At 65.5% G+C, this 57,671-nt stretch carries 43 protein-coding genes, 1 tRNA gene and 1 pseudogene (2 of these 45 running past the window's edge); 16 read left to right on the top strand and 29 right to left on the bottom strand.

What is annotated here, in order from left to right:
• On the bottom strand, nt 1–138 hold the 5' end (the start) of the coding sequence (locus V8Z74_RS03735; protein WP_066481499.1) for a (2Fe-2S)-binding protein. Its footprint begins 435 nt before the window's first position; 138 of the gene's 573 nt are visible here — the first part of the coding sequence; its start codon is at nt 136–138; the stop codon falls past the left edge of the window.
• Complete coding sequence (locus V8Z74_RS03730) at nt 138–2,945, bottom strand: xanthine dehydrogenase family protein molybdopterin-binding subunit (RefSeq protein ID WP_349708028.1); 2,808 nt, start codon at nt 2,943–2,945, stop codon at nt 138–140. Before V8Z74_RS03730 ends, V8Z74_RS03735 begins: the two co-directional genes overlap by 1 nt.
• 500 nt (nt 2,946–3,445) lie before the next feature.
• Here V8Z74_RS03730 and V8Z74_RS03725 point away from each other — a divergent pair, with 500 nt between their 5' ends.
• A complete protein-coding gene (locus V8Z74_RS03725) occupies nt 3,446–4,087 on the top strand; it encodes an acyloxyacyl hydrolase (protein ID WP_349708027.1) in 642 nt (213 codons plus the stop codon).
• A 154-nt stretch (nt 4,088–4,241) separates the two neighbouring features.
• A complete protein-coding gene (locus tag V8Z74_RS03720) occupies nt 4,242–5,135 on the top strand; it encodes a LysR family transcriptional regulator (RefSeq protein ID WP_349708026.1) in 894 nt (297 codons plus the stop codon).
• 12 nt (nt 5,136–5,147) lie between these two features.
• On the opposite strand, the gene V8Z74_RS03715 is transcribed toward V8Z74_RS03720, so the two are convergent.
• The 13 genes from V8Z74_RS03715 to uvrB form a co-directional block, all read right to left on the bottom strand.
• On the bottom strand, nt 5,148–6,128 hold the full coding sequence (locus V8Z74_RS03715; RefSeq protein WP_349708024.1) for a Bug family tripartite tricarboxylate transporter substrate binding protein: 981 nt from the start codon (nt 6,126–6,128) through the stop codon (nt 5,148–5,150).
• Between the two features lie 35 nt (nt 6,129–6,163).
• A complete protein-coding gene (locus tag V8Z74_RS03710; protein WP_349708023.1) occupies nt 6,164–7,675 on the bottom strand; it encodes an AMP-binding protein in 1,512 nt (503 codons plus the stop codon).
• Nucleotides 7,672–8,553, bottom strand: a complete 882-nt coding sequence (locus tag V8Z74_RS03705) for an SDR family oxidoreductase (protein ID WP_349708021.1) — start codon at nt 8,551–8,553, stop codon at nt 7,672–7,674. Before V8Z74_RS03705 ends, V8Z74_RS03710 begins: the two co-directional genes overlap by 4 nt.
• A 199-nt stretch (nt 8,554–8,752) precedes the next feature.
• Nucleotides 8,753–8,827, bottom strand: a tRNA-Val gene (locus V8Z74_RS03700).
• Nucleotides 8,828–8,857: 30 nt separating this feature from the next.
• Nucleotides 8,858–9,586, bottom strand: coding sequence for a DNA polymerase III subunit epsilon (gene dnaQ / locus V8Z74_RS03695; protein WP_066481462.1), 729 nt, complete (start codon nt 9,584–9,586; stop codon nt 8,858–8,860).
• A gap of 164 nt (nt 9,587–9,750) precedes the next feature.
• Entirely contained in the window at nt 9,751–10,089 is a 339-nt protein-coding gene (fdx, locus tag V8Z74_RS03690) for an ISC system 2Fe-2S type ferredoxin (protein ID WP_066481454.1), read from the bottom strand.
• Nucleotides 10,090–10,222: 133 nt separating this feature from the next.
• Complete coding sequence (gene hscA / locus V8Z74_RS03685; protein ID WP_349708019.1) at nt 10,223–12,088, bottom strand: Fe-S protein assembly chaperone HscA; 1,866 nt, start codon at nt 12,086–12,088, stop codon at nt 10,223–10,225.
• 104 nt (nt 12,089–12,192) lie between these two features.
• Complete coding sequence (hscB, locus tag V8Z74_RS03680; protein WP_066481448.1) at nt 12,193–12,711, bottom strand: Fe-S protein assembly co-chaperone HscB; 519 nt, start codon at nt 12,709–12,711, stop codon at nt 12,193–12,195.
• 205 nt (nt 12,712–12,916) lie between these two features.
• On the bottom strand, nt 12,917–13,240 hold the full coding sequence (gene iscA / locus V8Z74_RS03675; protein WP_066481446.1) for an iron-sulfur cluster assembly protein IscA: 324 nt from the start codon (nt 13,238–13,240) through the stop codon (nt 12,917–12,919).
• A 3-nt stretch (nt 13,241–13,243) separates the two neighbouring features.
• A complete protein-coding gene (iscU, locus tag V8Z74_RS03670) occupies nt 13,244–13,639 on the bottom strand; it encodes a Fe-S cluster assembly scaffold IscU (protein ID WP_066481445.1) in 396 nt (131 codons plus the stop codon).
• Between the two features lie 31 nt (nt 13,640–13,670).
• Nucleotides 13,671–14,891, bottom strand: a complete 1,221-nt coding sequence (locus V8Z74_RS03665) for an IscS subfamily cysteine desulfurase (RefSeq protein WP_349708017.1) — start codon at nt 14,889–14,891, stop codon at nt 13,671–13,673.
• Between the two features lie 168 nt (nt 14,892–15,059).
• Complete coding sequence (gene iscR / locus V8Z74_RS03660; RefSeq protein WP_066481443.1) at nt 15,060–15,596, bottom strand: Fe-S cluster assembly transcriptional regulator IscR; 537 nt, start codon at nt 15,594–15,596, stop codon at nt 15,060–15,062.
• A gap of 244 nt (nt 15,597–15,840) precedes the next feature.
• Nucleotides 15,841–17,907, bottom strand: a complete 2,067-nt coding sequence (gene uvrB / locus V8Z74_RS03655) for an excinuclease ABC subunit UvrB (RefSeq protein ID WP_066481789.1) — start codon at nt 17,905–17,907, stop codon at nt 15,841–15,843.
• A 126-nt stretch (nt 17,908–18,033) separates the two neighbouring features.
• Here uvrB and V8Z74_RS03650 point away from each other — a divergent pair, with 126 nt between their 5' ends.
• The gene (locus V8Z74_RS03650; protein ID WP_066481441.1) at nt 18,034–19,230 is read left to right on the top strand and encodes an amino acid aminotransferase; all 1,197 of its coding nucleotides are present in this window, start codon (nt 18,034–18,036) and stop codon (nt 19,228–19,230) included.
• Between the two features lie 197 nt (nt 19,231–19,427).
• On the opposite strand, the gene ygiD is transcribed toward V8Z74_RS03650, so the two are convergent.
• A complete protein-coding gene (gene ygiD, locus V8Z74_RS03645) occupies nt 19,428–20,300 on the bottom strand; it encodes a 4,5-DOPA-extradiol-dioxygenase (protein ID WP_349708016.1) in 873 nt (290 codons plus the stop codon).
• Between the two features lie 212 nt (nt 20,301–20,512).
• Here ygiD and V8Z74_RS03640 point away from each other — a divergent pair, with 212 nt between their 5' ends.
• Both V8Z74_RS03640 and V8Z74_RS03635 read left to right on the top strand, forming a co-directional pair.
• The gene (locus tag V8Z74_RS03640; protein ID WP_349708014.1) at nt 20,513–21,448 is read left to right on the top strand and encodes a CoA transferase; all 936 of its coding nucleotides are present in this window, start codon (nt 20,513–20,515) and stop codon (nt 21,446–21,448) included.
• 445 nt (nt 21,449–21,893) lie between these two features.
• Nucleotides 21,894–24,266 carry an EAL domain-containing protein gene (locus tag V8Z74_RS03635; RefSeq protein WP_349708013.1) on the top strand — a complete coding sequence of 791 codons (2,373 nt, stop codon included), beginning with the start codon at nt 21,894–21,896 and terminating at the stop codon, nt 24,264–24,266.
• A 35-nt stretch (nt 24,267–24,301) separates the two neighbouring features.
• Here V8Z74_RS03635 and V8Z74_RS03630 read toward each other — a convergent pair whose 3' ends face one another.
• Nucleotides 24,302–26,791: a YgiQ family radical SAM protein gene (locus V8Z74_RS03630; RefSeq protein WP_349708011.1), complete on the bottom strand. Its 2,490-nt coding sequence runs from the start codon at nt 26,789–26,791 to the stop codon at nt 24,302–24,304.
• A gap of 288 nt (nt 26,792–27,079) precedes the next feature.
• Here V8Z74_RS03630 and V8Z74_RS03625 point away from each other — a divergent pair, with 288 nt between their 5' ends.
• Both V8Z74_RS03625 and V8Z74_RS03620 read left to right on the top strand, forming a co-directional pair.
• Nucleotides 27,080–29,080: an ABC-F family ATP-binding cassette domain-containing protein gene (locus V8Z74_RS03625; RefSeq protein ID WP_349708009.1), complete on the top strand. Its 2,001-nt coding sequence runs from the start codon at nt 27,080–27,082 to the stop codon at nt 29,078–29,080.
• 291 nt (nt 29,081–29,371) lie between these two features.
• The gene (locus V8Z74_RS03620; protein WP_349708007.1) at nt 29,372–29,500 is read left to right on the top strand and encodes a hypothetical protein; all 129 of its coding nucleotides are present in this window, start codon (nt 29,372–29,374) and stop codon (nt 29,498–29,500) included.
• 414 nt (nt 29,501–29,914) lie between these two features.
• Here V8Z74_RS03620 and phbB read toward each other — a convergent pair whose 3' ends face one another.
• From phbB to V8Z74_RS03605, 3 genes are all read right to left on the bottom strand, one after another.
• Complete coding sequence (gene phbB / locus V8Z74_RS03615) at nt 29,915–30,652, bottom strand: acetoacetyl-CoA reductase (protein WP_349708006.1); 738 nt, start codon at nt 30,650–30,652, stop codon at nt 29,915–29,917.
• Between the two features lie 356 nt (nt 30,653–31,008).
• A complete protein-coding gene (locus V8Z74_RS03610; protein WP_066481417.1) occupies nt 31,009–32,190 on the bottom strand; it encodes an acetyl-CoA C-acetyltransferase in 1,182 nt (393 codons plus the stop codon).
• A 139-nt stretch (nt 32,191–32,329) separates the two neighbouring features.
• On the bottom strand, nt 32,330–34,222 hold the full coding sequence (locus V8Z74_RS03605; RefSeq protein WP_349708005.1) for a PHA/PHB synthase family protein: 1,893 nt from the start codon (nt 34,220–34,222) through the stop codon (nt 32,330–32,332).
• A 199-nt stretch (nt 34,223–34,421) separates the two neighbouring features.
• Here V8Z74_RS03605 and V8Z74_RS03600 point away from each other — a divergent pair, with 199 nt between their 5' ends.
• Entirely contained in the window at nt 34,422–34,736 is a 315-nt protein-coding gene (locus V8Z74_RS03600; protein WP_349708004.1) for a hypothetical protein, read from the top strand.
• On the opposite strand, the gene V8Z74_RS03595 is transcribed toward V8Z74_RS03600, so the two are convergent.
• Nucleotides 34,650–35,561: a purine nucleoside phosphorylase YfiH/LACC1 family protein gene (locus V8Z74_RS03595; protein ID WP_349708003.1), complete on the bottom strand. Its 912-nt coding sequence runs from the start codon at nt 35,559–35,561 to the stop codon at nt 34,650–34,652. The two genes, V8Z74_RS03600 and V8Z74_RS03595, sit on opposite strands and share 87 nt — an antisense overlap.
• Nucleotides 35,562–35,572: 11 nt before the next feature.
• On the bottom strand, nt 35,573–36,238 hold the full coding sequence (maiA, locus tag V8Z74_RS03590; RefSeq protein WP_349708001.1) for a maleylacetoacetate isomerase: 666 nt from the start codon (nt 36,236–36,238) through the stop codon (nt 35,573–35,575).
• Between the two features lie 170 nt (nt 36,239–36,408).
• Here maiA and V8Z74_RS03585 point away from each other — a divergent pair, with 170 nt between their 5' ends.
• A complete protein-coding gene (locus tag V8Z74_RS03585) occupies nt 36,409–37,107 on the top strand; it encodes a fumarylacetoacetate hydrolase family protein (RefSeq protein ID WP_349708000.1) in 699 nt (232 codons plus the stop codon).
• A 131-nt stretch (nt 37,108–37,238) separates the two neighbouring features.
• Nucleotides 37,239–37,856 carry an NUDIX hydrolase gene (locus tag V8Z74_RS03580; protein ID WP_083526408.1) on the top strand — a complete coding sequence of 206 codons (618 nt, stop codon included), beginning with the start codon at nt 37,239–37,241 and terminating at the stop codon, nt 37,854–37,856.
• 12 nt (nt 37,857–37,868) lie between these two features.
• Here V8Z74_RS03580 and V8Z74_RS03575 read toward each other — a convergent pair whose 3' ends face one another.
• The 6 genes and pseudogenes from V8Z74_RS03575 to V8Z74_RS03550 all read right to left on the bottom strand — a co-directional run bounded on the left by V8Z74_RS03575 (nt 37,869) and on the right by V8Z74_RS03550 (nt 47,173).
• Entirely contained in the window at nt 37,869–38,882 is a 1,014-nt protein-coding gene (locus V8Z74_RS03575) for a patatin-like phospholipase family protein (protein ID WP_349707998.1), read from the bottom strand.
• 28 nt (nt 38,883–38,910) lie between these two features.
• Nucleotides 38,911–41,049 carry an NAD-dependent DNA ligase LigA gene (ligA, locus tag V8Z74_RS03570; RefSeq protein WP_349707996.1) on the bottom strand — a complete coding sequence of 713 codons (2,139 nt, stop codon included), beginning with the start codon at nt 41,047–41,049 and terminating at the stop codon, nt 38,911–38,913.
• A gap of 205 nt (nt 41,050–41,254) precedes the next feature.
• A complete protein-coding gene (locus V8Z74_RS03565; protein ID WP_349707995.1) occupies nt 41,255–42,607 on the bottom strand; it encodes a cell division protein FtsZ in 1,353 nt (450 codons plus the stop codon).
• 131 nt (nt 42,608–42,738) lie between these two features.
• Nucleotides 42,739–46,267: pseudogene (gene smc, locus V8Z74_RS03560) on the bottom strand (chromosome segregation protein SMC).
• Nucleotides 46,268–46,371: 104 nt separating this feature from the next.
• Nucleotides 46,372–46,872 (bottom strand): flavodoxin family protein, encoded by a 501-nt coding sequence (locus V8Z74_RS03555; protein ID WP_349707993.1) that lies wholly within the window; start codon nt 46,870–46,872, stop codon nt 46,372–46,374.
• A 4-nt stretch (nt 46,873–46,876) separates the two neighbouring features.
• On the bottom strand, nt 46,877–47,173 hold the full coding sequence (locus tag V8Z74_RS03550) for a hypothetical protein (RefSeq protein WP_157081774.1): 297 nt from the start codon (nt 47,171–47,173) through the stop codon (nt 46,877–46,879).
• Nucleotides 47,174–47,290: 117 nt separating this feature from the next.
• On the opposite strand from V8Z74_RS03550, the gene V8Z74_RS03545 reads away from it, so the two are divergent.
• From V8Z74_RS03545 to V8Z74_RS03535, 3 genes are read left to right on the top strand one after another with little or no spacing between them, the layout of a single operon-like run.
• The gene (locus V8Z74_RS03545; protein ID WP_349707991.1) at nt 47,291–49,816 is read left to right on the top strand and encodes a putative bifunctional diguanylate cyclase/phosphodiesterase; all 2,526 of its coding nucleotides are present in this window, start codon (nt 47,291–47,293) and stop codon (nt 49,814–49,816) included.
• Entirely contained in the window at nt 49,777–50,136 is a 360-nt protein-coding gene (locus tag V8Z74_RS03540; RefSeq protein ID WP_174522865.1) for a YnfA family protein, read from the top strand. Before V8Z74_RS03545 ends, V8Z74_RS03540 begins: the two co-directional genes overlap by 40 nt.
• Before the next feature lie 9 nt (nt 50,137–50,145).
• Nucleotides 50,146–51,042 (top strand): polysaccharide deacetylase family protein, encoded by an 897-nt coding sequence (locus tag V8Z74_RS03535; RefSeq protein ID WP_349707989.1) that lies wholly within the window; start codon nt 50,146–50,148, stop codon nt 51,040–51,042.
• A gap of 101 nt (nt 51,043–51,143) precedes the next feature.
• Here V8Z74_RS03535 and V8Z74_RS03530 read toward each other — a convergent pair whose 3' ends face one another.
• Nucleotides 51,144–52,622 carry a short-chain fatty acyl-CoA regulator family protein gene (locus V8Z74_RS03530; RefSeq protein WP_349707987.1) on the bottom strand — a complete coding sequence of 493 codons (1,479 nt, stop codon included), beginning with the start codon at nt 52,620–52,622 and terminating at the stop codon, nt 51,144–51,146.
• A gap of 127 nt (nt 52,623–52,749) precedes the next feature.
• Here V8Z74_RS03530 and prpC point away from each other — a divergent pair, with 127 nt between their 5' ends.
• From prpC to acnD, 3 genes are all read left to right on the top strand, one after another.
• On the top strand, nt 52,750–53,946 hold the full coding sequence (gene prpC, locus V8Z74_RS03525) for a bifunctional 2-methylcitrate synthase/citrate synthase (protein ID WP_349707985.1): 1,197 nt from the start codon (nt 52,750–52,752) through the stop codon (nt 53,944–53,946).
• A 230-nt stretch (nt 53,947–54,176) separates the two neighbouring features.
• Nucleotides 54,177–55,151, top strand: a complete 975-nt coding sequence (locus V8Z74_RS03520) for a tripartite tricarboxylate transporter substrate binding protein (RefSeq protein WP_349707983.1) — start codon at nt 54,177–54,179, stop codon at nt 55,149–55,151.
• A gap of 81 nt (nt 55,152–55,232) precedes the next feature.
• Nucleotides 55,233–57,671, top strand: partial view of a Fe/S-dependent 2-methylisocitrate dehydratase AcnD gene (gene acnD, locus V8Z74_RS03515; RefSeq protein ID WP_349707982.1) — the 5' portion only. It continues 177 nt past the right edge of the window; only the first 2,439 of its 2,616 coding nucleotides appear in the window; its start codon is at nt 55,233–55,235; its stop codon lies beyond the right edge, outside the window.

Here is a 57,671-nt window from a genome sequence, read left to right as displayed (position 1 = left end):
GCCGCAACCCAGGCGGGTGCCGTTCATGCCCGCGTATTCCTGCAGGAACTCGATCATCATCAAGTCCTTGGGAACGTCGACGGGGCCTACTTTTTTGCGGTTGATGGTGGCTGAGAATTGGATGCGGTCGGAGGACATCACAGGGCCTCTTTGATCTTGTCGGGGGTCACGGGGGTGGCATGGAAGCGCTTGCCGGTGGCGTGGGCGATGGCGTTGACGCAGGCGGCGACCACCGGAATCATCACCACCTCGGCCATGCCCTTGGGCGGGTCGGTGCGCGACAGCGGCGGCAGCACCACGCCCTCGGCCTTCCACACGGCCACTTCGCTGGCACGCGGCACGTGGTAGCGGTTCAGGCTCCACTGGCCGTTGCCGGGGCCGGTCTCGTGGCGCGGCAGGTCTTCGTACAGCGCGTGGCCTATGCCCATGGCCACGCCGCCCTGGATCTGGCCCGAGACCAGCTCGGGCACGATCTGCGTGCCGCATTCCAGCCAGGTCTTGTGCGAGAGGATGTTCACTTTGCCCGTACCCGGAGCCACGGACAGCTCCACCATGGTCGCGCAAGGCGCGTAGTACACCGTGCCCGCGTTGGTGCGCTGCACCGGAGGGTAGTAGACCTTGTCGCGCGCGATGAAGGCGTAGCCGCCATGCTTCATGGAGGCCTTCTTGGCATCGCTCGCACCCTTGCCGTACTGTACGGACAGCGCGTCGACCATGGCCTGGAACTTGCGGCCATCGACCGTGAAGTCGGCCTTGGCCCAGGCCCAGCGGTTGAAGGCATGCACGCACACGCCGGTCACGATGCCCAGCTCGTGCGCGCGGGCGGCCAGGCGCTCCAGGCTGAGCGGCTCCAGGCCTTCGGCCACGAGCATGCGGTCGCGCCACTCCAGCATGTCTTCGGTGACGGTGCTGGGCAGCAGCTGGCCGCCGCCTTCCTTGCCGGACCAGATAGCCTGGGCTGCGGGCCACAGGCAGAGCTTGAGCAGCAACTGCGCAGCCTGCTGCGTGGCGTGACGGAAGTAGTAGGCCGAGTTCGAGGCCGATACCGGCGAGACCAGGCGCGGCGTCCAGGTCGGGTCCTTGGCCAGTTCGTCTTCCTTGGCCTGGGGCGTGGTATAGGGCTCGTCCTTGGTGTGCAGCGGCAGATTGTCCCAATGGTTCACCGCAAAATCCACATCGTCCGCCGGGCGGCCCAGGAAGGGCTCGACCGCCATCAGCTGCGCCGTGGTGCTGCCAGTGCCGATCTCGGTGGTGATATGGCGCATCTTGATGCGGCCCTCGGGCGTGATCTCAAGCTGTGCGATCGAGGCTTCCGCACCCGTGCCGAAGTCCTTTTGCACCGCACCGAAGCCTATGCCATAAAGCAGGCCGGGGTTGGCCGCCTCGAAGTCGGCCTTGCGCTTGGCACGCTCGGTCCACATCGGGTCCTTGGCGGCCATGTCGAGGATCTCACCTATGCGCAGATGGCCCGAGGGCGAGGCGCCCTGGGTGTTCTTCATGCTGCTCTTGAGCACGTTGCGCTGGCGCAGCTCGATGGCGTCGAGCCCGATTTCCTGGGCGATCTCGTCGACCAGCATCTCGGTATAGGCCATGGACTGCACCGTGCCATAGCCGCGCATGGAGCCGGCCGTGACGCCGATGGAGGGATGCACCTCGGTCGACAGGTCGCTCTCGGGGAAGTAGTAGATGGACTGCGCCGCCGTCACCGCCACCGTCCCCACCGAGGGACTGAAGTTGGTCACGCCGCCGCCATCGCCCACCATATGGCAGGTCAGCGCATGGAACTTGCCGTCCTTGTCCACAGAGATCGCGGTCTCCACGTCGAAGGGGTGACGCTTGAGCGCGAACTGGAAATGCTTCCAGCGGTCCAGCGCCAGCCGCACCGGGCGGCCCTGGGCATACAGCGAGGCCAGCGCCACGTAGAACGGGAAGGGATGGTGCTCCTTCTGACCGTAGCCCACGGTGTAGGAGCTGATGTAGTCCAGCTTGTTCAGCGGCAGCTTGCTGTCCTTGAGCATGTGCATCACATGCTCGGCCGTGCCGTAGGGGGCCTGGCTTGCGGCCACCATATGCAGCGCACCGCTGCCCTGCTCATACCAGGCCAGCCCGTTTTCCATCTCCATGGCCATGTGTTCGATGGACTGGCTGTAGTACTTGCGAGCAAAGGCGCGCAGCCCTTCCTTGGGCTGTTTCATCTCGGCCTGGATGCGGGCCGACTCGCCCATCAGCGCGCCGAAGGCCGGGTGGCTGCTGTCAGGCCAGTGCACGCCTTTTTCGTCGAGCTGCGGCCAGACGACGGTGTTCTTCATGGGCGAGAACTTGTCCTCGCCGTAGGCATCCTCACCCTGTACGCGCACATAGCGCGCGGCAACATAGGGCGCACGCGGCGGCTGGGCGGCCTCGGCGCCGAAACGGAAGATGGCGTCGTTGAAGCGCAGGCGCTGGTTGGCCACGCGGAACTTCTCGTAGTCATGCCAGATGGCCACGGCCACCGGGTGACCCAGCATGGGCGAAACCTGGCCCTTCTTGACGAAGAACTCGCCGTAGAAGCCGGGATCGGGCATGCGCAGTCCGTCGGCGGCGATGGACTCTGCGTCGATCAGCACATCGGGCTGGTAGTCGCTGCCCAGCACCGACAGGTCCAGGCCTTCGTAGATGCGGTCGGCGCGCGGGATGTGGATGGTCAGCGCATGCGACTGCTTGTCGGGCCAGCCCTGCATGTCCCGGGCGCGCAGGTCGATGGCAAAGACCTTCTGCCCGGTGACCTTGGCCAGACCGTCGCGGCGGTAATTGAGCGTGTTGCCGCTGATCCAGTGGGTTTCCTGGCCCCCGGCGGGCGTGATCAATTCCGCGAGCGCGTCTTTGACCGGGCGCACGCTTGCAATCACGCCCATGGCGGCGGCAGCTTTCAGAAAACTGCGCCGATTCAAGTCCAGTTTGGACACGGTTCCAACTCCTTGCTGCAATGCGCACATGCAACAGCAAGGACTGGCGTGGGCACATCGCTAGATGACTGTGTATTCCCGAGCCTTCAGGCCCCGAGAGTCAAAAAGCAGGTGATAACGGCTGCTGTCACTGTAGGCATGTGCCCGCATTTCCACAACCTCAACCGTCCGCCACGCTTTGGTCTTTTAAAAGACTAAGAGGCGCGCAGTATAGAAACAGTGCTCGGATCTCGGGTGAGCGCTGCATAAATACAAGTTAAATACTCGGAAACTTGTCCTGCATCAATGATTTTCCCGGCGCATTGAGGCATCCACACATCGAGCCGCCACTTCAGCCCCAAGGAACCGCCCTGGGCAAAGCATGGCGGAGCACCACTGTTGCCGAGTTTGGAACGCTGTATTTCAGCGCGCGCCCCTATTCATGCAGCGGCCCGGCATCTACATTCCCACGGTCCTGCCATCGTCCGAAAGAATCCGGACGCAGCGGCTTCACATGGTTCATGGAAAACCGCCATGGTTTGCCTGAACAAGCGAGCAGCTCCAATCCCGTCAATACAAACAAAGAAAATCTCATGGTCGCCACCACATCCCCGCACCTTCGTCGCCTTGCTGCCGCCGCTCTGCTGCTGGCCGCAGTTGCAGCACATGCAGACTCCGATCGTTCCCTGGGACTCTATGCAGAGGGCGGCATTGCTCCGCATGGCCAGGGCGACACCTATTCCTTGGCGCTAGGCGTTCTGGTTCCCTGGGCGCCCGTCGAAGCATTGCGCAATGGCCCCTGGTCCTTCCACTGGGATCTGTATGCCAGCGATTGGAATGCCCCCCTGCAAACCGGTGGACGCCGCAACTATGCGCAGATCGGAGGCATCGCGACTTTCCGCTACCGCTTCGGCGCAAGCAGTTCCCCCTGGTTCGCCGAAGCCGGCCTTGGCGGCACGATGATGCATCGCGTGTACCACACCAGCACGCACGATTTCAGCACCGCCTTCCAGTTCACCGAGGTGCTGGGCCTGGGCTACAGCTTCGGCGCACAGCGGGAGCACGAGCTGTCGCTGCGGCTGCAGCATTTTTCCAATGCCGGCATCAAGGAGCCCAACCCCGGCGAAAACTTTGTACGCCTGCGTTACGCCTACCGTTTCTGATACCAGGCGTCCGTTTCATTGCATGGCCTTTTTCGCATCTGCAATGGCTGGGGCGGGAATTCCGGCAGGCCGGCCCACCTGACCACTGCCGGGGCAGTCCGAGCGAGAATGAACGGATGTTTCAGTTCCCGAACACAGGCACGCCTCTCTGAACATGGATATCAATCTCATCAGAAATTTCGTCGAGGTGGTGGATGCCTGCAGCCTCAGCGAGGCGGCGCGGCGCCGTGATGTGACCCGCTCCAAGGTCAGCAAGGAACTGAAGGCGCTCGAGGCCTCGCTCGGCACCCGGCTGCTGCACCGCTCGACCCGCAGCATTGCGCTGACCGAGGCCGGCGAGGTCCTGTACCAGCATGGCCGCAACATCATCGAGCAGGTCGAGGCCGCCCGGGGCTCGATCGACGCACTGCAGCACGAGGTGACGGGAACCGTGCGGCTGAGCATCCCCACCGGACTGGGCGAGCTGTACCTGGCCGAGATGCTGCTCGAGTTCCGCAAGCTCCATCCGCAGGTGCGCATCCGCGTGCTCTTCTCCAACCGGGTGAGCGACCTGATGGGCGCCGAGATCGACATCGCGGTGCGGGTGGCGAGTGCGGTGAACGAGCAGCTGGTGGCCCGGGATCTGGGAGCGGTCGAGACCGCGCTGTATGCGAGCCGCGATTTCGCGCGTGCGCATCGGTTCAGGCAGCCCGCCGACATTCCCCATGGCGTGCTGCTGACGCCACCGGGCGATGGCAAGACCTACACCATCACCGTCAGCAACCATTCGCAGGACATCCAGCTCCACTGCGAGCCCTATGTCACCAGCGAGCATTTCCCCTTCCTCAAGCATTCGATGATGGCGGGCTGCGGCGTGGCCGCACTGCCCCGCTACATGGTCATCGACGAGCTGCGCGCGGGCACGGTGCAGCGAGTGTGCCCGGACTGGCGCGTGTCCGGGCTGGGCGACAGGCTCTACATCATCACGCTGGCCAATCGCCGCCCGCCGCATGCGGTCAAGGTCATGACGGAGTTCCTGCAGGCGCGGCTGCGCCGGTTCGCGGAGTGAGGCGGTCCCGGCTCACTGGTCGAGCGCGATGCGGTTGTCGACGATCACCTTGCGCCACATCGCACTGTCTTCCTTCAGGAAGGCATCCAGCTCCTGCTGGGTCTGGGGCTTTCTGCCCGCCAGGTACTGGGTGCCCAGCGCCGCGATGAACTCCGGCTTCTGGACGACCGCATCGACGGCCGACTTGAGCCGGGCGCTGGCCGCAGCGGGCGTGCCCGACGGAACCGCCACGCCGAACCAGGTGGCCGCCTTGAAGCCCGGGAATCCCGACTCGGCAATCGTCGGCGTGTCGGGCAGGAACGTGGAGCGCGCCAGGGCGGTGGTGGCGATGGGCACGAGCTTGCCCGCCTTGATCTGCGGCAGCGACGTGCCCACCACATCGACCATGAGCTGGGTGTCGTTGGACATCAGCGCCGTCAGCGCCGGCGCGCTGCCGTTGAAGGGGATGTGCGTGGCCTCCACGCCCAGGCGGCTCTTGATGAGCTCGGTGGTCAGCTGCAGCGGGTTGCCCAGGCCTATGGAGCTGTAGTTCAGCTGGCCCGCGTGGGCCTGTGCATAGGTCTTGAGCTCGGCCACATTCCTGATACCGGTCTGGCTGTTGGTGACCAGCACCAGCGGCGCCTCGGCCAGGATGTTGGTCAGCGTCAGGTCCTTGGCCGGCTCGTAGCTGAGCTTCTTGTACAGCAGCGGATTGAGCACCATGCTGGCATTGCTGGCCAGCAGCAGCGTGTAGCCGTCCGCCGGTGCGCGCGCCACGGCGGCGGCCGCGATCATGGTGTTGGCACCCGGCTTGTTCTCGACCACCACCGGCTGCTTGATCTCCGCCGACAGGTGGGTGGCCAGCGTGCGCGCCAGCAGGTCGGCCGAGCCGCCCGGCGCATACGGGGCCACCAGCTTCAGCGGCTTGCTGGGATAGTCGGCCTGGGCGGGGGTCTGGGCATTCGCCAGGGATACCAGGCCGGCCAGGGCCAGGCAGAACAGGGTTTGCTTCATGAGGTGTTGTCTCCTTGGGTTTCTTGTCGGGCTGGCTACACCTTGCGCTGCTGCGCGCCCCAGAACTGGTCGCGCAGCCTGCGCTTGGCGATCTTGCCGTTGTCGTCGCGCGGCAGGGTGCGGAACTCCATGCTCCTGGGCACCTTGTAGGCGGCAAGCCGCTGCCGGAGCCAGGCCTTGAGCTCCTCGGCCAGCGCGGGGCCGGCATCGGGCGACTCGACCAGGGCGAGCAGGCTTTCGCCGAACTCCGCGTCGGGAACGCCCAGCACCGCGCAGTCCGAGACCGAGGGATGCTTGAGCAGCTCGTTCTCGATCTCGGCCGGATAGATGTTGACCCCGCCCGAAATGACCAGGTCGGAGTCCCGGTCGCAGACATAGAGAAAGCCCTGCTCATCGAGGTAGCCCATGTCGCCCAGCGTCACCAGGCCGTCGCGGTCTATCTGGCGCCGCGCCTCCTCGTTGCCCTGGTAGCTGAAGTCGGCATAGGCGGGCTGGCGCACATAGATCAGCCCGACCTCGCCGGCCGGCAGCGGCGCGCCCGACTTGTCGAGGATGCGCACCTGGGCGTCCGGCAGCGGCCGGCCCGCGCTGCCGGGGCGGGCCAGGGCCTGGTGCGAGTCGATGAAGGTGACCAGGCCGGCTTCGCTGGAGGCATAGGTCTCGTTGATCACGGGGCCCAGCCATTCGATCATGGCCTTCTTGATCTCCGGCGCGCAGGGCGAACCCGTGGAGGCGATGAAGCGCAGCGACGACAGGTCGTACTTTTCGCGCACCTCGCGGGGCAGGCGCAGCAGGCGCACATACATGATGGGCACCATGTAGGCCGTGTCTATGCGGTGCTCCTGCACCAGCCGCAGAAACTCCTCGGGGTCGAAGCGCTGCTCCAGCACCACCAACTGCGACAGCATGAGCGCGTTCTGGAAATACAGGCTGGGGGCGCTGTGGTAGATGGGCGCGGCCAGCAGCGTGCGCGCGCCCTCGCGCAGGCCGTAGGCGGTTTCCACCAGCCGGCGGCTCATGGCCTGGCGCGCGGGCAGTTCCTCCACCGGCACCGGCAGGCGCACCACGCCCTTGGGGCGGCCCGTGGTGCCCGAGGTATAGGCCATGTGTCCGCGCGGCGACACGAAGGGGCCGTCATACGGCTGCTGCCGTGCCAGCCAGCACTCGTAGTCCTGGCCTTCATTACCTTTGCCCGCGCCCACCACCAGGCGGGGGATGGAAGTGTGCAGCGGCTGCTGCAGGCCGTCGAGCAGGGACTGGCTGGTGATCAGCGCCTTGGCGCCGCTGTCGCCCACGATGAAATCGATCTCGGGCGCGGTGAAGTGCCAGTTCAAGGGGCAGTAGCTCATGCCGCCTATGCGGCAGGCGTGCACCACGTCGGCATACTCCAGGCCGTTGCGCAGGTGCACGGCCACCACATCGCCGGCCTGCAGGCCCATGGACCTCAGGCCCTGGGCCAGGCGGCTGCCGCGGCTGTGCTGCTGCCGCGCATCGGTCTCGACGCCCTGGAACAGCAGGGTGGACAGGGGTTGCGGCGCCTGCATCATGCCGCCCTCCCCGGCTGGTTGGCGCTGATGGCCTGCTGCCTGGCCTGGGCCCAGTCCTCGTCGTCCCAGTGCTGGTACTCGGTGAAGTAGGCGCCATTGGCCAGTGCATCGCCGCCGTCCAGCGTAATGGTCTGCCCGTTCAGCCAGGTATTGCCGGGGGCCAGCATATAGGCCGCCAGATTGCCCAGGTCCTCCCCCGTGCCCAGGCGGCGCATGGGATTGTCGGCCTGGCGCCGCGCGGCGGAATCCTCGTTGCCCTTGATGCCGGGCCGCAGGCGGCTGCTCGCGCCCTGGGTGGGAATCACGCCCGGCGCAATCGCGTTGCAGCGTATGCCCTTGGGGCCCCATTCCACGGCCAGGGACTTGGTCATCGCGTCCAGTCCGGCCTTGGACATGGCCGAGGGCACGACGAAGGGCGCGCCCGTGTCCACCCAGGTCACCACGATGGACAGTATCGAGCCCGGCAACTGCCCGGCGATCCACTGGCGGCCCACGGCCTGCGTGACGTAGAAGCTGCCGCGGAACACGATGTCGGAGATGGCGTGGAAGCCGTTGACGCTGAGGTCCTCGGTGCGGCTGACGAAGTTGCCTGCCGCATTGTTGACCAGGGCCGTCAGCGGGCCGTGGTTCTGCCAGAGATCTTCAATGGTTTGCTGCACCGCCTCGGGCGAGCGTATGTCCAGCGCATGCGCGAACGCCGCCGTGCCGTAGTCCGCCTTCAGCTGCACCGCGGCGGCCTCGACCACCTCGAGCCGGCGGCCGCACAGATGGATTTCCGCGCCCAGCGAGGCCAGCTTTCGCGCCATGGCCAGCCCGAGGCCGGTGCCTCCGCCCGTGATGAGAATGCGCTGGCCGGCATACAAGTCCGGTTGGAACATGCCTGTCTCCTTGTTGGTACAGGCACACTGTAAAGACCGAACTGTTTCTCAGAAAGCCACGTCTTGGACGCAGCTTGTTTCCTCCATGGCTACAAAGCACTAGCCAGGGTCGCTGTCTCGTGCTTACAGACATGGAATCTGCTTGGCACGGGCAAAACAAAAGCCCTCTTGAATCAAGGATTCAAGAGGGCTTGGTATCTGGTGGGTGATACATGGATCGAACATGTGACCCCTGCCGTGTGAAGGCAGTGCTCTACCGCTGAGCTAATCACCCGCATGTCTTGGCGACAAGACCGCGATTATGTCACAGATTGGCAGCTTCGCCTTCGAACTTGCGCCATGCGGTTTTGCCGCCGCTGGATTTGTCCATTTGCACGAGCACATCTTCATGGGCTTCCAGCTCCTGCGCATTGGCGCGCACGATCTGCAGCTTGAAGCTGCTCAAATCAACCACCGGCACGACAGGCCCGCCCGCATCGCTTTCGGCCGGCTCATCGACCATGAGCAAGGCATCCTGGCCGCGCGTGAGGTTGATGTAGACATCGGCCAGCAGTTCCGCATCCAGCAAGGCGCCGTGCAGGGTACGGCCGGAATTGTCCACCCCCAGGCGGTCGCACAGCGAATCGAGCGAATTGCGCTTGCCCGGATACAGCTCCTTGGCCATGACCAGGGTGTCGATCACGCCGGACACACATTCCTTGAGCGGCGGGCGCCGGGCCAGCTTGAGCTCGTTGTTCAGAAAGCCCAGGTCGAACGGCGCATTGTGGATGATGAGTTCCGCACCTTGCAGATAGGCCCAGATCTCGTCGATCTTCTCCTCGAAGCGCGGCTTGTCCTTCAGGAACTCGGTGGTGATGCCGTGCACCCGCAAGGCGTCAGGATGGCTGTCGCGGCCTGCGTTGAAGTACAGGTGCAGATTGTTGCCGGTGAGCTTGCGGTTGACCAGTTCCACACAGCCCAGCTCGATCAGGCGATCGCCGTCGGCCGCCGACAGGCCCGTGGTTTCCGTATCCAGAACGATTTGGCGCGACATTCAATTTTTCTCCAATACCTACGGCGCTAAGCCAAATTTGCCCAAAACTGGCACTGGCCCGTCTCAGAACTGCCAAGCAAGGGCCGCCCCGCAGCGATGGCAGTGTCCCCCTCCCGATGCAACGCATCGAGAGAGGGGGAAGCGGCGCAGCCGCTCAGGGGGTGTCAATGATTCTCTTTCGCGTGATTGATGGAGTACTTGGGGATCTCCACCGTCAGATTCTCCCGCGCAAGAATGGCCTGGCATGACAGGCGCGACTGGGGCTGCAGGCCCCAGGCACGGTCGAGCAGATCCTCTTCCTCCTCCTCGGCTTCGTTGAGCGAGTTGAAGCCTTCCTTGACGATCACATGGCAGGTCGTGCAGGCACAGCTCATGTCGCAGGCGTGCTCGATGTTGATGCCATTGTCCAGCAGGGCTTCGCAGACCGAGGTGCCGGCTGGGGCTTCGATCTCGGCGCCATTGGGACAGTATTCAGCGTGGGGAAGAATTTTGATGATGGGCATTGCTTGCTACTCGATTTGTATCAGTTAACCAGGGCTGAGGGCACCGTTCGCACTCCGAAACCGGCTCTGCGCAATGTGCGCAGAGCCGGCAAGGGCCGCCGTCCCGCGCGGGGCAGGACGCGCAGCTTCGCGGTCATATGGACTGCACGTTCTTGCCGGCCAGGGCCCGCTGGATGCCACGGTTCATGCGTTCCGCCGCAAAGGCCTCCGTTCCCTTGGCCAGGGCCTGCGTGGCATTGTCGATGGCGGTGGCATCGTCGCTCGTCTGGATGGCGCGCAAGGCGTCCATCAAGTCGTCGATGGCCTGGCGCTGTTCGGCACTCAGCACGTCGCCGTCGGCTTCCAGCGCGCTCCGGGTGGCCAGCAGCATGCGGTCGGCCTCCACGCGCGCCTCGACCAGGGCACGGGCGCGCATGTCTTCCTGGGCCGTGGCAAAGCCGTCCTGCAGCATGCGGGCGATCTCGTCGTCCGACAGGCCGTAGGATGGCTTGACGTTGATGTGCGCTTCCACGCCGCTGGTCTGTTCCTTGGCGCTGACCGACAGCAGGCCGTCGGCATCGACGGTGAAGGTCACGCGGATGCGCGCGGCACCGGCCGCCATGGGCGGAATGCCGCGCAGCTCGAAGCGCGCGAGACTGCGGCAGTCCTGCACCAGGTCGCGCTCGCCCTGCACCACGTGGATGGCCAGCGCCGTCTGGCCGTCCTTGTAGGTGGTGAAATCCTGCGCCCGTGCCGTGGGGATGGTCTCGTTGCGAGAGATGATGCGCTCCGCCAGGCCGCCCATGGTCTCCACGCCCAGCGACAGCGGAATCACGTCCAGCAGCAGCAAATCGCCGGCCGCATTGTTGCCGGCCAGCTGATTGGCCTGGATGGCGGCGCCCAGCGCCACCACCTCGTCGGGGTTGAGATTGGTCAGCGGCTCGCGGCCGAAGAAATCGGCCACCGCCTGGCGCACCTGGGGCATGCGCGTGGAGCCCCCCACCATGACCACGCCCTTGACCTCGTCGCGGGCCAGTCCGGCATCTTTCAATGCACGGCGCACGGCGGCCAGGCTTTTATCGGTTAAGTGAGCAGTAGCCGCGCTGAAATCCTCCCGTTTGACATCAAAGGATACCGAACCCGTGGATAGATCTGCGGTGAATGCTACGATTTCCGAATCGGTCAGCGCCTGCTTGCAGCTGCGTGCCGCAATGCGCCAGACCGCCTTGTCCGCGGCGGTCTGCGGCTCTATGCCCAGCTGCTCGGCCACCCACTGGCCCAGCGCATCGTCGTAGTCGTCGCCCCCCAGGGCCGAATCGCCGCCCGTGGCAATGACTTCGAACACGCCCTGGGACAGGCGCAGCACGGAGATGTCGAAAGTGCCGCCGCCCAGGTCGTACACGGCATAGACGCCTTCGGAGGCATTGTCCAAGCCGTAGGCAATGGCCGCCGCCGTGGGCTCGTTGATCAGGCGCAGCAGATTGATGCCGGCCAGCTTGGCCGCGTCCTTGGTGGCCTGGCGCTGGGCATCGTCGAAATAGGCGGGCACGGTGATGACGGCGCCGTACAGCTCGTCATCGAAAGTGTCCTCGGCGCGAAAGCGCAAGGTGGCCAGGATTTCCGCGCTGACTTCCACCGGCGTCTTCACGCCGTCCACGGTTTCGATGGCGACCACGCCGCGGGCCTGGCTGTCTGCCGCAAACTGGTAGGAGAGTTTTTGCGGCGCCTCGATATCGGACAGGCTGCGGCCCATGAAGCGCTTGGCCGAGCTGATGGTGTTGGCCGCATCGCCGGCCTGGTTGAGCCTGGCTTCGAAGCCGATCTGGCGGCCGCCGCCCGGCAGATAGCGCACCACGGAAGGCAGCAGCACGCGGCCTTCGTCATCGGGCAGGCATTCGGCCACGCCGTTGCGCACGGCGGCCACCAGGGAATGGGTCGTGCCCAGGTCGATGCCCACCGCAATGCGCCGCTGGTGCGGATCGGGGGATTGGCCGGGCTCGGAAATCTGCAAAAGCGCCATGGAAATTCTTTTTTTGGAAGAGACGGGCCGGCGGGGCTGGCCCTTTCAGAATCAGTTCAGGATCAAGGCACCTCGATGCACTGGCATGGAGGCGCTGCCGAGGCTTATTGTCCCAGCTGATCGCGGCGGCGCTCTATGTCCTGCGCAAATCGCGCAACAAACATGAGGGCTCTCACCTGCTGCACGGCAGCGGCGGCATCGTGCGCCTCGTCCAGCAAGCGGCCGCACTCGGCCAGCATGCCCTGCTTTGCCTGCAGCATGGCGTCGTCCAGCGCATCCAGCTCCTTTTGCGTGCTCGCCTCTTCCAGCGCCTCGCGCCATTCCATCTGCTGCATCAGAAAGCTGGCGGGCATGGCCGTGTTGTCCTCGGCCCTCACCGGTGCGCCGTTCAATTCGCACAGATAGGCCGCGCGCTTGAGCGGGTCCTTGAGGCGCTGGTAGGCCTCGTTGATACGTACCGACCATTGCATGGCCACACGCTGCGCTGCGGCGCCCTGGGCCGCAAAGCGGTCGGGATGCGCCTCCCGCTGCAGCTCTTTCCATCGGGCATCGATCTGGCTGCGCTCCTGGGCAAACTGGCGCGGCAGCGCGAACAATTCAAAGTCGTCGGATTGCAGATTCATGGCATTAAAAAGTGGCTCCCCACGCTTCCCGCTGCGCGTGGTCGCTGCCCCTTCGAGAGGGGGTGTTTTTCATCTTGGGGCGGCCCGGCGATAAAAAACCGCCTGCAGCAGGGCTGCGGCGGTGATGGTTGCCAGGCATCGGCACGGAGGGCGCGATGCACGTCAGAGACGCCGAGCAAGAGCCGCCCTGCGGCGGCTCAGCGAACTAAATCCTGAAGCTTTCGCCGCAGCCGCAGCGGTCGCGCTCGTTGGGGTTGTGGAACTTGAAGCCTTCGTTCAGGCCTTCGCGCACGAAGTCCAGCTCCGTGCCGTCGATATAGGCCAGGCTCTTGGGATCCACCAGCACCTTGATGCCGTGCTCCTCGAACACCACATCGTCGGGCTGGGCCTCGTCCACATACTCCAGCTTGTAGGCAAGGCCCGAGCAGCCCGTGGTCTTGACCCCCAGGCGCACGCCTATGCCCTTGCCGCGGCGCGACAGATAGCGGCTCACATGACGGGCAGCCGCCTCAGTCATCGAGATGGCCATTGCTTACGCTTCCGCAGGTGTGCGCTTGGCACGGTAATCGTTCACTGCAGCCTTGATGGCGTCTTCGGCCAGGATGGAGCAGTGCACCTTCACGGGCGGCAGGGCCAGCTCTTCGGCGATCTGGCTGTTCTTCAGGGCTGCGGCCTCGTCCAGGGTCTTGCCCTTGACCCACTCGGTCACGAGCGAGGAAGAAGCAATGGCCGAACCGCAGCCATAGGTCTTGAAGCGCGCATCCTCGATCACGCCGGTTGCCGGGTTGACCTTGATCTGCAGCTTCATCACGTCGCCGCAGGCCGGCGCGCCCACCATGCCCGTGCCCACGGACTCGTCGTTCTTGTCGAACGAGCCCACGTTGCGGGGGTTTTCATAGTGGTCAACAACTTTGTCGGAGTAAGCCATGGTGTCTACCTCTTAACTTTCTGATCTGTACTTAGTGTGCAGCCCATTGAATAGTGCTGAGGTCGATGCCGTCTTTGTACATCTCCCACAGGGGGCTCAGTTCACGCAGCTTCGCCACGTTGGTGCGGATGGCTGCGATCGCGGTGTCGATTTCTTCTTCGGTGGTGAAGCGGCCGATGGTCATGCGCAGGCTGCTGTGGGCCAGTTCGTCGCTGCGTCCCAGGGCACGCAGCACATAGCTGGGCTCCAGGCTGGCCGAGGTGCAGGCCGAACCCGAGGAAACGGCCAGGCCCTTGATGCCCATGATCAGCGACTCGCCTTCCACGAAGTTGAAGCTCATGTTCAGGTTGTGGGGCACGCGGTGCTCCAGGTCGCCGTTGACGAAGACCTGCTCCATGTCCTTGAGGCCGTCGAGCAGGCGCTTTTGCAGGCGCGCTGCATGCTCCAGGTCCTTGGCCATTTCTTCCTTGGCGATGCGGTAGGCCTCGCCCATGCCCACGATTTGGTGCGTGGGCAGCGTGCCCGAACGCATGCCGCGCTCATGGCCGCCGCCGTGCATCTGTGCTTCCAGGCGCACGCGGGGCTTGCGGCGCACATACAGGGCACCGATACCCTTGGGGCCATAGGTCTTGTGCGAGGCCAGGCTCATCAGGTCGATGGGCATGGTCTGCATGTCCAGCGGCATCTTGCCCGTGGCCTGGGCTGCATCCACATGGAAGATGATGCCTTTTTCGCGGCAGATGGAGCCGATGGTGTTGAGGTCCTGGATGACGCCGATCTCGTTGTTCACGGCCATCACGCTCACCAGAATGGTGTCGGGGCGGATCGCGGCCTTGAAGATGTCCAGATCCAGCAGGCCGTCTTCCTTGACGTGGAGATAGGTCACCTCGAAGCCCTGGCGCTCCAGCTCGCGCATGGTGTCCAGCACGGCCTTGTGCTCGGTCTTCACGGTGATCAGGTGCTTGCCCTTGCCCTGGTAGAAATGGGCTGCCCCCTTGATGGCGAGGTTGTCGGATTCGGTGGCACCGCTGGTCCAGACGATTTCGCGCGGATCGGCGCCGATCAGGTCGGCCACCTGCTGGCGCGCCTTCTCGATCGCCTCCTCTGCTTCCCAGCCCCAGGCATGGCTGCGCGAGGCCGCATTCCCGAAGTGCTCGCGCAGCCACGGAATCATGGCGTCGACCACACGAGGGTCCACGGGCGTCGTGGCGCCATAGTCGAGATAAATGGGGAAGTGCGGGGTCATGTCCATGACTGGCTCAATCTAGTTTTCGGCTGACAAATCGTGAGGATCGACGGGCTGTTGCCCATCCGGGCAGGACGATATGCCGCACAGCCATGCATATCGCGCTGTCCTGTACTTGTTGGAAAGGCTGCCTTCAGAGGCAGCCGCGAGCCCATGGCTCGGGCCGGCCCCGGATCAGGACTTGGCGAACGCGTTGCCCAGCGCAAACACCGAGTTCGGTGCGTTCACGCGGATGGGCTTGACCACGGGCGCCGTGGAAATCGCGCGGCGCACCACGGGCTTGTCCTCGATCTGGATGCCCTTGGCCAGTTGCTCGTCCACCAGCTTCTGCAGGGTCACGGAGTCCAGAAACTCGACCATGCGCTGGTTCAGCGCGGCCCACAGCTCGTGCGTCATGCAGCGGCCGGCCTCGCCCAGGCAGTTTTCCTTGCCGCCGCACTGCGTGGCGTCGATGGGCTCGTCCACGGAGACGATGATGTCTGCCACGGTGATGTCGGCCGCCTTGCGCGCCAGGGTGTAGCCGCCACCGGGGCCACGGGTGGATTCCACCAGCTCATGGCGACGCAGCTTGCCGAACAGCTGTTCCAGATAGGACAGCGAAATTTGCTGACGCTGGCTGATTGCGGCCAGCGTGACAGGGCCATTGTTCTGGCGCAGGGCCAAGTCAATCATGGCGGTGACCGCAAAACGGCCTTTGGTTGTGAGACGCATTACGAGCTCCTTGTCAGGATTGTTCGTTACAGAAACGCTTGCTTGGCTACTGTTTCCAAGTCGAGCACAGTCTCCGCCCTTACTCCGTCCTGTAATTAGGTTCAGAGCCCTTCGTGAGGGGTTCTTTTTGTTGAGTGTTTAGCAGGAGTATAGCACATTCCCCATTAATTTGGTCGGGTAACCGTTCGCAACTTTCAAAAAAGAGTCACTATGCGAGCTGGACCCTGCTTGCACAGGCCCACTATCAGGGGGCCGCGCCGAACAGCTGCTCCTTGAGGTGCGCCAGCTGATCGCGGATACGCGCCGCCTGCTCGAACTCCAGCGCGCGCGCATGCTCCAGCATCTGCTTTTCCAGGCGCTTGATTTCCCGGGCCACATCCTTTTCCGACATGTCTTCCACGCGGGCACGCTGCAGGGCCTGGGCCTCGATGCGCTCGGCCTCCTTGCTGCTTTTCTCGCTGTAGACCCCATCAATCAGGTCTTTCACCTTCTTGACAATCTGCTTGGGAACAATGCCGTTGGCTTCGTTGAAAGCCACCTGCTTGGCACGCCGCCGCTCGGTCTCCCCGATGGCCTTCTTCATCGAGTCCGTGATGCGGTCCGCATAGAGAATGGCCTTGCCGTTGATATTGCGCGCCGCGCGGCCTATGGTCTGGATCAGGCTGCGCTCGGCGCGCAGAAAGCCTTCCTTGTCGGCGTCGAGGATGGCCACCAGCGACACTTCCGGAATATCCAGGCCTTCGCGCAGCAGGTTGATGCCCACCAGCACGTCGAAAGCGCCCAGGCGCAGGTCGCGGATGATTTCCACGCGCTCCACCGTGTCCACGTCGGAGTGCAGATAGCGCACCTTGACGCCGTTGTCGGTCAGGTACTCGGTCAGCTGCTCGGCCATGCGCTTGGTCAGCGTGGTGATGAGCACGCGTTCTTCCTTTTCCACGCGCTGGCGGATTTCCTGCAGCACGTCGTCGACCTGGTGGATGGCAGGCCGCACTTCGATCTCGGGATCCACCAGACCCGTGGGCCGCACCACTTGGTCGACCACCTTGCCCGAATGCGTCTTCTCGTAGTCCGCCGGCGTGGCCGACACAAAGATCACCTGGCGCATGCGCTGCTCGAATTCCTCGAACTTCAGCGGCCGGTTGTCCAGCGCCGAAGGCAGGCGAAAGCCATATTCGACCAGCGTGGTCTTGCGCGAGCGGTCGCCGCTGTACATGGCGTTGAGCTGGCCGATCATCTGATGGCTTTCGTCCAGGAACATGATGGCATCGCGCGGCAGGTAGTCCGTCAGCGTGCTCGGCGGCTCGCCGGGCGCCGAGCCCGAGAGATGGCGCGTGTAGTTCTCGATGCCCTTGCAGTGCCCGACTTCGGTCAGCATTTCCAGATCGAAGCGAGTGCGCTGTTCCAGGCGCTGGGCTTCCACCAGCTTGCCCATGCCCACCAGCTGCTTGAGCCGTTCGTCGAGTTCGAGCTTGATGGTTTCCACGGCGGCCAGCACCTTGTCGCGCGGCGTCACGTAGTGGCTGCTCGGGTAGACGGTGAAGCGCGGAATGTTCTGACGCACCCGGCCCGTGAGCGGATCGAACAGCTGCAGGCTCTCCACCTCGTCGTCGAACAGCTCGATGCGCACGGCCAGTTCCGAGTGCTCGGCGGGGAACACGTCGATGGTGTCGCCGCGCACGCGGAAGGTGCCGCGCCCGAAATCCGTATCGTTGCGCTGGTACTGCATGCGGATCAGCTGCGCGATCACGTCGCGCTGGTTCAGGCGGTCGCCCGCGCGCAGCGTCATGATCATGCGGTGGTAGCTCTCGGGTTCGCCGATGCCGTAGATGGCCGAGACCGTGGCCACGATGACCACGTCGCGCCGCTCCATCAGGCTCTTGGTGCACGACAGGCGCATCTGCTCGATGTGCTCGTTGATGGCGCTGTCCTTCTCGATGAACAGGTCGCGCTGGGGCACATAGGCTTCGGGCTGGTAATAGTCGTAGTAGCTGACGAAGTACTCGACCGCGTTTTTCGGGAAAAACTCTCTGAACTCCGAGTACAGCTGTGCGGCCAGCGTCTTGTTCGGCGCGAACACGATGGCCGGCCGCCCCAGTCGGGCGATCACGTTGGCCATGGTGAAGGTCTTGCCCGACCCCGTCACACCCAGAAGCGTCTGGAATGACTCTCCGTCCTCTATGCCTTCCACCAATTGCGCGATGGCTGCGGGCTGGTCGCCGGCCGGCGGATAAGGCTGGAACAGCTCGAAAGGCGAATCCGGAAATTGCACGAAGCGGCCTTGCGGCGCAGCAGTCATATCTTGTTCTTGCATGATGTCATGTCCATGGCGCATAGGTTGGCGCGGAGTAGAATGGCAGACCAACCCTCAAGCCTAACTCAGTCACTGGCGCAGTAGTTGGGGGTGACCTGACTTATTTCCATCCCTCAAGGATTTTTCATGTCTCTGTTTACCGCCGTCGAAATGGCCCCCCGCGACCCCATCCTGGGTCTGAACGAGCAATTCGCTGCCGATACCAACCCCAACAAAGTCAACCTGGGCGTGGGCGTGTACTTCGACGACAACGGCAAGCTGCCTCTGCTGCAATGCGTGCAAGCCGCAGAAAAAGCCATGATGGACAAGCCCACGGCCCGCGGCTACCTGCCCATCGACGGCATTGCCGCCTATGACAACGGCGTCAAGGCCCTGGTGTTCGGCGCGGAATCCGACGTGGTCCAGTCCGGCCGCGTGGCCACGGTGCAGGCCATCGGTGGCACGGGCGGCCTGAAGATCGGCGCCGACTTCATCAAGAAGCTCAACCCCAGCGCCAAGGTACTGATCTCCGACCCCAGCTGGGAAAACCACCGCGCCATCTTCACCAACGCGGGTTTTGAAGTCGGCTCCTACCGCTACTACGACGCCGCCACGCGCTCGGTCAACTTCGAGGGCATGCTGGCCGACCTGAATGCGGCCGCTGCCGGCACCGTCGTGGTGCTGCACGCCTGCTGCCACAACCCCACCGGCTACGACATCACTCCCGCCCAGTGGGACCAGGTGGTTGCAGTGGTCAAGGCCAGGAACCTGATCCCCTTCCTGGACATGGCCTACCAGGGCTTCGGCCACGGCATCGCCGAGGACGGCGTGGCCATCGGCAAGTTCGTGGCTTCGGGCATGAACATCTTCGTGTCGACCTCGTTCTCCAAGAGCTTCAGCCTGTACGGCGAGCGCGTGGGCGCCCTGTCCGTGGTCTGCAACGACAAGGAAGAAGCGGCGCGCGTGCTGAGCCAGCTCAAGATCGTCATCCGCACCAACTACTCCAACCCGCCCACCCATGGTGGCGCCGTGGTGGCCGCCGTGCTGGGCAACCCCGAGCTGCGCGCCCTGTGGGAAAAGGAACTGGGCGAGATGCGCGTGCGCATCAAGGAAATGCGCCAGAAGCTGGTGGACGGCCTGAAGGCCGCCGGCGTGAAGCAGGACATGAGCTTCATCACCAGCCAGATCGGCATGTTCAGCTACTCCGGCCTGTCCAAGGACCAGATGGTGCGCCTGCGCACCGAGTTCGGCGTGTACGGCACCGACACCGGCCGCATGTGCGTGGCCGCGCTCAACAGCAAGAACATCGACTACGTCTGCCAGTCCATCGCCAAGGTCATCTGAGGCTGGACTCCATGGACATGGGCCTTGCACCATGTCCCTGCAAAAAGACCAACGGATTGAAAGTCCGTTGGTCTTTTTTTTATCTGCGCTTCTCTATTGATAGCTGCCTGCGCTCGTTTTCAATAGATTTCGACAATAAACCATTTCAAATTACTTGAATGGGGAGCGCAAACAGCTATCGAAACCAAAGCAAACCGTCAGCCCGGCATGCCCCAGGTGGCAGAGCGCATGGAAAGCGAGCCGTACTGGAACCCATCGTTGAACACACGCGGCGCCTCGCCCTCGTGCACTGCGCCGGCCGCATACAGCAGCGGCAGGTAGTGGTCATGCGTGGGATGGGACAGGCGTGCCTGCGGGCCCCAGTCCAGGAAGTTGGCCAGATCCGCCAGATTGCCGCCGTCCCAGCGCTGCTGCACCTCGGCGTCGAACTGCTGCGCCCAGTCGTAGGCCTGGTGACTGGACTCCAGGTCGCGGCGGATCGCACGCAGGTTGTGCACCACGTTGCCGCTGCCGACGATCAGCACGCCGCGCTCGCGCAATGCCTGCAATTGCCGGCCCAGCTCGAAATGCCGCCGCGGCGCCAGTGCATAAGGAATGCTCAGCTGGATCACGGGAATGTCGGCCTCGGGGAACATGGGCTTGAGCACCGACCAGCTGCCGTGGTCCAGCCCCCAATGCTCGTCCAGCCGCAGCGCGCTGCCGTCCGCCGGTGCATGCAGCTCGGCCGCCAACGCCTTCGCCACGGCCGGCGCGCCCGGCGCCGGATATTGCTGGGCAAACAGCTCCTGCGGAAAACCGCCGAAATCATGGATGGTGCGCGGCCGGGCCATGCCCGTCAGCGCCCAGTCGGATTCCGTGAGCCAGTGCGCCGAAATGCACAGAATCAGCTGCGGACGCATTCCCTTGGCCAGCAGCTCCCGCCCCAGCGCCTGCCAGCTGTCGCGCCAGGCATTGTCTTCAATCGCATTCATGGGACTGCCATGGCCCAGGAACAGCACGGGCATGCGCGGCGAAGGCTGCAGGCGCTCCAGCAGGGAGTGCGGCAAAGGAGAGGAAGAAGCTGAAGTCATGGAATAAGCCAATAAAGCCCCGGAAGCGGCCAGCACGCCGGCCGCCCCCGCAAGCACGACACGTCGGCGCATAGTATGGGTGGATGAATATTTTCGGCCGAACTGCAAGAACCGCGGCGCTGCCAGATTGAGAGGGAATCACTCGATGGACAGCCTGACAGGCGGTAAAGTTCCTCCAGCAGCCTGCTTCGGCAATCTCCCGCTTCCTCGACATGACCCAGTACGACCGGCCCGCCTCAGCCCTGCCTCCCTACTCCTCTCTTCAGCCGCTGGAGGGCGTGCGCATTCTCAGTATGGCCCTCAACCTGCCGGGACCTGCGGCCCTGTGGCGCTGCGCCGGCATGGGCGCCCGGTGCCGCAAGATCGAGCCCCGGGCAGCCGACAGGCACGATGGCCTTCCGGAGCGCACGGCCGATCCCATGGAACGCTACAGCGCCCAGGCTTATGACGCCATGCATCATGGTATCGACGTGCTGCAAATGGATCTGAAAAGCGAAACAGGACAGCAGCAGCTCCATGAAGTGCTGGCCGGAACCGATGTCCTGCTGACCTCGTTTCGCCCTGACGCACTGGCCAAGCTGGGCCTGGCCTGGAAGCGGCTGCAGGCGTTGCATCCTCACCTTTCCATGGTGCGCATACTGGGCAGCACAGGCCCCGATGCCGATATACCCGGCCACGACCTGACCTACCAGGCCGAGGCAGGGCTGGTGCAGTCGCTGCAGATGCCGCCCAGCCTGTTTGCCGACATGGCCGGCGCCCTCATGGCCAGCGAGGCCGTGCTGCAATGCGTGCTGGCCAGCCGCCGCAGCGGGCATGGCCTCCTGCATGAGGTGGGCCTGGCCCAGGCGGCCCACTGGCTGGCCCTGCCTTGGCAATGGGGGCTGACACAGCCGCACGGAGACGTGGGTGGAGCCCATGCGGGCTATCGCATCTATCCCTGCGCGGACGGCATCATCGCGGTGGCCGCGCTGGAGCCCCATTTTGCGCAGCGCCTTTGCGCAGCGGCGGGGATGGGCGAAGCGGCCGCCGACATGCGCAGCCCCGCGACCCATGAAGCCATCGCAGGCTTCATGCGCATCCATAGCTGCCGGCAATTGCAGGCCCTGGCTGAACAACACGACATACCGATGCACCCTCTTGCCCAATGAAATGTGCGATCCATCGCTCGGATTCGATTGAATAAGCGAATAAGACAGGCGCCACTGATTAATTCGCATACCAACCAATAATATTTTTTGCCGCAGTGCAAGAAAGCATTGGGAAATACGGCAAGGCCACGGACGATTATGGAAACGATAACCGCCTCAAGCCCATGGACTTCGCCAATGGCTGATATCTCCCTCGTTTTCAAAACATATTTTCCGTCTGCACATAACATTTTGGGTGTATGCGCCTACAAGACTTGCTCCGAAATTCGAGTACATTTCTTTACACCCCAAACCGCTTAACTGTTCAGTGCTCCGCGCGCGGCCTTGTGCTGCTTCCGGGAAATGACGCTCTTCTGAACATATGCATGCCACGACAAGCAGCCACCGCATCTCACTGCATGTTTTGCAGCGAATATGGCCGCTTGCATTGCTTGTGGTGGTGCTCATGCTGTCGACCAGCACCAGCATTTATCTGCTCTCCACCGTTCGTGCATTCGCGGTGGGCGAGAGCCTGTGGTCCAAGGCCCAAAAGGACGCGATCTACCATTTGTCCCGCTATATCGACAGCGCCGATCCTGCCGACTGGAACGAATATCGCGCAGCCATGCGCGTACCGCAGGGCGATACCATGGCCCGCATCGCACTGGAAAGCCGGCCGGAGCAATTGGAGATAGCGCGCCAGGGCCTGCTGATGGGCCAAAACCATCCGGACGATATCAATGCCCTGATCTGGCTGCTGCGCAGCTTCCAGCACTTCGACCTGGTGCAAAAACCGGTCAGCTACTGGAGATTGGGCGACCAATACCTGGAGCAGCTCGATGCACTGGCCCAGGAGATCCAGGCCAGCCATGAACTGGGACCTGCCAGGCCCGAGAGCATCAAGGCCTGGAAGCAGGAGATCGAATCCATAGACCAGGGCGTCACGCCTGCCTCCAGGGCATTCAGCGAGTCCCTGGGCCGGAGTTCGCGCTCCCTGGTGCTGCTGCTGCTGTGCCTCAACGGCCTGCTGGCTGCGGCGCTGATCGGCCTGTGGTGCTGGAACACGCTGCGCCTGATGCGCCAGAAGCAGCAGGTCCAGTGGGTGCTGCAGGCAGAGCAGGACCGGGCCGAAGTGACCCTGGCGGCGCTGGCCGATGCCGTGATCACCATCGACGGCAATGGCCGGATCAACTACCTCAACCCCGTGGCCATGGGCCTGCTGGGCGTGGACAAGGCCGACATTCTCGGCCGCCCCCTTCCGCAGGCGCTGCAGTTCCATACGCTTGATGAAGGCTTCAAGAGCGAACATCTGCTCAAGCTGCTGCAAAAAGGCGAGACCACCATGCGCGATGGGCAGACCCGCTGGCTGCGCCGCGGCAACCATGACATGCAGCCGGTCAAGGTCATGGGTTCCAGCATCGTGCATGAGGGCGAAGTGACCGGTGCGGTCATCGTGCTCCACGATGTCTCGCGCGAACAGAAATACATGGAACAGCTGTCATGGAATTCCCGCCATGACACGCTGACCGGACTGGAGAACCGAGGGGAATTCGAACGCCACTTGCAGCAGCTGCTGAACCAGGGCCTGCATCAGCTCAAGGCCTGCACCCTGCTCTATATCGACCTGGACCAGTTCAAGCTGGTCAATGAAACCTGCAGCCATGCCGCCGGCGACGAGATACTCAGTGCCGTCGCGCGGCTGCTGCAGCACAATGTGCGCGGCTCCGACGAGCTCGCGCGCCTGGGAGGCGATGAGTTCGGAGTGCTGCTGATCAACTGCCCTCCCCATGTGGCGCAGGCCATTGCGGAAAAGCTGCGCCTGGCCGCGCAGGCCCTGCAGGTGCAATGGGGCGACAAGGTGCTGCGCACCGGCTTCAGCATCGGCATGGTGCATATCACGAGCGAAGCCCGCAGTGCGGCCGATCTGCTGCGCATGGCGGATGTGACCTGCTACAAGGCCAAGGAACGCGGGCGCAACAGGATCTACGCCTACTCCCCGGAAGACCATGCCTACAGCCGCCATGTCAGCGAAATGGAGTGGGTGACGCGCATCCACGAGGCGATCGATGCCGACCGCTTCTGCCTCTATGCACAGAGCATCGCTCCGCTGCAAAGCGGCCATGCAACCGGCATGCACTTCGAGGTCCTGCTGCGTCTGCGTGACGAACAGGGCCAGCTCATCGGCCCAGGCGCCTTCATCCCTGCAGCGGAACGCTACGGCATCATGCCCAAGCTGGACCGCTGGGTCATCACCAGGACTTTCCAGACCCTGGCCCGGCGCCCTGCGCATTCGTGCACCGTAGATACCTGCGCCATCAATCTGTCCGGCCCCAGCCTGGACGACGAGGATCTGCAGGAATTCCTGCAGACCCAGATACGCCTGTATGGCATTGCGCCCCAGATGCTGTGCTTCGAGATCACCGAAACCAGCGCCATTGCCAATCTCTCCAACGCCACGCGACTGATCCAGTCCATGCGCGCCCTGGGCTGCCGTTTTGCCCTGGATGACTTTGGCGTCGGCATGTCGTCGCTGACCTATCTCAAGCAGCTGCCCGTAGATCACCTGAAGATCGACGGCGGATTCGTGCACGACATGCTCAAGGACCCCAGCAGCCATGCGATGGTGGAGATGATCAACCGCATCGCCCATATCCTGGGCAAGCAGACCGTGGCCGAGTTCGTGGAGAGCCGGGAGATTGCGCTCGCGCTCAGGGACATAGGCGTGGATTACGGCCAGGGCTATGCGATTGCACGCCCTGTGCCGATGGATGACGAGTTCTTCACGGTCGCCGCCAAGAACCGGCTGCCGCAATGGTGCGGCGCAATGGCGATGAGCTGAACCCGGCCTCTGCAACAGGGCCAGCAGGCTGCAGGTCAGCGCGGCTTGCGCGAGGACGGCCTCTGGGGCTTGGCCGACTTGAAACCCGACTTGCCGGCCCCCTTGGCGCCGCTCCTGATTCCGGCGCGCGGCGGCAGGCCCGTATGCTGGGTCAGCAGCCTGCCGGGCTGAGGCTGGGCGCTGCGAAAACGCACGTCTCCCTGGGGCTCCAGGCCGCCTTCGTCCTGCGAACGGCGGCGCACCGCCACGGCCTTGCCGTCCTTGTTGACCGTATAGCCCACGCCTGCGGCACCGCCCTTGGCCGAGGTGCTGTTCTTCTTGCGCGCGCTCTGGTAGCTGCCGTCCACCAGCGGCTGGAAGGTCGGGATCAGGTGGTGCTTGCCGTTGCCGATCAGGTCGGCCCGGCCCATGGCCTTGAGCGCCTCGCGCAGCAGCGGCCAGTTGTTCGGGTCGTGGTAGCGCAGGAAGGCCTTGTGCAGGCGGCGGCGCTTTTCGCCGCGCACGATGTCCACCGACTCCTCGTCCGCGTCGCGCATCTGGCGGCGCACCCTGGTGAGCGTGTTGCGACCGCTGTGGTACATGGCCGTGGCGGTGGCCATGGGGCTGGGGTAGAAGGTCTGCACCTGGTCGGCACGGAAGCCGTTCTTCTTGAGCCAGATGGCGAGGTTCATCATGTCCTCGTCGCTGGTGCCCGGGTGGGCGGCGATGAAGTACGGGATCAGGTACTGCTTCTTGCCCGCCTCCTCGCTGAACTTCTCGAACAGCTGCTTGAAGCGGTCGTAGCTGCCGATGCCGGGCTTCATCATCTTGGACAGCGGGCCGGCCTCGGTGTGCTCGGGCGCGATCTTCAGGTAGCCGCCCACGTGGTGCTGCACCAGCTCCTTCACGTACTCGGGCGACTTCACGGCCAGGTCGTAGCGCAGGCCCGAGCCGATCAGGATCTTCTTGATGCCGGGCAGCTTGCGCGCGCGGCGGTAGATCTTGATCAGCGGGCCGTGGTCGGTGTGCAGGTTCTGGCAGATGCCGGGGAAGACGCAGCTGGGCTTGCGGCAGGCCGCCTCGATCTCGGGGCTCTTGCAGCCCAGGCGGTACATGTTGGCCGTGGGGCCGCCCAGGTCGGAGATGGTGCCGGTGAAGCCCTTGACCTTGTCGCGGATGTCCTCGACCTCCTGGATGATCGAGTCCTCGGAGCGGCTCTGGATGATGCGGCCCTCGTGCTCGGTGATGGAGCAGAAGGTGCAGCCGCCGAAGCAGCCGCGCATGATGTTGACCGAGGTGCGGATCATCTCCCAGGCCGGGATCTTGGTCGCGCCGTCATGGCTGCCGTTCTCGTCGGCGTAGCTCGGGTGCGGGCTGCGCGCATAAGGCAGGCCGAAGACCCAATCCATCTCGGCCGTGGTCAGCGGGATGGGCGGCGGGTTCAGCCACACATCGCGCGCTATTGAGCCCTCGCCGTGCGCCTGCACCAGCGCGCGGGCGTTGCCGGGGTTGGTCTCCAGGTGCAGCACGCGGTTGGCATGGGCGTACAGGATGGGATCACTCTTGACCTGCTCGTAGCTGGGCAGACGGATCACTGTCCGGTCGCGCGGGGGCTGCTTGCCCCTGGCGCGCAGTGACAGATTGGGCACGAACTGGATGGGTTGCACATCGCTCACCGAAGTGCCGCCCTGCGGCGACATTCCCTTTTCCTGGCCTTCTTCCTTGGAGCAGACCTGGCCCTGGGCCTCGGCCTGCTCGCTGGTGGTCATGTAGGGGTTGATGTGGGGCTCGACCACGCCAGGCTCGTCCACCGTAGTCGAATCGACCTCGAACCAGCCCTCTTCCGAGGCGCGGCGGATGAAGGCCGTGCCGCGCACGTCGGTGATGTGCTCCACCGGCTCGCGCGCCGCGATGCGGTGCGCCACCTCGACCAGGGCCCGCTCGGCATTGCCGTAGAGCAGGATGTCGCACTTGCTGTCCACCACGATGGAGCGGCGCACCTTGTCGCTCCAGTAGTCGTAGTGGGCGATGCGGCGCAGGCTGCCCTCGATGCCGCCGAGCACGATGGGCACGTCCTTGTAGGCCTCGCGGCAGCGCTGGCTGTAGACGATGGCCGCGCGGTCGGGCCGCTTGCCGCCCACGTCGCCGGGCGTGTACGCGTCGTCCGAGCGGATCTTGCGGTCGGCCGTGTAGCGGTTGATCATCGAATCCATGTTGCCCGCCGTCACCCCCCAAAACAGGTTGGGCCTGCCCAGGGCCTTGAAGGCCTCGGCGCTCTGCCAGTCGGGCTGGGCGATGATGCCCACGCGAAAGCCCTGGGCCTCCAGCACGCGGCCGATCACCGACATGCCGAAGCTCGGGTGGTCCACATAGGCATCGCCCGTCACCAGGACGATGTCGCAGCTGTCCCAGCCGAGCTGTTCCATTTCCGCGCGGCTCATCGGCAGGAAGGGCGCCGGGCCAAAGCGCTTGGCCCAGTACGGGCGGTAGCTGGTCAAAGGCTTGGCATCGCGGTGGAAAAAGGAAACGTCAACGGGGGCGTTCATGTGGAATGGGCTCTGCGGCCAGTGCGGGAAAGAACCTGGCAGTGTACTTTTCAAGCTGCGGCCTTGCACGGGCAAGGTCTTGCAAACCGTGCTGCACAACTCCGTAATTCATAGCATCCAGCGCCATCCATCCAACGATTTGCCAGCTCTTTATTCTTGAATCCATTGCGGGTCAGGCGTAGACAGCTTCCGCTTCCATAGCAATCCATGCGGGGCATGGAGCGATGGCGGCTTCAATTCCATGCAGCCCGACCACCGGGGCTTTCGCTGGGATAATCGCGGCCATTCATGATCAGCCTTAAAAACATCACCCTGCGCCGCGGCACGCGCGTGCTGCTGGACAGTGCCTACGTCACCATCAATCCCGGCGAAAAGCTTGGCCTCGTGGGCCGCAACGGCGCCGGCAAGTCCACGCTGTTCGCCCTGCTCAACGGCAGCCTCAGCGAGGACGGCGGCGAATTCTTCGTCCCGCCCCAGTGGCGCATGGCCCAGGTGGCCCAGCACATGCCCGAGACCGAGGAATCGGCCACGCAGTTCGTGCTGGAAGGCGATATCCGGCTGACCGAACTCCAGGCCAGGCTGGCTGCGGCCGAGAAGGCCGGTGACGGCATGGCCATTGCCCAGGCGCATGCGGACCTGGCCGATGCCGGCGCCCATGACGCCGTGCCGCGCGCCCAGGCGCTGATCCTGGGCCTGGGCTTCAAGGTCAGCGAGCTGGATCACCCTGTCAACAGCTTCTCGGGTGGCTGGCGCATGCGCCTGCAGCTGGCGCGCGCACTGATGTGCCCTTCGGACCTGCTGCTGCTCGACGAACCCACCAACCACCTGGACCTGGATGCCCTGGTCTGGCTGGAAGCCTGGCTCAAGCGCTATCCGGGCACGCTGCTGGTCATCAGCCATGACCGCGAATTCCTGGACGCCATCACCAACGTCACGCTGCATATAGAAAACGCCCAGCTCACGCGCTACGGCGGCAACTACAGCAAGTTCGAGGAGCTGCGCGCCCAGCAGATGGTGCTGCAGCAGGCGGCCTACGAGCGCCAGCAGGACAAGATCGCCCACCTGCAGAAGTTCATCGATCGCTTCAAGGCCAAGGCCACCAAGGCCAAGCAGGCGCAAAGCCGCGTCAAGCAGATCGAGCGCATGGAGAAAGTGGCACCCGTCCTGGCCAGCGCCGACTTCACCTTCGAGTTCAAGGAGCCGGCCAACCTCCCCAACCCCATGCTGGCCATCACCGATGCCGCCTTCGGCTATGTGGACGACGCCGGCAATGAGACCATCATCCTGCGCGGCGTGAACCGCTCGGTGCTGGCCGGCCAGCGCATCGGCATCCTGGGCGCCAACGGCCAGGGCAAGTCCACGCTGGTCAAGACCATTGCGCGTGAAATGAAGGCCCTGGCCGGCAAGGTCACCGAGGGCAAGGGCCTGAACATCGGCTACTTTGCCCAGCAGGAGCTGGACGTGCTGCGCCCGGGCGAGAATCCGCTCGAGCACATGGTCCGCCTGGCCAGGGATACCGGCGCCGAAGGCAATTCGGCGCGCGAACAGGATCTGCGCAACTACCTCGGCACGTTCAATTTCAGCGGCGACATGGTCAAGCAGGCCGTGGGCAGCATGAGCGGCGGCGAAAAAGCCCGCCTGGTGCTGGCCATGATCGTCTGGCAGCGCCCCAACCTGCTGCTGCTCGACGAGCCGACCAACCACCTGGACCTGGCAACGCGCGAAGCCCTGGCCATGGCACTCAACGACTTCGACGGCACCGTCATGCTGGTCAGCCACGACCGGCACCTGCTGCGCGCCGTCTGCGAGGACTTCTGGCTCGTGGGCCGCGGCCAGGTCGGCCCCTTCGATGGCGACCTGGACGATTACCAGCGCTACCTGCTCGAGGAATCCCGCCGCCTGCGCGAGGAAGCCAAGCTGGCAGACCAGAACAGCAGCACTGCCGAACAAGCTGCGATGGCCCCGACGGCGCCGGCGCAGGCCCCAGCGGCAGCCGCCGATCCTCGCGAGGCGCGGCGCCTGGCCGCCCAGGCCCGCCAGCAGCTGGCCGAGAAGACCAAGCCGTTCAAGAAAGAGCTGGAGCAGATCGACAAGCGCCTGCCCCAGCTGCAGGCCGAGCGCAGCGAACTGGAAGAGAAGCTGAGCCAGCCCATGGCGCCGGCTGAGATCGCCGAGGCCGGCAAGCGCCTCAAGAGCTGCAACGACGAAATCGACCAGCTCGAGGAGCGCTGGCTGGAACTGAGCGAGCAGATCGATGCCATCGCCGAAGCCATGGGCAGCCCTGGCTGAACATGAAGGCTGGGACGTCGGCCTGGCATTGCGCCAGCCGGCGCACTTTGGCATTGCCTCGTTGACGCCCCCGGCAGGGGCTTGGGCAAGCAAGCGTAACAGATCGACCTAGACCAGAAAAATGGCTGCAACGCTTACTAAGAAAGCGCCTGCCGCTATGCTTTTTTCTTATTCTTGCGCCTAGCTGACGAACAGCAGGGCAAATGCTTGCATTTTCTTGCCTTTGGCTGTGGAGCGCGGGTCAACCCTGAACCCCTGCTTCGCGTTGAACACGCAAAGGAGTGATCTGCTATGACCAAGCCCGTTTTTGACACCGCCAAAGCCCTGCAATCCGCAGCCGCTATGGAGGCGCAGATGGTATGGCCGTGGGATGACCGCGACCGCAAGCGCGGCCCTGTGCGCACCGGTGCCACCGCTTGAGCCAGTCAAAAAACTGGATAAAAGAACAGCAAAATTTTTTTAAAAAGCTGTCAACGAGCTGAACCGCTGCCTCGTTATACAGAGCAAACAGGAGAGATTCCCCATGCAAACCACGATCATCATGTCCATCTGGCCCGAAGACGAACGCGATCGCAAGCGCTGAGCAGCGCTTTGCCAGGTGTGTCCTGGCGAGAGGCCAAGCTGCCTGACGGCAGCCCCTGGACGACAAAACTGGATGCAGCAGCCAGCTTTGCAAACCGAAGTTTCTTGCTGCGCCGCCGGCTCACCGACCAGGGCGGCATTCAGGCCAGACCCACAAACCCGCCCCATGGCGGGTTTTGTGCTTTGTGGCATACCACTTTCGGATGGCAAAAAGGGGCACAAGGCCCCTTTTTGCATGGCGCCATCCACCAATCAATGCATGTGAAGGCCGCCATTGACCGAGAATTCGGCTCCGGTGGAATAGCCGCCCTCTTCCGAAGCCAGCCACGAGATGATGGAAGCGATCTCGCTGGGCTCGCCCAGGCGCTTGACGGGCACGGTGCCTACGATCTTCTCCAGCACATCGGGACGAATGGCCTTGACCATGTCGGTGCCGATGTAGCCAGGGCTGACGGTATTCACGGTCACACCCTTGGTGGCCAGCTCCTGGGCCAGAGCCATGGTAAAGCCGTGCATGCCGGCCTTGGCCGCCGAATAGTTCGTCTGGCCCGCCTGCCCCTTGGCACCATTGACCGAGCTGATGTTGACGATGCGCCCCCAGCCCTTCTCGACCATGTCCGCCACCACCTGCTTGGTGACGTTGAACATGGAGTTCAGGTTGGTCTCGATCACCGCGCGCCAGTCTTCGGGCGACATCTTGACGAACATGCGGTCGCGCGTGATGCCGGCATTGTTCACCAGCACATCGATGCTCCCGTGCTCCGCCTTGGCTTTCTCGAAAGCCTCCACAGTGGAGTCCCAGTCGCCGACGTTGCCAACTGACGCATAAAAAGTGAAGCCCAGCGCCTTTTGCTCGTCCAGCCACTTCTGGAAATCACGCGAAGGGCCACAACCCGCGATCACCTTGAAGCCATCCTTGTGCAAGCGCTGGCAGACGGCGGTACCAATGCCGCCCATGCCTCCTGTGACGTACGCTACTTTCTGTCCCATTTTGCTCTCCTCATCTACTCTTCAAAGGCGTCAATCACATGTGTGTCAACTGACGAATCCAGTATGCATTGCGTAATGCGGGGAAACTATCCCAGCAGGCAGCTGGTGCCTACTGATCTTCCCTAGGAGCGGGCACAAGCCATCCGGCCGCGTGAATCCACAGCTTCGCCATGCGGCGAAACCGGATGCACAGCCATTGAGCAGAGGACGACTGGACATGCCTGACCAGATCGCCACCTGCCTTTTGCCGTTTGATTTGTGCAGACCACCCCTGGAGAAACAGCGATGATCCGCAGCGCCTTCGCCGGACGGCTCTATGCGTTAAACACAGCCGCCAGCCAAGACGCCACCGGTCATCAGCAAGCCTCTACGGCCAGCGCGACACCCATGCCGCCGCCGATGCAAAGGCCGGCCAGGCCCTTCTTGGCGCCGCTGCGCTGCATTTCATGCAGCAGCGTCACCAGGATGCGGCAACCGGATGCGCCGATGGGATGGCCGATGGCAATGGCGCCGCCATTGACGTTGACCTTCTTGGTATCGATGCCCAGCTCCTGGTTCACGGCGCAGGCCTGCGCGGCAAAAGCCTCGTTGAGCTCGAACAGGTCCACGTCGGACGCCTTCCAGCCGGCACGGTCCAGCGCCTTGCGCGCCGCATACACCGGGCCCAGGCCCATGACCTTGGGATCCAGGCCGCTGGTCGCGTAGGAAACGATCTTGGCCAGGGGCTTGAGGCCCAGCTCCTTGGCCTTGGCCGCGCTCATCACCACCACGGCGGCAGCACCGTCGTTCAGGCCCGAAGCGTTGCCGGCGGTCACGGAGCCGGCCTTGTCGAAAGCAGGCTTGAGGCCGGCCAGCGCGTCGGCATTCGTCTTGCGGTTGATGTATTCGTCGGTATCGAAGACCACGGGATCGCCCTTGCGCTGGGGGATGCTCACGGGAACGATTTCGTCCTTGAACTTGCCGGCATCCTGGGCCGCAGCGGCCTTTTGCTGGCTGGCCAGCGCCAGAGCGTCCTGTTGCTCCCGGCTGACGCTCTTTTCCTTGGCCACATTCTCGGCAGTGATGCCCATGTGGTACTGGTTGTAGACGTCCCAGAGACCGTCGACGATCATGGTGTCGACCAGCTTCCAGTCCCCCATGCGCTGGCCGTCGCGCGAATTGGGCAGGGCATGCGGCGCAAGGCTCATGTTCTCCTGACCGCCGGCCACCACGATTTCGCTGTCGCCCGTGGCCACGGCCTGGGCAGCCAGCATCACGGCCTTGAGGCCGGAGCCGCATACCGCATTGATGGTCAACGCCGGCGTTTCCTTGGCAATGCCTGCGGCCATCATGGCCTGGCGGGCCGGATTCTGGCCGGAAGCAGCTGTGAGCACCTGTCCCATGATGACTTCACCCACCTGATCCTTGCCCACTTTGGCTCGCGCCAAAGCTTCGTTGATCACGATGGCACCTAGCTGTGTGGCAGGAACCTTGGCGAGAGCGCCCCCAAATTTGCCTACCGCCGTGCGAACGGCCGAAACGATAACAATGTCTTCCATGCTCACGAACCTTCCTAGGTCTCTCTAGTTCACCAACTCACTGAAAACCGGGCGCCAGCCTCTGCGAGCAGGGGCTTCGCCCTCCCAGAGCGGCCATGATCGTCACGGCCGCTGCAAACCTTTTCAAGTCCTGGCGGGCTCAGGCCTTGACCTGCACATAGCGGCCCGGTGCGGGCTCGATGGCTTCGTATGCACCGGGCTTGCCATAGCGCTTGGGCGCAGCAACCTGCTTGCCGGCGTGGGATGCCAGCCAGTGGCTCCAGTCCGTCCACCAACTGCCCGGCTGCTCGCTGGCTCCGGCCAGCCAATCGCTCAACGCTGCGGGGAACTGGCCGTCCTCGCGCAGCCAATGGCTGCGCTTCTTGTGCACCGGCGGGTTGATCACGCCGGCAATATGGCCCGAGGCGCCCATCACAAAGCGCAGTTCGCCGCCCAGCACCTGGGTGGACGCATAGGCCCCGCCGATGGGCACGATGTGGTCGTCGCGCGACCCGTACAGATAGGCCGGCACCCTGACCTTGCGCATATCGATCTTTTCGCCGCACACGGTCAGCGCATCTGGCTGCACCAGCTTGTTTTCCAGGTACAGATTGCGCAGGTACCACGCGTAATAGGGGCCCGGCAGATTGGTCGAATCGCTGTTCCAGTACAGCAGATCGAAAGGCGGCGGGGTTTCTCCCTTCAGGTAATTGCCCACCACATAGTTCCAGACCAGGTCGTTGGGACGCAGGAAGCTGAAGGTGGAAGCCATGTCCTGCCCCTTCATCAAGCCGCCCTGCCCCATCTGCATCTCGCGGAAGCGCACCACCGATTCATCAATGAACACGTCGAGCACGCCGGTATCGCTGAAATCGATGAAGGTGGTCAGCAGCGTGAGGCTGGCCACGGGAAAGACGGGCTGGGCTGCTGAGGCGGCAGCCTTGGCCACCGCCGTCCTGCCGTTGCCTCTGGTGCCGGGCTTGGGGGCCGGCGCCTCGCCCTGCAGGCGCTCCTGGCGGGCAGCCAGCACGCCCAGGGCAGTTGACAGCATGGTGCCTCCCACGCAAAAGCCCAGCACATTGATCTGCGGCGCATCGCAGATGTCCTGGACCTTGCGGATGGCGGTGATCACGCCTTCCTCGATGTAGTCGTCCCAGGTCTTGTGGGCCAGGCTTTCGTCCGGATTGCGCCAGCTCACCACAAAGGTATGGTTGCCCTGCTCCACCGCATAGCGGATCAGCGAGTTGGCCGGCTGCAGGTCCAGGATGTAGAACTTGTTGATGCAGGGCGGCACCATGAGGAAAGGTTTTTCATACACCTTGGCCGTCAGCGGCTTGTATTCGATGAGCTGGAACAGCTCGTTCTCGAACACGACCGCGCCCTCGGTGGTGGCCACGTTCTTGCCGACGGTGAACAAGCTCTCGTCGGTCATGGAGACATGGCCCTGGCGCATGTCGGCCAGCAGATTGGCTATGCCCTGGGCCAGGCTCTCGCCCTTGGTTTCGATGGCCTTTTTCTGCACATCCACATTCAGCGCCAGGAAGTTGCTCGGCGCCATGGCGGCCACCCATTGCTCGATGGCAAAACGCACGCGGTTGCGCGTCTTTTCATCTCCCTGGACGGCATCCGCAAGGCCCATGAGCATGCGGCTGTTCACCAGATAGGTCGCCGCCGTCGCAGCAGCCACGGGGTTGCCGGACCAGTCGGGCGTATTGAAGCGCTTGTCCTTGGACAGGCGCTTTTGCACCTTGTCCGTGTCGCCCAGCGCCTGGACGTCCTCGAGATAGTCAGCCTGCAGGCTTTGCAGCTTCTCGGGATCGAACTGTACGGCTGGAGCGGTCTTTTGTGCGCCTTCGACAAAAGCCGCGATCATCGCTTGCCAGGGATCCGGAACGCCTGCCGCCGGCGCACCGGGAAAGCCGGTCAGTCCCGGCATCGCGGACAGCCCTGTCGTGCCGATTTGCTGCAGGGACTGCAGGCTGCGGCTCCACTGTTCACTCCAGAACTGCTGAAGAGACTGGCCAGTCTGGCCCTTGAATGGGTCAAAATTCATGCTTACATCCTGTGGGAGCAAGAACCAACCTCTTGATGGGGTTTGCGGGCTTGCGGAATCTGCAATACGGCTGACGCAACGCCATTGTCACCCAGGAGTCAGCAACTTTTGACAAAAAATGTCGCCGAAATCACTCGTGAAGCTGTTTTAACCCAGATATTGTGGGGTGCGGCTACGGCAAAATCTTGATTGACACGCCATGTATCTTGTAGCCATCGCCTGGTTGTATGTCACCGTCATGATGGCGGTGGCCGAGGCCGCCGCTCCCGGCGGCAGCTGGCTGGGCGCCTTCTTCACCTTCGCACTGTACGGCGTGCTGCCGCTGTCCATCGTGCTCTACATTCTTGGCACGCCCGGACGCAAGGGCAGGCTGCGTGCGATCCGGCAGGCACAGGCGCTGCATGGTGGTGCAGCGCCTGAAGCTGCCTCAGTCTCCGTCGCACCAGATGCAGGCAGCCAGGCGGCCGCTGCTGCCGAGCCGCCCGGCATCGCGCCGGTGCGAGAAAAACCGTGACTCGTTGCGCACCGTGCACCAGGGCGCGCTGCCGTCGTTGCCGTAGATAGACGCGATTCCCATGGCCTGCAGGCGCTGGCGCGCCAGCTGCGGCAGATTGGCCAGATATTTGCGTGGTTTGCCTTCGCCGGAAAGCGCATTGAAAAATTGTGCAGCATCCGCATCATGGGCAACGAAAGCTGCACGGACTTCCTCCCCCACCTCGAAAGACTCTGGTCCTATGCAGGGCCCCAACCATGCCATGGTCTGGCCGGCGATGCCGGCGGACAGCCGCGGCAAAGCTTCCTTATCGATAGCTGACTGCGCAGCAACCGCCTGCACTTTGCGGCAAAAAGCCTCGAACAGCGATTCCAGCACACCCTGGGCCAGCGGCCCCGCGCCGGCATCGCGCCCGGGCGGCATGCCAGCCAGCCCGCGCCAGCCCGCATGCGCCGCACCTACCACCTTGCCGCTGCGATGCGCGAGCAATACCGGCAGGCAGTCGGCCACCATGACGGTGCAGACCACGCCGGCATCGCTGGTCACGCAGGCGTCGTAGCATGCGCCGTTGGCCGTCCCCACATTGCCGGCATCCAGGTCCAGCACGTCGGTGCCGTGCACCTGCTGCAGAAAGGCCTGGCAGGCACCGGGCGTGCAGTCCGCAATCCACTGCGAAAGCCGCCGCCGGTTCTCGCGCACATGGGCGGGCTCGTCGCCTACATGGTCACCCAGATTCAGGCTGCCCCAGGGCGCCTCGCTTACACCGCCCGCGCGCAGCGTGCATGCGGCATGCACGCCTTCGGGCGCCGGCCACTCGGGGACCAGCCAGGGGGCATTTAACTCCATGCCCTGCGCCATCATTCCGCGTCCGGACAGGCCGACGGATGGGCGCTTTGGAACGCAGGCATGGCGTTGCAGCGCTCAACCACCTCCATCAATCGCGGCAGGCCGTCGAGATTGACGGCAAAGCGCTGGGCGTTGAAAACCTGGGGAACCAGACAGCACTCGGCCATGCCGGGCACGTCGCCCCAGCAGAAAACCGACGGCGGCAGGCCGCCGGCCTTGCGTTCCGCATCGAGCAGCGCCAGCTGGCGCTCGAAGGCTTCCAGGCCCGAACGCGCCCAGTGGGCATACCAGCCGGTCTTGGCCTCGTCCGACACCTTGAGTTCGTGCACCAGGTACTTGAGCACGCGCAGATTGTTGAGCGGGTGGATCTCGCAAGCGACCATCTGCGCCAGCGCCCGCACATGGGCCCGCCCCAAGGCATCCGCCGGCAGCAGAGGATGGGCGGCATGCGTTTCGTCCAGGTATTCCATGATGGCCATGGATTGGGTAAGCCAGTGGCCGTCGTCGGTCTCCAGGCTGGGCACCAGCGCGTCGCCGACATGCGAGGCATAGGCCGGGGCCTTGTGCTCGCCGCGCACCAGGTGCACGGGCAGGTATTCATAGGGCAGCCCCTTGAGCTGCAGCGCAATGCGCACACGGTAGGAGGCCGAGGAGCGGAAATAGGTGTGGAGCTTCATGGCGAGACAGCATAACTGCACGGCGCGAATCGCCGATGGCGCAGCATCCGTATATTTGCAGATCTGCACGGTGCAAGTCCCATGGCACACTGCTTGCCGCGTCAAATACATGGCGCAGCCCGTCAGCCGGGCCGGAGGCGGTCCCGGCATGCTTTTTTGCTGAGGTTTTCATGAGCGGTTACGTGTTCAATCCCCCTGCTGTCGTCAGCTTGCCCGTAGTCGGGCGTGGCGAGCGCTTTCCCATCCACCGCATCTACTGCGTGGGCCGAAACTACGAGGATCACGCCAAGGAGATGGGCTTTACCGGCCGCGAACCTCCGTTCTTCTTCCTCAAGCCCGCCGATGCCGCAGTTGCCGTGCCCGCAGGCGAAACCGGACAGGTGGCCTACCCCACGCTGACCCAGAACCTGCACCACGAGGTGGAACTGGTGGTGGCCATCGGCAAGGCCGGCAAGAACATCAAGGCCGCCGATGCGCTGCAATACATTTACGGCTACGCCGTGGGCCTGGACATGACGCGCCGCGACCTGCAAAACGACATGAAGAAACAGGGTCGGCCCTGGTGCATCGGCAAGGCCTTCGAGCAATCGGCCCCCATCGGCCCGATCACGCCCGCCCAGCAGGCCGGCGACATCGGCCAGGCCGCCATCTCGCTGCAGGTCAACGGCACGGTGCGCCAGAGCAGCCACATCCACAAGCTGATCTGGAACATCGCCGAGACCATCGAGCACCTGTCGGCTGCCTGGGAGCTGCAGCCCGGCGACCTCATCATGACCGGCACCCCCGAAGGCGTGGCCGCCGTGGTGAGCGGAGACACCCTCGAAGCCCAGGTCAGCGGCCTGGAGCCCCTGCGCATCAAAATCGTGTGATTCCCGCAGGCGGGGAGCCGTCCTTTTTATTGGGGAAGGCGGCCACGCCGGCGGCAGGTCAACTCTCTTTTTCATAGCCCGCAGCGCATGCCAAGCCAGCGCCTGCGGGCTGTTTTGCTTATAGTCACGGCATGATGTTCCGCAGCCCCATCAAGTTCTGCCGCAATTGCGGCACCGCCGTCGTCTACCGCCTTCCCGATGATGGGGATACGCGCGAGCGCGCCGTCTGCTCGCAATGCAACACCATCCATTACGAGAATCCGCTCAACGTGGTGGGCACCCTGCCCGTGGCCGACGACGGACGCATTCTGCTGTGCAAGCGCAATATCGAGCCGCGCCGCGGCCTGTGGACGCTGCCCGCGGGCTTCATGGAGCTCAACGAAACCGCCTCGCAGGGCGCGCAGCGCGAGACCGATGAAGAGGCCGGCGCTGATATCGAGCTGGGCCGGCTGTTCTCGCTGATCAGCGTGCCCCAGGTCGGCCAGGTGCACCTGTTCTATCTGGCACGCCTGCGCAGCGAGCAATGCCACCCCGGCCCCGAAACCATGGAGGCCCGACTGTTTGCCGAGCACGAGATTCCATGGCAGGAAATTGCCTTCCGCACCGTGCGCGTCACGCTGGAACGCTATCTGGCCGACCGTGCCAGCGGCAGCCTGGACAAGGGCACGGTACACACCGTGGACCTGTGGCACGAGCCCAGGCTGCAGCCGGGCCATGCTCCGGTCGACGCGGCCGGCCAGGCCGGCTGAGCGCAGGCGGCCTCAAAGCCGCCAGCTGTTGAGCGCCGGCAGGGCGGCCTGCGCCGCGGCATAGCCTTCATCGATGGCTTCGCGCGCACGGTGAAAGTCCAGCAGCCCCATGTGCGACAGACGCGGCGCGATCACCAGTTCGGGCGGGTCTCCCGCCATGCGGCTGCGCGTGATGCGCATCTGCATGATGTTCACGCTGGTCATGACCACGTCGAGCAGCGAGGGCACCGGCGGCGGCTTGGGCTCGTTCGCCTGCCCCTGCCGCCAGGCCGCCACGCCTTGCCAGGCGGCCGCCCCCTTGACGCTGCTTTGCAGCCGCTGCACCCAGCCTTGGCCCTGGTTGCTGTCGTCCAGCGGCAGTTCCTGCTGCTCCACCGGGCCCGCATCCTGATCGCCCGGCCCGGTATCGCGGTCGGCGTCCGCGGCTCCGGGCGGCGCATCCAGCGGCAGCATGTGCCGGCGCATGATGTCGGCATTCAGGTCCACGGCAATCACGATATCGGCGCCCATGGCCCGCGCCAGCGAGGCCGGCACGGGGTTCACGATGCCGCCGTCCACCAGCAGCCGCCCCTCGCGGTAGACCGGCGTGAACAGGCCCGGCAAGGCAATGGAGGCGCGCACGGCATCGGCGATCGAGCCCTTGCGCAGCCAGACTTCGGCGCCCGAATGCAGGTCGGTGGCCACGGCCGCGAACGGAATGGCCAGGTCCTCCAGCGCGGAATCGACGAAATGGCTGCGCCAGAACGCGATGAGCTTTTCGCCCTTGAGCATGCCGCCCGCGATATTGAAGTCCATGAAGCCGAAGACCTTGCGCACGCCCAGGCTGAGCACCCATTCCTCGAAGCGCTCCATCTCGCCCGCCGCATAGGAGGCGCCCACCAGCGCACCGATGGAGGAGCCGCAGACGATATCGGGCTGGATGCCGGCTTCCTTCAATGCACGCAGCACGCCGAAATGGGCCCAGCCGCGCGCCGAGCCGCTGCCCAATGCCAGCCCGAGGACGGGTTTGCGCGGCGTCAGCGCCATGGTGCGCCCCCCTCTGTCACGCCCGGGTTCATGGCTGCCCCTTGAGCAGGGCCAGCATGCCGTCCTCGTCGAGCACGGTCACGCCCAGCTCCTGCGCCTTGGCCAGCTTGCTGCCTGCCTCGGCACCGGCCACCACGTAGCTGGTCTTCTTGCTCACCGAGCCCGAGACCTTGGCGCCCGCAGCCTCCAGCATTTCCTTGGCGGCATCGCGGCTCAGCGTGGGCAGCGTGCCGGTCAGCACCACGGTCAGGCCGGCCAGCACCTGGGGCGCCTTCTCGGCCGGCGCACCCTCCTCCCAGTGCACGCCGCAGGCACGCAACTGCTCGACCACCTCGCGGTTATGGGGCTGGGCAAAGAAGGTGTGGATGCTGTCGGCCACCACGGGGCCGACATCGTTGACCTGCAGCAGCTGCTCCACGCCGGCATCCATGATGGCGTCCAGCGTGCCGAAATGGCGCGCCAGATCCTTGGCCGTAGCTTCGCCCACATGGCGTATGCCGAGGCCGAACAGAAAGCGCGGCAAAGTGGTGGACTTGGATTTTTCCAGCGCATCCAGCACGTTCTGCGCCGACTTCTCGGCCATGCGGTCCAGCGCGGCGAGCGCCGTCAGGCCCAGGCGGTACAGGTCGGGCAGCACCTTGATGACCTGGCCGTCCACCAGCTGGTCGACCAGCTTCTCGCCCAGGCCTTCGATATCCATGGCGCGGCGCTGGGCGAAGTGCAAGATGGCTTCCTTGCGCTGGGCGCCGCAGAACAGGCCGCCCGTGCAGCGGTGGTTGGCCTCGCCTTTTTCGCGCACCACCTCGCTGCCGCAGATGGGGCAGGCCCTGGGCATGCGGAAATTGGGCACATACGGCTGGCGCGGCGCGGCCGCGCCATCGCCCTGGGCCGAGGGCGATGTCACGACACGCCGCACGACTTCGGGAATCACATCGCCGGCGCGGCGCACGACCACCGTGTCGCCCACGCGCACGCCCTTCTTGCGGATCTCGAACAGATTGTGCAGCGTGGCATTGGTGACGATGACGCCGCCCACCGCCACGGGCGCCAGCCGTGCCACGGGCGTGAGCTTGCCGGTGCGGCCCACCTGCACGTCGATGCCTTCCATCAGTGTGGGCATTTCCTCGGCCGGGTACTTGTGGGCCACGGCCCAGCGCGGCTCGCGCGTCACGAAGCCGAGACGGCGCTGCAGCGCCAGGCTGTTGACCTTGTAGACCACGCCGTCGATCTCGTACGGCAGGCTGGCACGCTCGGCGCCCATGCGCTCATGGAAGGCCACCAGCTCGTCGGCCCCATGGGCGATGCATACCTGCGGCGCCACCGGAAAGCCCCAGGACCTGAGCGTCTGCAGCATGGCGTAATGGGTGCCGAAATCCGGTCCGCCCTGCGCGGGCGGCGTGATCTCGCCCAGGCCGTAGGCAAAGAACGACAGCGGCCGCTGGGCCGCGATATTCGAATCCAGCTGGCGCACCGAGCCCGCAGCCGCATTGCGCGGATTCGCAAAGGTCTTGGCGCCGGCGGCCTGCTGGCGCTCGTTGAGCCTGGCCAGATCGGCTCGGCCCATGTAGACCTCGCCGCGCACTTCGACCACCGCAGGCACGCCCTGGTCGCGCGGCAGGGACAGCGGGATGCGGCGGATGGTGCGGATGTTGTGCGTCACATCCTCGCCCACCTCCCCGTTGCCGCGCGTCGTGGCCTGCACCAGCACGCCGTCTTCATAGCGCAGATTCATGGCCAGGCCGTCGAACTTGGGCTCGGCCACATATTCCACGGGCGGTGCCGATTCGGGCAGTTCCAGCTCGCGGCGCACGCGCGCATCGAAGGCCTGGGCGCCCGTGGCTTCGTTGTCGGTCTCGGTGCGGATGCTAAGCATGGGGACGGCATGGCGCACGGGCGCCAGGCCCTCGAGCACGGCGCCGATCACGCGCTGCGTGGGCGAGTCGGGTGTGACCAGCGCGGGATAGGCGCCTTCGAGCGCCTGCAGTTGCTGAAAGACCCGGTCGTATTCGCCATCGGGCACGGTGGGCGCATCGAGCACATAGTATTCATGCGCCCACCGGTTGAGCCGGGCCCGCAGCTCCTGCACCTTGGCCGCCACTTTTTCAGGAGCAGCCTGCGCGCTCTGCTTGGGCGTTTCAGCGGAAAAAAGGTCAAAATTTTCGGTCATGCTCTGGCCAGGGTAATGGCGATGAAAAAGGCCAACATCGTTGGCCCTTGATTATTGGTGTCAGCTGCCCATGGTATCCGCATCTTCCAGGGCACCCGAAGCGCACCCGGCCCCGGCACGGGCGGGCGGCAAGAGCCGCCCTCCGTTCGGGCCGCCGCCCCCTCTTCCTGGGAAAGGCGCGAAGCCGCCCGGCAGGTGTCGTCCCTCAGCTGAACAGCCTGCGGGCCAGCAGGGAGCCGGCCGACAGCTCCCGGCTGTCGAGCTTGTCGTACAGCAGCTCCAGGTCATGCTGGATCGGGTCCAGCGCCGAAACCGGCAGCAGGTAGCCGTTCTGGTCGCACAGTACGCCATCCATGGTCTGGCACAGCTGTTCGGCAATCTGGCGCAGCTGGGCAAACGGCTGTTCGCCGCGCGGCACCTGGGCCACATCCAGGCTCAGCAGGATTTCGCGGACCACGGACTGGTCCAGGTCGTCGGCCAGGGCTGCCTGCGGGTCGTAGTGCAGCAGCAGCACCGGCGGCATGCCCGGCGTGGGCGAGGACAGCGCCATGCGTCCCGGCATGGCGCTGGCGACAAAGCCCAGGCGGCCGGCGTTCTGCTGCACGTAGCCCGCGCTCCAGGAAGCCTGGCGCGCGCGCAGCATAAAGGACAGCTGGGCATCGTGCTCGCTGGCGAACTGGTCCAGCTCGCGGGCACGCGCCACTTCATGCAGCATGTCGGGCATGTCGGGCACCACGCCCAGGGCATCGGCAAAGCGCTGCACCTTGGCCACGAATTCGGAAAATTCGATCTCGTTGAGCGCGCCCGTGCGGTTGGCCAGCTGCACGCCGGCCTGGAAGGCGATATAGCGCTGGCCGGCCTGCAGCGGCTCCCACTGGCGGGTCTGCTGGTTCATGCCTTCGATGGCGAACGGCTTGTTGCCCGCGCGGCGCGTGCTGGGCAGCGCCTGGATGGCCACTTCGCCGGGCACGGGCTGCGCCACCTGTATGGGAGCGATGGCATCGATCAGCGCGTCCAGCTGGCTGCGGCGCTCCACTGCGGCAGCCGCGGCGGGCGCGGCCAGCGGCGCCTCGGTCAGCACGGGCTCCACGGGCGCGCGCTCCGCCGCGCCTTCGGCTTCGGCCTGGGGTTGCGCAGGCCTGGCGGCCGGCTGTGGCACCGCTGCCGCAGCTGCCGGCGCGGCGGCCTGCTGGCGGGCGGCCTCCAGCGCAGCCTGGCGCTGCTGCTCCTCATAGGCCTCCTGCGCCACGATCCGTGCCAGCTCGGCATCGGCCTCGGCAAAGCGGCCAGCGGCCTCGGGTACATGCAGCGGTTCGGCGCCGGGAACGGCCTTGCCGAAGTCGCCCAGCACCGGCTCGCGCAGGCTGTGCGTGAGATCGGGGCCGTGTCCCACCGTGTCCATGCCGGGCTCGTTGCGCAGGGGATCACCTTGCACGCCCTGCGCCTCGGGATCCGCGCGCCTGGGCGCATTGCGGCGGGCCGACCAAGAGTTGTAGGCAACGATCAGGGCCAGAAGCACAACGCCCAGGACGGCCAGACTGATTTGCAGGGTACTCATGTAAGAAAGCGGTATGTGAACGGTCGAAGGGGACAGGACTTACGCAAAACAGGCCCGGGCGGGATTCCCATGCCGGTGAAGAAGGCTGCGTGCATCTTGGTTCGCGCAAGTCCTCGGAAGTGGAAACAGGCTCAGGATAGCTCAGCCATGGACAGGGCAGACTCCATATCCACCGCAACAATTCGTGAAACACCCTGCTCCTGCATGGTCACGCCGATCAGCTGCCCGGCCATTTCCATGGCGATCTTGTTGTGGCTGATGAACAGGAACTGCGTGCCCTTGCTCATGCTGTGCACCAGCTTGGCATAACGCTCGGTATTGGCATCGTCCAGCGGCGCGTCCACCTCGTCGAGCAGACAGAACGGTGCCGGGTTGAGCTGGAAGATGGCGAACACCAGCGCAATCGCCGTGAGCGCCTTCTCGCCGCCCGAGAGCAGATGGATGGTCTGGTTCTTCTTGCCGGGCGGCTGGGCAATCACCTGCACGCCGGCATCCAGGATTTCATCGCCCGTGATCACCAGCTTGGCCTGGCCGCCGCCGAACAGTTCGGGGAACATGCGGCCGAAATGGCGGTTCACGGTATCGAAAGTGCCCGACAGCAGTTCACGCGTCTCGGCGTCGATCTTGCGGATGGCATCTTCCAGCGTGTTCATGGCCTTGGTCAGGTCGTCCATCTGCGCATCGAGGAAGGTCTTGCGCTCGCGCGCCAGCGTCAATTCGTCGAGCGCCGCAAGGTTCACCGCACCCAGGGCCTGGATCTCGCGGTGCAGGCGGTCGATCTCGCCCTGCAGGCCGTGCATGCGCACATTGCCCTCCGCAATGGACTGGGCCACGGCCGCGAGATCGGCATTGGCCTCGGCCAGCAGGTTGCTGTACTGCTCCAGGCCCAGGCGCGCGGCCTGCTCCTTGAGCTGGAATTCGGTGATGCGCTGGCGCAGCGGGTCCAGCGCCTTTTCGAGCGACTGGCGGCGCTCGTCGCTGGCGCGCAGCTTGTTGGTCAGGTCGTCGTATTCGCTGCGGCGCTCGGCGACTTCCTTCTCGCGCTGCATCTTCAGGTCCAGCGCGTCCTGCAGGCCGCCCTGGGCCGCTGCATCGGTCAGGCGCGAAAGCTCCTCCTGCGCACGCTGCTGTTCCTCGGCCAGCGAACGCGCCTGCTGGCTGGCCGTCTCGATGGTGCGGGACAGCTCGGCGCGGCGCGCATGCAGGCTGCGCTGCGAGAACGTCGCTTCCTGGGCCTGGCGCTCCAGGCTGCGCAGCTGCTCGCGCGATTCGTTGAGGCGCCGCTCGGCTTCCAGCACCCTGTCGCCCAGCTGGGCATGGCGCTCCTGGCTGTCGGCCAGCTGCATGTCCAGCTCCTCGAAGCGGGCCTCGGCCGCGACGCGGCGCTCCTCGATATCGGACAGCTGGGCCTCGACCTCGGACAGGTCGGCCGCGATCTGGGCGTTGCGCGCCCGGGCCTGCTCGGCCAGCTGCGACAGGCGCAGGGTCTCGACCTGCAGCTCATGGGCGCGGCTGCGGGCCTCGGAAGCCTCGCGCCGCGCCGCCACCAGGCGCTGCGAGGCGTCGGCATAGGCGCTTTCGGCGCGCACCAGGGCCGAGCGCGATTCCTCCGCAATCAATGCCTGGGCCCGCACCTCCTTTTCGAGGTGCTCGATCTCCTGGGCGCGCGCCAGCAGGCCCGACTGCTCGGAGTCCTGGGCATAGAAGGTGACGCTGTGGGCGCTGACCGCATGGCCCGTGGGCACGTAGACCACCTCGCCGGGCTGCAGCTCGGCACGGCGGCCCAGCGCCTCGTCCAGCGTGGCGGCCGTATAGCAGCCGGTGAGCCAGTCGGACAGCACGGTGCGCAGGCCGGCATCGCCGACCTTGAGCAGGTCCGACAACCGCGCAAAGCGCGCGGCTGCCGGCGTCGCCGCGGCCTGGGGGGGGGCTGAAGAAGGCCAGCCGGGCCGGCGGCGCATCCTGCCCGCCCGAACCCAGAAAGCCGCGCACCATGTCCAGGCGCCCCACTTCCAGCGCACCCAGGCGTTCGCGCAGGGCGGCTTCCAGCGCATTCTCCCAACCCGGCTCGATGGCAATGCGGCTCCACAGCCCCTGCAGGCCGTCCAGGCCGTGCTTGGCCAGCCAGGGCTGCAGCTTGCCGTCGGTCTTGACCTTTTCCTGCAGGGCCTTGAGGGCCTCCAGGCGCGCGGACAGGTCCGCATGGCGGCCGCTTTCCTCGTTGACAGCTTTCTGGCGCGCGCGGCGATCCTCGTCGAGCTGGGGCACGGACTCCTGCAGCTCGTTGAGCACGGCATCGGCCATCTCGGCCAGTTCCTGCGCCTCGGCCAGCTGCGCCTGCAGATTGGCCAGGCGCGCTTCATCGGGCGTCTCCAGCGCATTGCGGTCGGCGCGCAGGCGCTCGAAGCGGCTTTCGAACTGGCGGCGCTGCTCGTCCAGGCTGCGCTGCTCGGCGGCCAGCACCTGGATCTGCTGCTGCACCTGCACCACGGAGCTGCGCTGGTCGGCGTCGGCCTTCTGCGCGGCGCGCAGCGCTTCCTCCAGGTCGGGCAGACGCATGGTCTGCTCCTCGACCTGGGCGGCGAGCATCTCGGCCTGTTCCTCGGCATCCATGCCGGCGCCCTCGATGTTCTCGATCTCGGCCTGGGCTTCCTCGCTGCGGCTGCTCCACAGCAGGATCTGCTCGGACAGCTGCTGCAGGCGCTGCTGCACGCGCTGGCGGCCTTCGACCACGTAACGGATCTCGGCCTCGAGCTTGCCCACCTCGGCCGTGGCCTCGTAGAGCTTGCTCTGCGCCTGGTTGACCTTGTCGCTGGCGTCGTAGTGCGCCTGACGCAGGGTCTCGAGTCCGCTTTCGTTGTTGCGGATGTCGGCCATGCGCTCTTCGAGCTCGTTGACCACCTTCAGGCCTTCGACGCGCACGCGGTCCTGCTCGGCCTCGGCCTCGGCCCGCTTCAGGTACCACAGCTGGTGCTGCTTGAGCGTGACCTGGGCATGGAGGTCGTTGTACCGGGCCGCCACCTCGGCCTGCTTCTCGAGCTTGTCGAGGTTGGCATTGAGCTCGCGCAGAATGTCTTCCACGCGCGTGAGATTCTCGGTCGTGGCCGAGAGGCGGTTTTCGGTCTCGCGCCGGCGCTCCTTGTACTTGGAAACGCCTGCGGCTTCTTCCAGAAACAGGCGCAGTTCCTCGGGGCGCGACTCGATGATGCGGCTGATCGTGCCCTGGCCGATGATGGCGTAGGCACGCGGCCCCAGGCCCGTACCCAGGAACACGTCCTGCACGTCGCGGCGGCGCACGGGCTGGTTGTTGATGAAATAGCTGCTGTTGCCCTCGCGCGTGAGCACGCGCTTGACGGCAATCTCACCGAACTGGCCCCACTGGCCGCCCGCGCGGTGGTCGCTGTTGTCGAAGGTCAGCTCCACGCTGGCCCGGCTCGCGGGCTTTCGGTGCGTGGTGCCGTTGAAGATCACGTCCTGCATGGACTCGCCGCGCAGCTCGCTGGCCTTGGATTCGCCCAGCACCCAGCGCACCGCGTCCATGATGTTGGACTTGCCGCAACCGTTGGGGCCCACCACGCCGACCATCTGGCCCGGCAGGACGAAGTTGGTGGGCTCGGCAAAGGATTTGAAGCCGGAGAGCTTGATCGAGTTCAGGCGCACGGTGTCGGAGGCGGTCTATGGCGGTATGGAGTCGAGGACAAAGGGCGGGCCGAATCATAACGCGCCCATAGCCCTCGGCGGGCCTTGGGGCGGGCCGGGGCAGCCTAGAACACGCCCAGCGCCAGCCCGGCGGCAAAGGCCTGTCCCAGCTCCCGGCAGCGCTCCAGCTCGGCCGGCCCGATATGCTTGGGCGCCAGAATGGCTTCGGGCGTCTGCGCGTGGGTGCAGACGATCAGCGGCTCGGCCACGGGCTGCAGGCGCCAGCCGGTGGCAATGCGTGTGATCTGCCGTGCAGCATTGGAGCCGTCGCTGCCCGCGCAGACCAGCACCGCATAGGGGCGGCCGTTGATGCGGTCCAGCGCGCCGTAGTAGCTGCGGTCGAAGAAGTCCTTCATCAGCCCGCTGACGGCGGCCAGGTTTTCCGGTGTGGCAAAGACATAGCCTTCTGCGGCCAGCAGGTCTTCGGGACCGGCCTGCCGCGCTTCGAGCAGGCGCACCTGCACGCCTTCCTCGCCCCGGGCGCCGGCGGCAGCGGCTTGCGCCATCTGCAATGTGCCGCCCGTGAGGGAGTGGTAGACGATGAGCAGGGTCTTGGCTACGGACATGGCTTCATTGTGGGCCCGCAGCACCGATCCATGAAGGCCTGCAGGCCACGGCCTCTGTTGCACGGATGAAACAAAATTGCAAGACTTGCAGCGCCGGCCACTGGATGAAAGTGGTTTGACCAAAATTCACATTCAGATACGTATGATTGCCTGGCGCAGCTCCTGTTTTTGAAGCATTTTCCGTATCGGCAAGTGGCGCCCGTCCGGACTCCATCCGGATGACTGCGGACCGCGGCCATCCGCAGCAAGGGCGGCTGCCGCCGGTCTTGCCGGTTTGCTGCTTGTAGGAAATATCCTTCACAATGCAGTCCTCTGCGGCATCCGCTCGAACGGTCTATGGATGAGCGGCGGGAATATCTGGGCGGCCCGGCCGGCAACGCGGCTTCGGGCCCTACTGTTTGATCGCACACATTCGTTCATGTCCTTTCTCGCACTGGGCCAGCCCTGGATGGCCAGGTTTCTATGGATCGCGGCAGTGGCCCTGGCCTGGGCTTGGGGGCCTGGCCAGGCACTGGCAGGGGATCTGGCGGCGTCCGGCGCTGCCGGCCTGATCGAAAAGCAGGTGCTTGTGCGCGAGCGCATCGGCCTGCTGCAATGGCCCGTCCTGACCTGGCTGGAGCGCGCCCTGCCCTATCTTCTGTCGGCGCTGGCCGCGGCGGGGCTGGCGGTGTTCGCCTGGTCCTGGCGCCGCTGGCGCCGGCGCTCGTCCTTCTTCGCCCGGCTGCGCCGCTCCACGCGCGGCTGGCGCGAAAGCGATGCGCGCTTTCAGGCGCTGTACGAGCAGGCCGCGCTGGGCGTGGTGCAGGTCGACACCGCCAGCCTGCGCATCATGGCCGTCAACCAGCGCTACTGCGCCATGTCCGGCTACTCGGCGCAGGAGCTGCACCAGCGCAAGGCGCTGGACCTTTCCATCCCCGAGGACCGCGAGCATTCCGCCCAGTTGCTCCATGCCCTGGTGAGCGGCCAGATCAAGGCCATCCACGGCGAGCACAGCCTGCTGCGCAAGGACGGCCAGACGGTCTGGGTGGAAGTCAATATCTCCGTCGTCGGCCAGCGCCCCCGCATGCTGCTGGCCCTGGTGCAGGACATCAGCGAGCGCAAGCGCCTGCAGCAGATACAGCAGCAGGGCCACCGGCAGCTGCGCCACCTGATGCAGCGCCTGCCCGTGGGCCTGGTCATGGAGCGCAACGACGGCCGCTTTGCCTACTGGAACGACGAATTCCTGCGCATTGCAGGCAATCCGCAGGCGCCCGATACGCACAGCCAGCAGTGGTGGAGCCGCGTGTTTGCCAACGAAGCCCAGCGCAAGCGCGCCATGCTGCGCTGGGAAGACGCCAAGGCGCGCGTAAGGGCCAGGGCCGTCACGGTGCACAACGGCGACGCACCACCGCCCGATACCTACACGATCGCCGCGCAGGAGCTGTCCTTTCACGGCGCCGACGGCACGCGCCGCACCGTGAGCATGAGCGGCGTGCTGCTCGACGATGGCTGCCTCATGGTGCTGCAGGACCAGAGCCAGCGCAAGGCCGCCGAGGACGAGGCCAGGCGCCTGGCCTTCTACGATCCGCTCACCGCGCTGCCCAACCGGCGCCTGCTCATGGACCGGCTGCAGCAGGCGCTGTCCAGCTGCCAGCGGCGCCAGCACTGGGGCGGCGTGCTGCTGCTGGACATCGACAATTTCAAGGCCTTCAACGAAACCATGGGCCTGGAGCACGGCGACGCCTTGCTCCAGGAGCTCAGCCAGCGCCTGGGCCACCGCATGGGTGCGGGCGTGACCGTGGCCCGCCAGGGCGGCGACGACTTCGTGATCGTGCTCGACGACCTGGGCGCGGATGCCGTGGCCGCCGCCACCTATCTGGAAAAGCAGGCCCAGCGCGTGCTGGCGCTGGTGCGCGAGCCACTGACCGTGGCGGGCACGCCGCGCCAGGTCACCGCCAGCCTGGGGCTGAGCCTGTTCGGCGCCGAGCCGGTGGCCGCCTCCGCCAAGCCGTTGTCGGCCAAGGAAGTGCTGCGCCGTGCCGAGATGGCCATGTACCAGGCCAAGAACCAGGGCCGCAATGCCGCGCAGTTCTTCGACCCGACGCTGCAGGCCGCGCTGCAGGAGCGTCGGGCGCTGGAGCAGGAAATGCGCACCGGCCTGGCCCAGCGGCAGTTCGAGCTGTTCTACCAGCCCCAGGTGGAGCATGGCCAGGTGGTGGGTGCCGAGGGCCTGCTGCGCTGGCGGCATCCGCGCCGCGGCTTCGTCTCGCCCGGCGAATTCATTGCGCTGGCCGAGGAAACCGGGCTGATCGTGGAGCTGGGCGAATGGGTGCTGCACGCGGCCTGCCGCCAGCTGGCCGCCTGGGCCCGGCATCCGCGGCTCGCCCAGCTCACGCTGGCCATCAATGTCAGCGCCAAGCAGTTCTACCGCCCCGAGTTCGTGCAGCAGGTGCTGCGGGCATTGGCCGAGCATGGCGCCGATCCGCGCCTGCTCAAGCTCGAACTGACCGAGAGCCTGCTGCTCAGCGACGTGGACAACACCATCGCCAAGATGGCCCAGCTGCAGGTGCACGGCATTGGCTTTTCGCTCGACGATTTCGGTACCGGATATTCTTCGCTGGCCTATCTGAAGCGCCTGCCCCTGAACCAGCTCAAGATCGACCGCAGCTTTGTGCATGACGTGCTGACCGACCCCAACGACGCCGCGATCGCACGCACCATCGTCGCGCTGGCCAATAGCCTGGGGCTGCGCGTGATGGCCGAGGGCGTGGAGACCCAGGCCCAGTGCCAGTTCCTCGAGGTCATAGGCTGCTTTGCCTGGCAGGGCTATCTGATGAGCGCGCCCGTGCCCGTGGCGCAGTTCGAGGAGCTGGTGCTCCGGGGCAGCACGCTGGCCCTGGCGGCGCCGGCCCGCGGCCATGCACAATGCAGCCTGGCTTTTCCGGACCCGAACGCTGCGCAGTGATCAAGACCTTTTTGCTTTATGTATTGACGGCCCTGGCCGAGATCGCGGGCTGCTACCTGCCCTGGCTGTGGCTCAAGCAGGGCGGCAGCGCCTGGCTGCTGCTGCCCGCCGCCGCCAGCCTGGCGGTGTTTGCGTGGCTGCTGACGCTGCACCCGGCGGCGGCCGGACGCGTGTATGCGGCCTACGGCGGAGTCTATGTGGGCGTGGCCCTGGCGTGGCTGTGGCTGGTGGACGGCGTGCGCCCCACGGCCTGGGACGTGGCCGGCGTGCTGACCTGCCTGCTGGGCATGGGCCTGATCGCCTTTGCGCCCCGTGCCTGAGGCTGCAGCATGTTCAAGCCCCTGATCGCCGCCCTGGCCCTGTGCCTGCCGCTGGCGGCCATGGCCCAGCGGCTGGCCTTGAGCTTTGACGACGGCTACGACCCGGACAGGCTGCCCCAAGCACGCGCGCTGAACAACCAGCTGCTCAAGGCGCTCAAGGACAACGAGGTCAAGAGCATTCTGTTTGCCGCCGGCGCGCGCGTGGACAGCCAGGAGGGCATGAACCTGGTGGGCCAATGGCTGGAGCAGGGCCACCAGGTGGGCAACCACGGCTATTCCCACCTCAACCTCCACCAGGACCAGGTCTCGCTGGACCGCTACCTGTCCGACATCGAACGCAACGAGGACCTGCTTGCCCGCCTGCCCTCGTGGACCCGGCGCTACCGCTTCCCCTATCTGAAGGAAGGCCATACCGAGGCCCGACGCGACGGCGTGCGCCAGTGGCTGAGCGCCCATGGCTATGGCCCGGGCGCCGTCTCCATCGATGCCAGCGACTGGTACTACGACCAGCGCCTGCGTGCCTGGATGGCGCAGCACCCCGGCCAATCGCCACAGGTCTTCAGGCAGCCTTATATCCGCCATCTGCTGGACCGCGCAGACTACTACGCGCGGCTGGCGCGCCAGGCCACGGGGCGCGAGATCGACCATGTGCTGCTGCTGCACACCAACACCATCAACGCCATGTTCCTGGACGACGTGATCGCCGCGCTGCGCGAGGCGGGCTGGACCCTCATCCCGCCGCGGGAAGCCTATGCCGACGCCGTCTACCAGGAAGCGCCCGACACCCTGCCCGCGGGCGAGAGCATTGTCTGGTCGCTGGCCCGAAAACAGGGTCTGCCGAACTTGCGCTACCCGGCCGAGAGCGAAAAGTATGAAAAGCACCTGCTCGATGCGCTGGGGCTTTGAGGCATTTATCTTTTTTGATAGCTTGCAACGCAAGCCATATCCATATTTCAGTTCAATTTCCTCTTGAAAATATTGATTGACAGGCGGTGGCTGCTATCGTTTCAGCCACCTTCCCGGGAAACCTGAGCTACTCCATAGGGCACAAAGCCGCTCTCGTTCTCGTTGACCTGCAAGGGCTTGCCCACGAAGGGAAACGCCCGCTGCGGACAGGCACTGCGCTCGCAGACCTTGCAGCCCATGCCGATGGGCGTGGCCGCATCCAGGTGGCGCAGGTCCAGCCCGCGCGAATACACGAGCCGCGCAGCATGCTGCACGTCGCAGCCCAGGCCGATCGAAAACGTCTTGCCCGGCGCGCCCCAGCCGTGGCCCTGGTGGCTGACCGTCCGCGCGATCCACAGGTAGACGCGCCCGTCGGGCATGCTGGCCAGCTGGGGCACGATGCGCCCGGGCTGGGCAAAGGCCTCGTACACGTTCCACAGCGGGCAGGTACCGCCGATCTTGGAGAAATGGAAATGCGTGGCCGACTGGCGCTTGCTGATGTTGCCGGCCCGGTCCACGCGGATGAAGAAGAACGGCACGCCCGGTGCCTCGGCACGCTGCAGCGTGGACAGGCGGTGGCACACCGTCTCGAAGCCCACGCCGAAGCGCCGCGCCAGCAGGTCGATGTCGTACTGCAGGCCTTCCGCGGCCTGCAGGAACTGCCCATAGGGCAGGACGAAGGCGCCCGCCACATAGTTGGCCAGGCCCAGGCGCGCCAGGCGCCGCGTGGCATCGTCCTGCCAGGCGGCGGTCCGCAGCTCGGCGTCGATCAGCGCATCGAACTCCAGCAGCGCCAGCTGGGTGGCCAGCTGGAAGGCCTGCTGCGCGGGCCGCAGCTGCGGCGCCACGCAGAGGGTGCGCGTCTGCGGGTCATAGTGGCGGTGGCCATGCGCATCGCCCGCATCATGGGCTGCACGCCGCACCAGCACGTTGTGGCGCGCCTGCAGCCGGTGCTGCAGCCATTCCTGCAGGCTGCCGCCCTGCTCGCCCGCCTGCCGGGCCAGCCGCTCGGCCGCACGGTCCAGCGCATCGAAATGGTTGCGGTGGGCAAAGAAGAAATCGCGCACCGCCTCGAAGGGCATCTGGCGCGGGGCATGGTTCCAGGCGGAAACGGCGGCATCGCCCTCCCCGGACAGCCCGCGCCCGTCGCCCAGCCGGGCCGAGAGCGCCTCGATGCGCTCCACATCCGCCTGGTGGCGGCGGTGCATGGCCAGCAGCGCCTGCGCCAGGTGCGGCATCTTGGCCGCCACCTCGCGCAGCTCCGGCAGGGGCACGGGCCCGTCGGGCTGCGCAGCGGCGGCCATCGCATCGCGCAGTTGCGACAGCAGCCGGGCTTGCTCGTCCTCGGAGAACTGCTGGATGTCCACGCCCAGCACCTTGTGGATCCTGAGCAGCACGGGCACCGTCAGCGGGCGCTGGTCCTGTTCGATCTGGTTCAGGTAGCTGGGCGACAGACCCAGCGCCTGTGCCAGTGCCGCCTGGGTCATGCCGCGCTCGGCGCGCAGGCTGCGCAGGCGCACGCCCATGAAGGTCTTGGCCACGGCCTCTCCTTTTATTCGCAAGCTTCGCAAAAACAAAAATCGTCTTCGCAATAATTCGCCAATTCAGCTCTTTTATTGAGCCAATGTATTGCGTAGATTGCGAAGTATCACACAAGGAGAGCTTTGCATGAACACGGTTGCCGTCCCCATCGCCCCCCGCGCCCCGGCCGACGTCCAGGCCCGGGCCCCGGGCTTCAAGCCCAAGAAATCCGTGGCCCTGTCCGGCGTCGCGGCCGGCAACACGGCGCTGTGCACCGTCGGCAGGAGCGGCAACGACCTGCGCTACCGCGGCTACGACATCCAGGACATTGCCGAGGCCTGCGAATTCGAGGAGATCGCCCATCTGCTGGTGCACGGCAAGCTGCCCACGCAAGGCGAACTCCAGGCCTACAAGGCCAGGCTCAAGGCCCTACGCGGGCTGCCGCACAGCGTGAAGCTGGCGCTGGAGCAACTGCCCGCCGCCAGCCATCCCATGGACGTGATGCGCACCGGCGTCTCGGCCCTGGGCTGCGCCCTGCCCGAGAAGGACGACCACAGCCTGGCGGGCAGCCGCGACATCGCCGACCGCCTCATGGCCTCGCTGGGTTCCCTGCTGCTGTACTGGTACCACTTCAGCAACTCGGGGCGTCGCATCGCGGTGGAGACCGAGGACGACTCCATCGGCGGCCATTTCCTTCACCTGCTGCACGGCAAGGCGCCAGGCGCCAGCTGGGTGCGCGCCATGCACACATCTCTCAACCTCTATGCCGAACACGAATTCAACGCCTCCACCTTCGCGGCGCGCGTGGTGGCCGGCACGGGCAGCGACATGTACTCGGCCGTCACCGGCGCCATCGGCGCGCTGCGCGGCCCCAGGCATGGCGGCGCCAACGAGGCGGCCTTCGAGATCCAGCAGCGCTACGCCAGCCCCGACGAAGCCGAGGCCGACATCCGCCGCCGCGTGGAGGCCAAGGAAGTCGTGATCGGCTTCGGCCATCCGGTCTACACCGTGAGCGATCCGCGCAACGCGGTCATCAAGGGCGTGGCGCGGAGACTGTCGGAGCAAGCCGGCAACACCCGCATGTACGACATCGCGGCGCGCCTGGAATCGGTGATGCGGGAGGCCAGGAACATGTTCCCCAACCTCGACTGGTTCAGCGCCGTGAGCTACCACATGATGGGCGTGCCCACGGCCATGTTCACGCCACTGTTCGTGATCGCGCGCACCAGCGGCTGGGCGGCCCACGTCATCGAGCAGCGCCAGGACAACAAGATCATCCGCCCCAGCGCCCACTATGTGGGTCCCGACCATCGGGCCTTCGTGCCCATCGCGCAGCGGGTCTGAGCGCCGGCGCGGGGCCCGGGTCCGGCGGCTGCCGGCTCGGTGGACGGACGGCCGCCGAACCGAGCCGCGTCGGCGACAGACCTGAGGAGTTCCGCATTGAAATACCGATGGGCCGGGCGTATACAGCTATTGCTTTGATAGGCCCGCAGATCCTGAAGCCCCCGGCAGCTGACCACACGGCAACGGGCTGCGGCTTAGGCTCCCCCGACATCCCCACGGAAGCACAACCCATGGCGCATCTCTCCCGTCGACAGCTCAATGCGGGCCTGGCCTCGCTGGCCCTGCCCTGGGCCGCCCAGGCCCAGGATAAGTTCCCGGCCAAGCCGATCAAGATCGTCTGCCCGTTCGCGCCGGGCGGTGGCTCGGACTTCATCGCGCGCGTGGCGGCCAATGTGCTCAACGAGCGCCTGGGCCAGCCCGTCTACGTGGAAAACCGGCCCGGCGCGGGCGGCACGCTAGGCACCGAGTATGCGCTGCGTACCCCGCCGGACGGCCACACGCTGCTGCTGGTCGCGGGCAGCTACACGGTCAACCCTGCGCTGTATCCGCTGCGCTTCGACCCCGTGGCCGACATGACGCCCGTGGTGCAGCTGTCCCGGGGCGCCTACGTGGCCTGCATCCATCCCAGGCTGTCCGTGGCGAACCTGCGCGAGCTGCTGGCCTATGCACGCAAGGACCCCGGCAGGCTGACCTTTGCCTCGGCGGGCAACGGCAGCCATCTGCACATCGTGACCGAATACCTGTTCGGCATGGCCCACGTCAAGGCCACGCACGTGCCCTACAAAGGCACGGGCCCGGCCGTGACCGACCTGCTGGCCGGCAACGTGGACATGCTGGTGGCCGGCACCGAGGCGCTGATGCCCCATGTCAAGGCCGGCAAGCTCAAGGCCCTGGCCGTGACCACGGCCCAGCGCCTGCCGGCCTATCCCGATATTCCTTCGGTGGCCGAAAGCGGCGGCCTGCCCGACTACGACGTGGTGGCCTGGCACGGCCTGATCGCGCCGCGCGGCCTGCCGCCCGGGATCCTGCAGGCGCTCAACGGCGCGCTCGATGCGGGGCTCAAGGCACCCGGCCTCGTGGCCCAGCTCGAGCCCACGGGCGTATCGCCCGCCGGCGGCAGCCCCGAGCAGTTCGGCGCGCTGATCAAGGCCGAGATTCCCCGTTACCGCAAGGTCGTTCAGGACAACAACATACGCGCCCAATAAGTTCCAACGGCGGCCGGGCCATCGTCCGCGCCGCCTCTGCATCGGCTTGCCGATCCCGCCTTTCCGACCCGCTCCGACACCATGACATCGCCCTATCGCAAGCCCCTCGCCGGCACCCCGCTCCACTACCACGACGCGCAGGCCGCCGTCGAAGCCATCCGCCCCGGCGCCTGGGCCACGCTGCCCTATACGGCCCGCGTCCATGCCGAGAACCTGGTGCGCCGCTGCGACCCCGCCATGCTCGCCGAATGCCTCACGCAGATCGTGGAACGCAGGCGCGAGCGCGACTTTCCGTGGTTTCCGGCGCGCGTGGTCTGCCACGACATCCTGGGCCAGACGGCGCTGGTGGACCTGGCCGGCCTGCGCGACGCGATTGCGGCGCGGGGCGGCGATCCGGCCGCCGTGAACCCCGTGGTGCCCGTGCAGCTCATCGTCGACCACTCCCTGGCCGTGGAATGCGGCGGCGACGATCCCGAGGCCTTTGCCAAGAACCGCGCCATCGAGGACCGGCGCAACGAGGACCGCTTCCACTTCATAGCCTGGTGCAAGCGCGCCTTCCGGAACGTGGAGGTGATACCGCCGGGCAACGGCATCATGCACCAGATCAATCTGGAGCGCATGAGCCCTGTGATCCACGCTATCAATGGTGAAGCATTCCCCGACACCTTGGTGGGCACGGACAGCCACACGCCACACGTCGATGCGCTGGGCGTGATCGCCGTGGGCGTGGGCGGCCTGGAGGCCGAGAACGTGATGCTGGGCCGCGCCTCGTGGATGCGCCTGCCCGAGATCGTCGGGGTGCGGCTCACGGGCAAACGCCAGGCCGGCATCACGGCCACCGACATCGTGCTCGCGCTCACGCAGTTCCTGCGCCGGCAGAAGGTGGTGGGCGCCTATCTGGAATTCCATGGCGAAGGCGCCAGGAGCCTGACCATCGGCGACCGCGCCACGATCTCCAACATGGCGCCCGAATACGGCGCCACGGCCGCCATGTTCGCCATCGACGAACAGACCATCGACTATCTTCGCCTCACCGGCCGCGACAGCGCCCAGGTGCAGCTGGTCGAAACCTATGCCAGGCAGGCCGGGCTGTGGGCCGATACGCTGGAGCAGGCCGAATACGAGCGCACGCTGACGTTCGACCTCTCCGGCGTGGAGCGCAGCATGGCCGGGCCCTCCAACCCGCATGCGCGTGTGGCCACCAGCGAGCTGGCGGCCCGGGGCATTGCCGGCCCCTGGGTCCGGACGCCCGGCGCCATGCCCGACGGCGCCGTCATCATCGCGGCCATCACCAGCTGCACCAACACCAGCAATCCGCGCAACGTCATCGCCGCCGGCCTGCTGGCGCGCAATGCCAACCGCCTGGGCCTGGCGCGCAAGCCCTGGGTCAAGACCTCGCTCGCGCCCGGCTCCCGGGCCGTGGAGCTGTACCTGCGCGAAGCCGGCCTGAAGGCCGAGCTGGAAAAGCTGGGCTTCGGCATCGTGGCCTTTGCCTGCACCACCTGCAACGGCATGAGCGGCGCGCTGGAGCCAGCCGTCCAGCAGGAGATCACGGAGCGCGGCCTCTACACCACGGCCGTGCTCTCGGGCAACCGCAACTTCGACGGGCGCATCCACCCGTATGCCAAACAGGCCTTCCTGGCCTCGCCGCCCCTGGTCGTGGCCTATGCGATTGCCGGCACCATACGCTTGGACATCGAAAACGATGTGCTGGGCATCCATGCGGGCAGGGAAATCCGCCTCAGGGACATCTGGCCCAGCGACGCGGAAATCGACGCCGTGGTGCAGCGGTCCGTGAAGCCCGGGCAGTTCCGCGCCGTGTACGAGCCCATGTTCGCCATCCGGGCCGACGGCGGCGCCAGCGCGCCTGCGCTGTACGGCTGGCGTCCCCAGTCCACCTATATCCGCCGCCCGCCCTATTGGGATACCGAGGGAGAAGGCGCGCTGGCAGGAGAGCGCACGCTCCAGGGCATGCGCCCCCTGGCCCTGCTGCCGGACAACATCACCACCGACCACCTCTCGCCGTCCAACGCCATCCTGCCGGACTCCGCCGCGGGCGAATACCTGGCCAGGATGGGCCTGCCCGAGGAGGATTTCAACTCCTACGCCACGCACCGTGGCGACCACCTCACGGCCCAGCGCGCCACCTTTGCCAACCCCACGCTGTTCAACGAGATGGTGAGAAATGCCGATGGAAGCGTGAAGCAAGGCTCGCTGGCCCGCGTCGAGCCCGAAGGCCGGGTCATGCGCATGTGGGAGGCCATCGAGACCTATATGCAGCGCAAGCAGCCGCTGATCATCATTGCCGGCGCCGACTACGGCCAGGGTTCCAGCCGCGACTGGGCCGCCAAGGGCGTGCGCCTGGCCGGCGTGGAAGCCATCGTCGCCGAAGGCTTCGAGCGCATCCACCGCACCAACCTGATCGGCATGGGCGTGCTGCCGCTGGAGTTCAGGCCCGGCACGGACCGCAAGACCCTGGGGCTGGACGGGACCGAGACCTATGACGTGATCGGCGAACGC

Source organism: Comamonas sp. w2-DMI, from assembly GCF_040187735.1.
Taxonomy (GTDB): domain Bacteria; phylum Pseudomonadota; class Gammaproteobacteria; order Burkholderiales; family Burkholderiaceae_C; genus Comamonas; species Comamonas terrae.
Note: the sequence above shows the minus strand (reverse complement) of the source record. Positions and strands in the feature narration are given on the sequence as shown.

Bases quoted from the DNA above. Each gene is read 5' to 3' on its own strand.
- dnaQ (WP_066481462.1), bottom strand. From the start codon at position 9,586: ATGTCGCGCCAAATCGTTCTGGATACGGAAACCACGGGCCTGTCGGCG.
- prpC (WP_349707985.1), top strand. From the start codon at position 52,750: ATGAACACGGTTGCCGTCCCCATCGCCCCCCGCGCCCCGGCCGACGTC.
- V8Z74_RS03640 (WP_349708014.1), top strand. From the start codon at position 20,513: ATGACCCAGTACGACCGGCCCGCCTCAGCCCTGCCTCCCTACTCCTCT.
- V8Z74_RS03705 (WP_349708021.1), bottom strand. From the start codon at position 8,553: ATGTTCCAACCGGACTTGTATGCCGGCCAGCGCATTCTCATCACGGGC.
- V8Z74_RS03540 (WP_174522865.1), top strand. From the start codon at position 49,777: ATGCAGCCTGGCTTTTCCGGACCCGAACGCTGCGCAGTGATCAAGACC.
- V8Z74_RS03565 (WP_349707995.1), bottom strand. From the start codon at position 42,607: ATGAGTACCCTGCAAATCAGTCTGGCCGTCCTGGGCGTTGTGCTTCTG.
- fdx (WP_066481454.1), bottom strand. From the start codon at position 10,089: ATGCCCATCATCAAAATTCTTCCCCACGCTGAATACTGTCCCAATGGC.
- phbB (WP_349708006.1), bottom strand. From the start codon at position 30,652: ATGGGACAGAAAGTAGCGTACGTCACAGGAGGCATGGGCGGCATTGGT.
- V8Z74_RS03580 (WP_083526408.1), top strand. From the start codon at position 37,239: ATGATGTTCCGCAGCCCCATCAAGTTCTGCCGCAATTGCGGCACCGCC.
- V8Z74_RS03635 (WP_349708013.1), top strand. From the start codon at position 21,894: ATGCTGTCGACCAGCACCAGCATTTATCTGCTCTCCACCGTTCGTGCA.
- V8Z74_RS03625 (WP_349708009.1), top strand. From the start codon at position 27,080: ATGATCAGCCTTAAAAACATCACCCTGCGCCGCGGCACGCGCGTGCTG.
- V8Z74_RS03585 (WP_349708000.1), top strand. From the start codon at position 36,409: ATGAGCGGTTACGTGTTCAATCCCCCTGCTGTCGTCAGCTTGCCCGTA.
- V8Z74_RS03720 (WP_349708026.1), top strand. From the start codon at position 4,242: ATGGATATCAATCTCATCAGAAATTTCGTCGAGGTGGTGGATGCCTGC.
- ygiD (WP_349708016.1), bottom strand. From the start codon at position 20,300: ATGACTTCAGCTTCTTCCTCTCCTTTGCCGCACTCCCTGCTGGAGCGC.
- V8Z74_RS03665 (WP_349708017.1), bottom strand. From the start codon at position 14,891: ATGGACATGACCCCGCACTTCCCCATTTATCTCGACTATGGCGCCACG.
- V8Z74_RS03620 (WP_349708007.1), top strand. From the start codon at position 29,372: ATGACCAAGCCCGTTTTTGACACCGCCAAAGCCCTGCAATCCGCAGCC.
- V8Z74_RS03715 (WP_349708024.1), bottom strand. From the start codon at position 6,128: ATGAAGCAAACCCTGTTCTGCCTGGCCCTGGCCGGCCTGGTATCCCTG.
- ligA (WP_349707996.1), bottom strand. From the start codon at position 41,049: ATGACCGAAAATTTTGACCTTTTTTCCGCTGAAACGCCCAAGCAGAGC.
- hscB (WP_066481448.1), bottom strand. From the start codon at position 12,711: ATGAATCTGCAATCCGACGACTTTGAATTGTTCGCGCTGCCGCGCCAG.
- V8Z74_RS03710 (WP_349708023.1), bottom strand. From the start codon at position 7,675: ATGATGCAGGCGCCGCAACCCCTGTCCACCCTGCTGTTCCAGGGCGTC.
- V8Z74_RS03520 (WP_349707983.1), top strand. From the start codon at position 54,177: ATGGCGCATCTCTCCCGTCGACAGCTCAATGCGGGCCTGGCCTCGCTG.
- V8Z74_RS03595 (WP_349708003.1), bottom strand. From the start codon at position 35,561: ATGGAGTTAAATGCCCCCTGGCTGGTCCCCGAGTGGCCGGCGCCCGAA.
- iscA (WP_066481446.1), bottom strand. From the start codon at position 13,240: ATGGCCATCTCGATGACTGAGGCGGCTGCCCGTCATGTGAGCCGCTAT.
- V8Z74_RS03555 (WP_349707993.1), bottom strand. From the start codon at position 46,872: ATGTCCGTAGCCAAGACCCTGCTCATCGTCTACCACTCCCTCACGGGC.
- V8Z74_RS03600 (WP_349708004.1), top strand. From the start codon at position 34,422: ATGTATCTTGTAGCCATCGCCTGGTTGTATGTCACCGTCATGATGGCG.
- V8Z74_RS03535 (WP_349707989.1), top strand. From the start codon at position 50,146: ATGTTCAAGCCCCTGATCGCCGCCCTGGCCCTGTGCCTGCCGCTGGCG.
- V8Z74_RS03650 (WP_066481441.1), top strand. From the start codon at position 18,034: ATGTCTCTGTTTACCGCCGTCGAAATGGCCCCCCGCGACCCCATCCTG.
- iscR (WP_066481443.1), bottom strand. From the start codon at position 15,596: ATGCGTCTCACAACCAAAGGCCGTTTTGCGGTCACCGCCATGATTGAC.
- maiA (WP_349708001.1), bottom strand. From the start codon at position 36,238: ATGAAGCTCCACACCTATTTCCGCTCCTCGGCCTCCTACCGTGTGCGC.
- hscA (WP_349708019.1), bottom strand. From the start codon at position 12,088: ATGGCGCTTTTGCAGATTTCCGAGCCCGGCCAATCCCCCGATCCGCAC.
- V8Z74_RS03605 (WP_349708005.1), bottom strand. From the start codon at position 34,222: ATGAATTTTGACCCATTCAAGGGCCAGACTGGCCAGTCTCTTCAGCAG.
- uvrB (WP_066481789.1), bottom strand. From the start codon at position 17,907: ATGCAAGAACAAGATATGACTGCTGCGCCGCAAGGCCGCTTCGTGCAA.
- V8Z74_RS03575 (WP_349707998.1), bottom strand. From the start codon at position 38,882: ATGGCGCTGACGCCGCGCAAACCCGTCCTCGGGCTGGCATTGGGCAGC.
- V8Z74_RS03725 (WP_349708027.1), top strand. From the start codon at position 3,446: ATGGAAAACCGCCATGGTTTGCCTGAACAAGCGAGCAGCTCCAATCCC.
- V8Z74_RS03545 (WP_349707991.1), top strand. From the start codon at position 47,291: ATGTCCTTTCTCGCACTGGGCCAGCCCTGGATGGCCAGGTTTCTATGG.
- iscU (WP_066481445.1), bottom strand. From the start codon at position 13,639: ATGGCTTACTCCGACAAAGTTGTTGACCACTATGAAAACCCCCGCAAC.
- V8Z74_RS03610 (WP_066481417.1), bottom strand. From the start codon at position 32,190: ATGGAAGACATTGTTATCGTTTCGGCCGTTCGCACGGCGGTAGGCAAA.
- V8Z74_RS03630 (WP_349708011.1), bottom strand. From the start codon at position 26,791: ATGAACGCCCCCGTTGACGTTTCCTTTTTCCACCGCGATGCCAAGCCT.